53 protein-coding genes and 2 pseudogenes (1 of these 55 cut by a window edge) are annotated in these 56,623 nt (G+C 63.3%); 22 read left to right on the top strand and 33 right to left on the bottom strand.

Annotation, left to right across the window (positions count from 1 at the left end):
• Window positions 1-260: 260 nt before the first annotated feature.
• From GJV37_RS29005 to GJV37_RS29040, 9 genes and pseudogenes are all read right to left on the bottom strand, one after another.
• A complete protein-coding gene (locus GJV37_RS29005) occupies window positions 261-2,543 on the bottom strand; it encodes a hypothetical protein (RefSeq protein WP_193453244.1) in 2,283 nt (760 codons plus the stop codon).
• Window positions 2,544-3,007: 464 nt separating this feature from the next.
• Window positions 3,008-3,595, bottom strand: a complete 588-nt coding sequence (locus tag GJV37_RS29010; protein ID WP_193453245.1) for a hypothetical protein — start codon at window positions 3,593-3,595, stop codon at window positions 3,008-3,010.
• 67 nt (window positions 3,596-3,662) lie between these two features.
• Complete coding sequence (locus tag GJV37_RS29015) at window positions 3,663-3,950, bottom strand: hypothetical protein (RefSeq protein ID WP_193453246.1); 288 nt, start codon at window positions 3,948-3,950, stop codon at window positions 3,663-3,665.
• A 39-nt stretch (window positions 3,951-3,989) separates the two neighbouring features.
• Complete coding sequence (locus GJV37_RS29020) at window positions 3,990-4,307, bottom strand: hypothetical protein (RefSeq protein ID WP_193453247.1); 318 nt, start codon at window positions 4,305-4,307, stop codon at window positions 3,990-3,992.
• Window positions 4,308-4,361: 54 nt separating this feature from the next.
• A complete protein-coding gene (locus GJV37_RS29630; RefSeq protein WP_246228459.1) occupies window positions 4,362-4,826 on the bottom strand; it encodes a hypothetical protein in 465 nt (154 codons plus the stop codon).
• Between the two features lie 252 nt (window positions 4,827-5,078).
• A pseudogene (locus GJV37_RS29935) lies at window positions 5,079-5,486 on the bottom strand (TniQ family protein); the annotation flags it as partial.
• 10 nt (window positions 5,487-5,496) lie between these two features.
• Window positions 5,497-6,390 carry a TniB family NTP-binding protein gene (locus tag GJV37_RS29030; protein WP_246228461.1) on the bottom strand — a complete coding sequence of 298 codons (894 nt, stop codon included), beginning with the start codon at window positions 6,388-6,390 and terminating at the stop codon, window positions 5,497-5,499.
• Entirely contained in the window at window positions 6,377-8,266 is a 1,890-nt protein-coding gene (locus GJV37_RS29035; RefSeq protein WP_193453249.1) for a helix-turn-helix domain-containing protein, read from the bottom strand. Before GJV37_RS29035 ends, GJV37_RS29030 begins: the two co-directional genes overlap by 14 nt.
• Entirely contained in the window at window positions 8,263-8,817 is a 555-nt protein-coding gene (locus GJV37_RS29040) for a TnsA endonuclease N-terminal domain-containing protein (RefSeq protein ID WP_223121875.1), read from the bottom strand. Before GJV37_RS29040 ends, GJV37_RS29035 begins: the two co-directional genes overlap by 4 nt.
• Window positions 8,818-9,207: 390 nt before the next feature.
• Between GJV37_RS29040 and GJV37_RS29045 the strand changes: the two are divergent.
• A pseudogene (locus tag GJV37_RS29045) lies at window positions 9,208-9,912 on the top strand (ATP-binding protein); the annotation flags it as partial.
• Here GJV37_RS29045 and GJV37_RS29050 read toward each other — a convergent pair.
• Together GJV37_RS29050 and GJV37_RS29055 are read right to left on the bottom strand one after the other, a co-directional pair.
• Window positions 9,909-10,397: a RidA family protein gene (locus tag GJV37_RS29050; RefSeq protein ID WP_193453250.1), complete on the bottom strand. Its 489-nt coding sequence runs from the start codon at window positions 10,395-10,397 to the stop codon at window positions 9,909-9,911. The pseudogene GJV37_RS29045 and the gene GJV37_RS29050 overlap by 4 nt on opposite strands.
• A 28-nt stretch (window positions 10,398-10,425) precedes the next feature.
• Entirely contained in the window at window positions 10,426-10,656 is a 231-nt protein-coding gene (locus GJV37_RS29055) for a DUF1127 domain-containing protein (protein WP_024762090.1), read from the bottom strand.
• A 184-nt stretch (window positions 10,657-10,840) separates the two neighbouring features.
• On the opposite strand from GJV37_RS29055, the gene GJV37_RS29060 reads away from it, so the two are divergent.
• Both GJV37_RS29060 and GJV37_RS29065 read left to right on the top strand, forming a co-directional pair.
• Window positions 10,841-12,289, top strand: a complete 1,449-nt coding sequence (locus tag GJV37_RS29060) for an aminotransferase-like domain-containing protein (RefSeq protein WP_038803555.1) — start codon at window positions 10,841-10,843, stop codon at window positions 12,287-12,289.
• Between the two features lie 82 nt (window positions 12,290-12,371).
• On the top strand, window positions 12,372-13,175 hold the full coding sequence (locus tag GJV37_RS29065; protein ID WP_170859067.1) for a TlpA disulfide reductase family protein: 804 nt from the start codon (window positions 12,372-12,374) through the stop codon (window positions 13,173-13,175).
• A 150-nt stretch (window positions 13,176-13,325) separates the two neighbouring features.
• Here GJV37_RS29065 and GJV37_RS29070 read toward each other — a convergent pair whose 3' ends face one another.
• From GJV37_RS29070 to GJV37_RS29080, 3 genes are all read right to left on the bottom strand, one after another.
• Window positions 13,326-14,378, bottom strand: a complete 1,053-nt coding sequence (locus tag GJV37_RS29070; protein ID WP_024762088.1) for a hypothetical protein — start codon at window positions 14,376-14,378, stop codon at window positions 13,326-13,328.
• Window positions 14,379-14,562: 184 nt separating this feature from the next.
• Window positions 14,563-15,471, bottom strand: a complete 909-nt coding sequence (locus GJV37_RS29075; RefSeq protein ID WP_037012811.1) for an AraC family transcriptional regulator — start codon at window positions 15,469-15,471, stop codon at window positions 14,563-14,565.
• Window positions 15,472-15,519: 48 nt separating this feature from the next.
• Window positions 15,520-16,440: a LysR substrate-binding domain-containing protein gene (locus GJV37_RS29080; RefSeq protein ID WP_037012812.1), complete on the bottom strand. Its 921-nt coding sequence runs from the start codon at window positions 16,438-16,440 to the stop codon at window positions 15,520-15,522.
• Between the two features lie 137 nt (window positions 16,441-16,577).
• On the opposite strand from GJV37_RS29080, the gene GJV37_RS29085 reads away from it, so the two are divergent.
• The gene (locus GJV37_RS29085) at window positions 16,578-17,963 is read left to right on the top strand and encodes a NorM family multidrug efflux MATE transporter (protein WP_193453251.1); all 1,386 of its coding nucleotides are present in this window, start codon (window positions 16,578-16,580) and stop codon (window positions 17,961-17,963) included.
• Here GJV37_RS29085 and GJV37_RS29090 read toward each other — a convergent pair.
• Window positions 17,956-19,632 carry a putative bifunctional diguanylate cyclase/phosphodiesterase gene (locus GJV37_RS29090; RefSeq protein WP_193453252.1) on the bottom strand — a complete coding sequence of 559 codons (1,677 nt, stop codon included), beginning with the start codon at window positions 19,630-19,632 and terminating at the stop codon, window positions 17,956-17,958. The genes GJV37_RS29085 and GJV37_RS29090 overlap by 8 nt on opposite strands.
• Window positions 19,633-19,925: 293 nt before the next feature.
• On the opposite strand from GJV37_RS29090, the gene rep reads away from it, so the two are divergent.
• Window positions 19,926-21,935, top strand: coding sequence for a DNA helicase Rep (gene rep, locus GJV37_RS29095; RefSeq protein ID WP_038803556.1), 2,010 nt, complete (start codon window positions 19,926-19,928; stop codon window positions 21,933-21,935).
• Window positions 21,936-22,266: 331 nt separating this feature from the next.
• A complete protein-coding gene (locus GJV37_RS29100) occupies window positions 22,267-22,842 on the top strand; it encodes a xanthine phosphoribosyltransferase (RefSeq protein WP_024762083.1) in 576 nt (191 codons plus the stop codon).
• A gap of 68 nt (window positions 22,843-22,910) precedes the next feature.
• On the opposite strand, the gene GJV37_RS29105 is transcribed toward GJV37_RS29100, so the two are convergent.
• The 9 genes from GJV37_RS29105 to GJV37_RS29145 form a co-directional block, all read right to left on the bottom strand.
• Window positions 22,911-24,686 (bottom strand): acetyl-CoA hydrolase/transferase family protein, encoded by a 1,776-nt coding sequence (locus GJV37_RS29105; RefSeq protein WP_193453268.1) that lies wholly within the window; start codon window positions 24,684-24,686, stop codon window positions 22,911-22,913.
• A gap of 265 nt (window positions 24,687-24,951) precedes the next feature.
• Window positions 24,952-25,380, bottom strand: a complete 429-nt coding sequence (locus GJV37_RS29110) for a c-type cytochrome (RefSeq protein WP_024762081.1) — start codon at window positions 25,378-25,380, stop codon at window positions 24,952-24,954.
• Window positions 25,381-25,552: 172 nt separating this feature from the next.
• Window positions 25,553-26,101: a cupin domain-containing protein gene (locus GJV37_RS29115; RefSeq protein ID WP_024762080.1), complete on the bottom strand. Its 549-nt coding sequence runs from the start codon at window positions 26,099-26,101 to the stop codon at window positions 25,553-25,555.
• 163 nt (window positions 26,102-26,264) lie between these two features.
• Window positions 26,265-27,344 (bottom strand): alanine racemase, encoded by a 1,080-nt coding sequence (gene alr / locus GJV37_RS29120; protein ID WP_193453253.1) that lies wholly within the window; start codon window positions 27,342-27,344, stop codon window positions 26,265-26,267.
• An 82-nt stretch (window positions 27,345-27,426) separates the two neighbouring features.
• On the bottom strand, window positions 27,427-27,780 hold the full coding sequence (locus GJV37_RS29125; RefSeq protein ID WP_024762078.1) for a RidA family protein: 354 nt from the start codon (window positions 27,778-27,780) through the stop codon (window positions 27,427-27,429).
• The gene (gene dadA, locus GJV37_RS29130; protein ID WP_024762077.1) at window positions 27,755-29,050 is read right to left on the bottom strand and encodes a D-amino acid dehydrogenase; all 1,296 of its coding nucleotides are present in this window, start codon (window positions 29,048-29,050) and stop codon (window positions 27,755-27,757) included. Before dadA ends, GJV37_RS29125 begins: the two co-directional genes overlap by 26 nt.
• Before the next feature lie 361 nt (window positions 29,051-29,411).
• On the bottom strand, window positions 29,412-29,756 hold the full coding sequence (locus GJV37_RS29135; RefSeq protein WP_024762076.1) for a YdbL family probable chaperone protein: 345 nt from the start codon (window positions 29,754-29,756) through the stop codon (window positions 29,412-29,414).
• Between the two features lie 14 nt (window positions 29,757-29,770).
• Window positions 29,771-29,962, bottom strand: a complete 192-nt coding sequence (locus GJV37_RS29140; RefSeq protein WP_024762075.1) for a YnbE family lipoprotein — start codon at window positions 29,960-29,962, stop codon at window positions 29,771-29,773.
• Window positions 29,963-29,979: 17 nt separating this feature from the next.
• The gene (locus GJV37_RS29145; RefSeq protein WP_193453254.1) at window positions 29,980-32,544 is read right to left on the bottom strand and encodes an intermembrane phospholipid transport YdbH family protein; all 2,565 of its coding nucleotides are present in this window, start codon (window positions 32,542-32,544) and stop codon (window positions 29,980-29,982) included.
• A 163-nt stretch (window positions 32,545-32,707) separates the two neighbouring features.
• Between GJV37_RS29145 and dadR the strand changes: the two genes are divergently transcribed.
• The 3 genes from dadR (at window position 32,708) to GJV37_RS29160 (ending at window position 36,303) form a co-directional block, all read left to right on the top strand.
• The gene (gene dadR, locus GJV37_RS29150; RefSeq protein ID WP_015479539.1) at window positions 32,708-33,196 is read left to right on the top strand and encodes a transcriptional regulator DadR; all 489 of its coding nucleotides are present in this window, start codon (window positions 32,708-32,710) and stop codon (window positions 33,194-33,196) included.
• 165 nt (window positions 33,197-33,361) lie between these two features.
• Window positions 33,362-34,681, top strand: a complete 1,320-nt coding sequence (locus GJV37_RS29155; RefSeq protein ID WP_193453255.1) for an NAD(P)/FAD-dependent oxidoreductase — start codon at window positions 33,362-33,364, stop codon at window positions 34,679-34,681.
• A 68-nt stretch (window positions 34,682-34,749) separates the two neighbouring features.
• Entirely contained in the window at window positions 34,750-36,303 is a 1,554-nt protein-coding gene (locus tag GJV37_RS29160; RefSeq protein ID WP_193453256.1) for a phospholipase D family protein, read from the top strand.
• Here GJV37_RS29160 and GJV37_RS29165 read toward each other — a convergent pair.
• Together GJV37_RS29165 and GJV37_RS29170 are read right to left on the bottom strand one after the other, a co-directional pair.
• Window positions 36,300-37,469, bottom strand: a complete 1,170-nt coding sequence (locus GJV37_RS29165; RefSeq protein WP_037009710.1) for an MFS transporter — start codon at window positions 37,467-37,469, stop codon at window positions 36,300-36,302. The two genes, GJV37_RS29160 and GJV37_RS29165, sit on opposite strands and share 4 nt — an antisense overlap.
• A 157-nt stretch (window positions 37,470-37,626) precedes the next feature.
• Entirely contained in the window at window positions 37,627-39,120 is a 1,494-nt protein-coding gene (locus GJV37_RS29170; RefSeq protein WP_024762073.1) for an aldehyde dehydrogenase, read from the bottom strand.
• Window positions 39,121-39,423: 303 nt separating this feature from the next.
• On the opposite strand from GJV37_RS29170, the gene GJV37_RS29175 reads away from it, so the two are divergent.
• Complete coding sequence (locus GJV37_RS29175; protein ID WP_024762072.1) at window positions 39,424-39,786, top strand: cupin domain-containing protein; 363 nt, start codon at window positions 39,424-39,426, stop codon at window positions 39,784-39,786.
• 122 nt (window positions 39,787-39,908) lie between these two features.
• On the opposite strand, the gene rpmG is transcribed toward GJV37_RS29175, so the two are convergent.
• The gene (gene rpmG / locus GJV37_RS29180) at window positions 39,909-40,064 is read right to left on the bottom strand and encodes a 50S ribosomal protein L33 (protein ID WP_017520721.1); all 156 of its coding nucleotides are present in this window, start codon (window positions 40,062-40,064) and stop codon (window positions 39,909-39,911) included.
• 12 nt (window positions 40,065-40,076) lie between these two features.
• Entirely contained in the window at window positions 40,077-40,313 is a 237-nt protein-coding gene (gene rpmB, locus GJV37_RS29185; RefSeq protein WP_009614118.1) for a 50S ribosomal protein L28, read from the bottom strand.
• A 364-nt stretch (window positions 40,314-40,677) separates the two neighbouring features.
• On the opposite strand from rpmB, the gene GJV37_RS29190 reads away from it, so the two are divergent.
• The gene (locus GJV37_RS29190; protein ID WP_193453257.1) at window positions 40,678-42,249 is read left to right on the top strand and encodes an ABC transporter substrate-binding protein; all 1,572 of its coding nucleotides are present in this window, start codon (window positions 40,678-40,680) and stop codon (window positions 42,247-42,249) included.
• Window positions 42,246-42,827: a DUF2867 domain-containing protein gene (locus tag GJV37_RS29195; RefSeq protein ID WP_246228463.1), complete on the top strand. Its 582-nt coding sequence runs from the start codon at window positions 42,246-42,248 to the stop codon at window positions 42,825-42,827. Before GJV37_RS29190 ends, GJV37_RS29195 begins: the two co-directional genes overlap by 4 nt.
• On the opposite strand, the gene radC is transcribed toward GJV37_RS29195, so the two are convergent.
• Complete coding sequence (gene radC / locus GJV37_RS29200) at window positions 42,801-43,475, bottom strand: RadC family protein (RefSeq protein WP_024762069.1); 675 nt, start codon at window positions 43,473-43,475, stop codon at window positions 42,801-42,803. The genes GJV37_RS29195 and radC overlap by 27 nt on opposite strands.
• A gap of 140 nt (window positions 43,476-43,615) precedes the next feature.
• On the opposite strand from radC, the gene coaBC reads away from it, so the two are divergent.
• The 5 genes from coaBC to GJV37_RS29225 all read left to right on the top strand — a co-directional run bounded on the left by coaBC (window position 43,616) and on the right by GJV37_RS29225 (window position 49,437).
• Window positions 43,616-44,824: a bifunctional phosphopantothenoylcysteine decarboxylase/phosphopantothenate--cysteine ligase CoaBC gene (gene coaBC, locus GJV37_RS29205; RefSeq protein WP_024762068.1), complete on the top strand. Its 1,209-nt coding sequence runs from the start codon at window positions 43,616-43,618 to the stop codon at window positions 44,822-44,824.
• Between the two features lie 7 nt (window positions 44,825-44,831).
• Window positions 44,832-45,287 carry a dUTP diphosphatase gene (gene dut, locus GJV37_RS29210; RefSeq protein ID WP_169890262.1) on the top strand — a complete coding sequence of 152 codons (456 nt, stop codon included), beginning with the start codon at window positions 44,832-44,834 and terminating at the stop codon, window positions 45,285-45,287.
• Between the two features lie 40 nt (window positions 45,288-45,327).
• Window positions 45,328-47,952: a phosphomannomutase/phosphoglucomutase gene (locus GJV37_RS29215; RefSeq protein ID WP_193453258.1), complete on the top strand. Its 2,625-nt coding sequence runs from the start codon at window positions 45,328-45,330 to the stop codon at window positions 47,950-47,952.
• 20 nt (window positions 47,953-47,972) lie between these two features.
• A complete protein-coding gene (argB, locus tag GJV37_RS29220; RefSeq protein ID WP_024762065.1) occupies window positions 47,973-48,878 on the top strand; it encodes an acetylglutamate kinase in 906 nt (301 codons plus the stop codon).
• Window positions 48,879-48,990: 112 nt separating this feature from the next.
• The gene (locus GJV37_RS29225) at window positions 48,991-49,437 is read left to right on the top strand and encodes an acyl-CoA thioesterase (protein ID WP_024762064.1); all 447 of its coding nucleotides are present in this window, start codon (window positions 48,991-48,993) and stop codon (window positions 49,435-49,437) included.
• 17 nt (window positions 49,438-49,454) lie between these two features.
• Here GJV37_RS29225 and GJV37_RS29230 read toward each other — a convergent pair whose 3' ends face one another.
• Window positions 49,455-50,075, bottom strand: coding sequence for a hypothetical protein (locus tag GJV37_RS29230; protein ID WP_024762063.1), 621 nt, complete (start codon window positions 50,073-50,075; stop codon window positions 49,455-49,457).
• A gap of 20 nt (window positions 50,076-50,095) precedes the next feature.
• On the bottom strand, window positions 50,096-50,737 hold the full coding sequence (gene pyrE, locus GJV37_RS29235; RefSeq protein ID WP_024762062.1) for an orotate phosphoribosyltransferase: 642 nt from the start codon (window positions 50,735-50,737) through the stop codon (window positions 50,096-50,098).
• Window positions 50,738-50,818: 81 nt separating this feature from the next.
• On the opposite strand from pyrE, the gene GJV37_RS29240 reads away from it, so the two are divergent.
• On the top strand, window positions 50,819-51,598 hold the full coding sequence (locus GJV37_RS29240) for an exodeoxyribonuclease III (RefSeq protein ID WP_037009721.1): 780 nt from the start codon (window positions 50,819-50,821) through the stop codon (window positions 51,596-51,598).
• 76 nt (window positions 51,599-51,674) lie between these two features.
• Here GJV37_RS29240 and GJV37_RS29245 read toward each other — a convergent pair whose 3' ends face one another.
• A complete protein-coding gene (locus GJV37_RS29245; protein WP_024762061.1) occupies window positions 51,675-52,046 on the bottom strand; it encodes a DUF4870 domain-containing protein in 372 nt (123 codons plus the stop codon).
• 35 nt (window positions 52,047-52,081) lie between these two features.
• A complete protein-coding gene (rph, locus tag GJV37_RS29250) occupies window positions 52,082-52,801 on the bottom strand; it encodes a ribonuclease PH (RefSeq protein ID WP_152227344.1) in 720 nt (239 codons plus the stop codon).
• A 166-nt stretch (window positions 52,802-52,967) separates the two neighbouring features.
• On the opposite strand from rph, the gene GJV37_RS29255 reads away from it, so the two are divergent.
• The 4 genes from GJV37_RS29255 to spoT all read left to right on the top strand — a co-directional run.
• The gene (locus tag GJV37_RS29255; protein WP_024762060.1) at window positions 52,968-53,831 is read left to right on the top strand and encodes a YicC/YloC family endoribonuclease; all 864 of its coding nucleotides are present in this window, start codon (window positions 52,968-52,970) and stop codon (window positions 53,829-53,831) included.
• A gap of 51 nt (window positions 53,832-53,882) precedes the next feature.
• Window positions 53,883-54,494: a guanylate kinase gene (gene gmk / locus GJV37_RS29260; protein WP_024762059.1), complete on the top strand. Its 612-nt coding sequence runs from the start codon at window positions 53,883-53,885 to the stop codon at window positions 54,492-54,494.
• A 101-nt stretch (window positions 54,495-54,595) separates the two neighbouring features.
• Window positions 54,596-54,862 carry a DNA-directed RNA polymerase subunit omega gene (gene rpoZ, locus GJV37_RS29265; RefSeq protein ID WP_024762058.1) on the top strand — a complete coding sequence of 89 codons (267 nt, stop codon included), beginning with the start codon at window positions 54,596-54,598 and terminating at the stop codon, window positions 54,860-54,862.
• 60 nt (window positions 54,863-54,922) lie between these two features.
• A protein-coding gene (spoT, locus tag GJV37_RS29270) for a bifunctional GTP diphosphokinase/guanosine-3',5'-bis pyrophosphate 3'-pyrophosphohydrolase (RefSeq protein WP_169890255.1) crosses the window boundary here: on the top strand, window positions 54,923-56,623 show its 5' portion. 408 nt of this gene lie beyond the right edge of the window; only the first 1,701 of its 2,109 coding nucleotides appear in the window; its start codon is at window positions 54,923-54,925; its stop codon lies off the right edge, out of view.

Raw genomic sequence — 56,623 nt, forward strand, 5'->3', positions numbered from 1 at the left:
ATCGAGGTCTTCTACAACCGAACCCGCCGTCACAGCCACTTGGGCGGTGTCAGTCCCGAGGCCTTTGAAAGCGCCTCGTTATGAGGCCGGGAAATGTCTATTGAAATGGGGGTAGTCCACATCGGTGCATCACATCCCGAAGTGAACCGTCGTCTCAACCTAACGGTCCCGCTTTGGGAGCGCATCCCGCCGTCTTCCTTGGTTTATTTCCCTGCATATAGCATTGGCCCCTGAAGCGAGCTTCAGGGGCCAATGCTTAATCAATTACCTATTTGGAAGATTGCCTTTATGCCATCCCACAATCCGCCAGCATAGATCGCCTCCAAACCCATTAAAGCCGGAGCGATGATGATTTTTTTACCAACAAAACTGCACCACCGACTGACTCTCCAACTTTGTAAATAGGGGCGCTTCGAGGTGTGCCCAGAAGAGAGACAGACTGCTACCGTGATCGGAAGGAGCAGCAATAGTAACTTAATGCTCCTGACTCCCCAGTCGTTAGTGAGGCCTAGAGCCTGGGGCACCTCAAAATGACCAGCGAGTGAGTACAGGCCCACTCCAGCCAGTATTGGCGCAAACAAGAAGAGGCCAAAGAATTTAGCCCGCTCCAAAGTGCGCTCTGCGGCGTCTGCCCGTTCGCGCTGAGTCTCAATTTCGGCCTGAGATGTGATGGCGCCCTTCTGGAGTTGAACTGCGAGTGCTGCCTGCTTTTGCTCAGCTTGCTGCGCTTTCAATTCTGCCTGCTGCCGTTCGGACTCAATGTCCTGCACGCGTTGCGCCATTGCCTGATTCTGACTTTCCGCTGACTGCCGCGCTTCTCGCTCTTGACCAAGCATCTGATCACGTTGATCGATACCGCCTTTGGCTTCCTCTAACTTCCCTACGAGGTCTTTGTTGAGGCCAAGCAGCTCGTCGCGAACGAGCTCAAATGCCTCCTCGTTGGACGCTTCGTGACTTTTCAACCGCGATCTCAATGCCTGGTTGGCGAGAACCACACGGATCGTGGTCTCTGGGAGATCGTCGATGTTCTGGAAGCGAGAAAGTGACTCCAGCACCTTCATGGTTGCCCGTTCATCTTCAGGATCGAAAGACTGGAAGAACAACGGCAGGCGTAAAGCATCAACGAGGCTTTCTTCAAGCTCAGGAGTGCGCGGAACCCAAAACTGGATTAGTTGAACCAGGTTTGTAGGATGGAGCACCACCGGGAGGGTCGCCCCATTCGCAGACCTCTTGGCACGGTCAAAGTTGATCAAGCGCCAGTCAATGGATACGGCCCAGTACTCGACCTCGAAAGGTGAGTCTCCGTTGATAAGTCGACGATCATTCACCGCGTGCCAGAGTACCGCGTCGTGAAGCAGTGTTTCGTAGCCCTTGCGTCGCTTTTCCGGAGGCTCAGCCTCTTCACGTTTTACCTCGGTCATCACATCATCGATCACGTCTTGCCGCATGTGATAGACCGAAGGATGTGCTTCGAGAACCGCAATACCTTTCTCATTGAGGATGTGCCTCAAGTCCTCAATGTAAGGGCGAAAGAATATCTGAGCGGAGAGCCCAGGGTTCTTGGCGGCTGTGGCAAAAAATTTCTTTGCTATGCTTGGCAGCGATTGCGATAGAGCGGCTCGCGCCAAGGCTTGGGTAGTTCTGACCTGTTCAACAAGGTGCAACTGAGCCATTAGTACTCGCTTCGCCTCTTCCAGCGTACTAGGCAAGACGTAGAGCTTGATTTCCAGCTTGCCATGGCTTTTCTGCGCTAAGTCGACGAGCGCCAATGCAGCATCATCAGCTGGATTGTCGTGCAACTGAAGTACGGAAAACAGGAAGTTTGTATCAAGAACCACCTTTATAGACCGGACCTTACGAGCCTGATTGATCGCGCTGAGCGTTTCAGGTTGAAGGTGGGTCGCTTCTGCAAAAAAATACGCAGTCATGAACCGGAGAATCTGGTTCCGGCAGACCTGGTTCTCTGGATCGAAAAACGACATAAGAACCTGGCGCAGCCCCTCTCGATGCTCCGAGTCGATACGAGTGAAGAAGTCCTCAAGCCAATCAAAATCCTTTCTTAGGCTCCCTCCGATTAGCAGCCGGAAAAGGTTTGCTCCGCTAACACGGATTGCTTTGGAAAGCGCTGAAGTGAAGTGTCCCCAAGCCTGGTCAGCATCAAGATTGGGGCAGTGTTCAGCGCAGGCCGCCTCAAAAAAACCACGGCAAGCGTGCTGCTCTTCCTGAGCTTCAGCATGAGAAACAGTCAGTTCTTTGAAGGCTCGTTCGGTCAGCTTGTATTTCGAATCAGGCAGCATAGAGACAATCCCGATTTCACTGAGGCTTGTTAGCTGCTTAGCAAGCTCGTCGTCTGCCAGAGGCACTCCACCACCAGTTTCTCGACGAATTGCCTGCTTCAACTCAGAAATCGTCATCGGCGTCTGAGACTTCCAAAGCACGCCCTTCACAATTTGGCTAACGCCCTTCTTCCACCATCCGGACTCGTTGAGCTCGACGTGGTGAATCAGCGAAACAATATCCGGGGATAGTTGGCGACTTGTCATGCGCGACCACCAACAACGACAACCAAATAGACTCCCTGCACAAAAGCTCCCTTTTTATTCTTGTTAAACATGAATTTTCGGTATGAGATCCGGATGGCTCAGGATGGCTCAGGATGGCTCAGGATGGCTCAGGATGGCTCAGGATGGCTTCAATGTTATTAGTGGAGGCGTTGTGCCAGCAATGACTTTGTGCGACACCCCTAAAATGCGAATTATAATATTTCTTAAACATGAGTGCGTCACTCAATTGTGGCTAGGGCCAGGAAGCGGAACGCTTTCCCGTCGGAGAGCACTGCCAAGGAAGCTCTCAACCCGATCAAGCCATCGGCCAATGAAGGCCGTTCACCGGTGCGCTTTAGTCAATCCGAATGGATGATGCTCAATCAACTCAAGCTTCCTATACCAAGAACAATCTCCGCACCCGCTAGAAAGGCGCTGTAGGCATGAACGCCCACTCGTCTGACTTAGATAGTCCTGGCTTTGACGAACTCGGCTGCTGCACGTGTGAACGTCCACATGGGGTTGCCTTGTGAGTTGCGGCCCGGCAAGAGCAGCCTTGCATCAACGAGTGCTTGCAAATCCCCTTCGAGGAACCGGGAGTCAGCAATTTCTACTTGCCCCCCGCACCCATCTAAAAACAGAAGCTCTGAGTCCTCTGATAGGTAGTCGACGAGCAGCAATTTGCTCGCCTTGTTCTCCTCAATCTGCACCAAAATGCTGATGGCTTGGTCCGACAGCGATGCTTCGGGATACAGACTCTTACCAAGCTGAGCAAAGCCTTCAACGGCACTCGCGAATGCAACCAACGCGCTATCCAACTGCTCCAGCCGCTTGTGCAGCGCCTCGCGATCTTGATTGAGGATTGCCTTGATACTGATTACGGTGCCGTGATTGGCCTCGATAAGAGCCTTGAGGTCAGAATGGTTGCTGGTCACCAGCCACTGCATGAAGTCGTCAAAGCTCTTGCCGCTGACACTGTCGCGGCCGGCCTTGTACTGCCCCACAAGTCCTACGATTGATGCGAACCCACCGGCTATGGCCATCGGATCCATATGCCCCTCCTAGGATGAAGTGATCGCTGCTCAAATCCGCGTGTCTCTGGGCCCGCCTGCAAGGAAACTAATCGATCACCGACTCCAACGTATTGAGCTCACCAAGAGCCCACACCCGATGTGACTCAGCCGAATGGCTGTTATCTACATCGAACCCCAGGGCGGCAGCAGCATGGAGTCCAAGCTTGAATGCCTTTTCCCTCGCGTAGCCATTCAACTGCTCATCCTTCTCCAGTTTCTCGACCAGCGTGCTGATAGCCGCGAAGAGCGAGGAGCGCTCGAATACTGACTCGGCCAGTTTCAGGCTCTCCACCAGCTCACGGAGTGCGGCAACGCGGGCTTGTATGTGGGTCATATCTGTCCTTAATGTTGCGTGCTGAAGAGAGCAACCGCCTTACTGCCCTTGATGACGGAAATAATCCATGACACCGCAGACGTGGCCGGGCTGAAGCTCCGGTAGATTTTCCCAGAATGAGGCAGCAAGGGGAGACTCAACCGTGAAAAGGCAGACAAACATCTCTTCGTCTAAGTCGTAGATCACCTGCTCCACGGCAGGAGAAAGCTCGTCTCCGGATGTGGTCTCCCACAGTGTCGTGCTGATCCCTTGTTCAAAGCGCATGCCTACGGTAGGCACAAAGGGGAGTTCGATTTCACGGCAATATCCGCGGGGCTCGCCACCGATGACTCGAACAGCTAGGAGAATCCTGTGCATCACGTATCCCTTCGTTGATTGATGCCTCTTTCTACCAGATTCGCTGCCAATGGGTTAACGCGTCAGCCAGTGTTGCAGTGCTCGTTTTGTCGCATCTCGCTGCAGCCCAAGTGCTTGCCCCAGGCTCTGCCAGGTTGCCTGGCCGTCGCGCCTGACCAGGAACTGTGCAGCAGCATCAATTTCACACGGCGTTGGGGAATAGGTGCGGTTATCCAGATGGTCCAGAAGCGCTGCCTCGAGCCAGAAGGGCAACTGGTCAGGCTGCTCGGCAATGCGGCTTCTAGAAAGACCAGCTTTGCGGCATGCATAGACGAGATGTTCTGGCCAGTTCTGAAGCAGCCAACACGCGTGGAGCAGCAGTGACAGGCGCCGCTGCACTTCAAGAAACTCGAAATGGCAGCCTGAGTATGGGAGGGCCTCCCTTGTACCTATTTCCGCAGCTATTGCACCACGCAGCCGTGCTCCAAAGCGTCCGTTGAGCAGGCCCAGCAGCGTGCGCAAGCCCGAGAAAAATGGCACCGGGCAACTCACTCTTGGAAGTAGCTCGGCCCATGGACAGCCCTCGATTTTCCCGTGAAGGGACCACGCGAGGTCTAAGGACGAAAGGTCAGGCCAGGAAGGGTATCTCGGCTCGACGCGGCAAAGATCGAAGCCACACGACTGGCATAGAAGTAGCTGACTTACATGGGGCAGCTTGTCTCTACCGACCCCATGACGGTGAAAGGCCACTGGAGATCCGCATTGCCGGCATGAGTCCTCTAGACAACACCTATGCTCGCTACAGAGGACAAATAGGGCCAGACGCCACGGCAATCGGTAGTAGCCATCCGCCCGTAAACACAATGGGCAAAACTGAATGCCTGCATGCCGGTGTATCCGATGGAACACACCTAAAGGCAGCACCCATGGCACTACACCGTTCTCAGAGAGCTCCTGATAGAGAACCCCCTCGTATTTAGTCAACGTCATCCGACGCAGAGCATCAGGCGCCTGCATGGTTTCGGAGAAAAGTAAGCTCAGCAGCTCCTCGGAAGGATGGCGATCTATGTCTCTGTTCCAGATGGCCCCAGAATAACCCAACAGCTTTGAGTAGAACGTATGAAGTGTGAAGCCGTTGGAAAATGCCAAGCGCACCAACCAAGACGAAAATAGTTCGTCTGGTTTTGGCTGGGGATGCATCGGGAGCAGATCACACCTCCGATACTTGCCACTTCCGCTCGGACGGCGGCTTATACCCACACTTGCTCAAGACCTTGACGTCTATCTGCTCAACGCCAGTCTCAATTGCGTACCTGGTAGCAGAATTCAACAGCTTTGAGAGTTCGCCAATTGTGCCCTCTGACATAGCCAGCAACTTGTTTACTGTGACTGTTCTGGACAGTCTTGAGGCTTTGCGCAAGGGCAACGTCATTTCATAGGACGCCAACAACCTCCTGACTTCATCCCCCTCGGTCCACTTAGGAAGAATCTCTGGCTCGAACCTGTTCTGTAACTGTTCGTCGACGCTAAAGGCACTGATCAAGGTCTGATCACCAACCCCGACAATAGATATCTGCAACTCATTTGTTAAGTACTTGATTACGTTCAAGAACAAGTGCTGTCCTTGAGACGATGTTGCAAGCATATTATGCATCTCGTCAATTACAAGAACTTTTAATTGAACACCCCGCAGCACATCAACTACGAATGCCCTCTTAGCATCAGAAGAACCATTGGGAGCACGCTTTAGAAATGGCTTCAACAACTCCAGATACAGACCAGATTCAGTTGGTTTGGGGGGCGTTTGAATCACCAGCACAGGCACAATGATATTTTCTCCGTGCGGGTTCAGTGAAGGGCGATGCTGGCTCGCAAAACGGGTTATTAAATCAGTCTTTCCATTGTTCGTCCGGCCAATTAAAAGCGTATTCGGCATGCGGGCGACCCGTGGGTGCCGATAAAGCCACTCCAGCTTCTGGCTGATCTGACGAGCTCTCGTGTAATTGAACCAACGAGGCTCCTCCAGCCACGAGATCCGATCACTGTCACTCATATCCCGGTAGCGCCCTGCTATCTCGGGATGGATATGCTCAAAGTCGCTCATAGTTATAACCCATTTCGATGTCAAAAGGCTCCACTGACACAGGTTCATCAGCCTCATGGGCGATGGGCTCGCCAGAATCAGTCGGTGAGTGGGCTTTATGAACTCCAGTCCAACCGCGCCGACGCTCTGACATGCGCCGCTTGCGCTTCTCCGAGGCCCGAGCATTTTTGGCGAGCCTTGTTTTTTCTATAGCTTCCTTCTCTATTTCACGAAGTCGTTGAACGCCCTCAAACAAACTGTTCTCGTCCACCTTTGCGTGGGGATCAGATTTTATGCGTCTATTTGCAGAATTTAGCTCCCAGATGCTAATTGGTGGGCGATTGGCATTGAAATAGGGAATTGGATGATATGTTTCGCTCTCAGGATCAAGGAAATAGATGACACTTATATCTCGGGGGTCGCGAGCGAATACAAATTTTCGACTTCCGCCGCGCGCATCCTTCTCAACAATTCGATTCTTAAGTACTGGTGCGTAATAGTGAATATAATCCCAGACCACGCCTTTGCGCTGAACTGTCTTTTCCTCAAAAGGCAAGAAATCAATCCTGAACTTCTCCTCATTATCAATTGCTTCCGGCAATCCAACACCAGGCGCATCGCTAGTGCCATGAACGCAACGAGCATAAAAATTAATTGGCGGGATATCACAAATTCCTTCGTGAGCGCTGTTGTGATAGCAATAAACTATATAAATAGTTATCCAAAGCTCTAACTCGCGCAAAGTAAAGCAAGCGCGCCCTTCGGAGTCGTAATCACGCTTATCCCTGACATTGGAAAAAGTTGTACCAGGAATATTGTGGGTCTCTTCCATAAAGGTTCTGAATGCGCGCTCGATATGAGGCCCGTAATTAGGCTGGCCTTTGGGGCGCCATTCCAAGGAAATACCATGCTCATTACATCCACGACCTAACGCCTTACCCCTGAACTCACTAGCGTTGTCCACGTGAATTGTCTGCATTTTTCCGTATATCGGCCATTCAGCATGAATGTCCATCTTGGCTAACCAGTAGTCCTTCTTCATCACTGCGTGCGTAATAGCCAAAGCTGCAGAGGTTGAACTTGGTGGGTCTAGAGTCAAACAGAACCCAGTAATCATCCTTGTATGCACATCAATGCACATAGTAAGGTATGGCCTACCTATGGGCAGTCTATGCTGTTCATCAACCAAAGTTAAATCAACTGGCGTATGGTCGATTTGCACTAGCGCATTGGGAACAATTGTCTCAGGGAAAGATCCTCTCAACGGATTATGCTTATGCGAGGCAGCACGCGGTCCAAGCCGACGACGGCAACGCTCTTTTTCATCAATGGCGCGGATTCGCTGATGGAGTGTATTAATATGCGGCGGCACTATTCCGAGCTTATAGCACTCAACTTTAATAAGTCGGTATACGTAGGCCGCAGTTGGCCGCTCTGCTTTTAAATACTCCGTCTGTATCAGGCTATGCATAACATGCTCGACCTCCTCATCCAGGCGCAGCGAGCCGCTGTCGGATCGAGCAGTCCTAAGTAGAGACGAGACAAGTCCGGTCTCGTTAAAGCGCTGTATCCAGCGATAGATAGTCGCTGTGCTTTTTCCAGAAGCATCAGCCACTCGCTTCACATCATCAAAGCTATTTCCTCCAGCCCCCAGGAGTGGCCGGATTAGCTCATAACGCTCGGTCGCAAGGTCCCAAGCTTGGTTCTCTGCAAAGACATGCTTAGCAATCAAACCCACATCCTGGTTTGGGCTTAATGCCAACTCAGAGGCCCGAACGACGTGGGTGGTCTTCTCGGCGACTGTACGAATGACTGCTTCAGTAAGCCCTTTGATCTCGAGCACCACACAGGCGTCATTGCGCCAGTAGGCCAGGCTTCCAGGACGAATAGTGTTCATGGGGTAGGCTCCCGCATGGGCCAAATGCGAGTGGCCATGGTTAGCTTTTCATCCAGATCGCACCCGATGTCCCCTACCGCCATCATGTGCCAGAGCACAGGGATCAGGTGCCCCCTGCCGCTTGGCAGCGAACTCAGTGCGTGTAGGAGGAAGTCAGGATCAGCCTCCTGCAGGTCCCAAAGAACAGTCAACACATGGTCCCGGATAGCGGGATCTACCTTGCGCCCCAAATATGGCCAGAGAAACTTCACATTCGAGAGATAGGTCGTCCGAATCTCTTTCTCTGTAAATACGCAAAAAGACCAACCGCGCTCCTGGCAGAACGCCTTTGCTGCCCGAAATTTTGGAAGGTACTCGCGCCAGGCGTTTCGGAAGTCTTCCCGGAACTTAACCTCGTAGAGAACGGATGGTTCGCGACTGCTAGCTCGATAGTGGATGAGTCCATCAGGTGTGTAGGTGCAAACTTTGTCGTCGGCTCTGCGATAGCGGATGACCAGGGGCTGAGGCACGAACTGCGAGACGTTTCGATCAAAGCGAACCAGCTCCATCATGTCTCGCTCGAGGGTGGACTCAAATCGCCCCATCCCAGCGACAACTCCGGTCAGTCCTCGAGACGTACGGCTGACATCACGTACAGGGCCCGCAGAATGGATTGCTTGATTGTCCTGAGTTTGGGGGCTGGCTGGGCCTCTTCGGGTAGGAAATGGCATAGAGCACCTGTCGGAGAAGATTGCCCTGATGCTACTCAGCTGCTCTTCTCTGCAGATCTCAATTCGCCCCAGTTGCGGGGTCGGACCTACCTGATCAGCATGCTGAGTCAACCGTCGCGACTACATGCTGGGCCAAACCTTCCTAAGGATCTATGCGAGGTCCATTTCAATCGCGCCGACAGGTTACGCCTGTTCCGCCAAGCGTCAGCGGCAGGGTGACGAATGGGCACCCCATTCGCAGATAGCGCTGTAGCCAGAACAAATTTCGCATTTACCGATGGGTCTTACAGGGGAAGCCGCCCGCAGCCGGGCGAGATCACACTGGCGCACGAGGGTGTGTTGTTCCTGGATGAATTGCCGGAGTTCGATCGCAAGGTCCTGGAGGTTCTCCGCGAACCGCTGGAAGGGGGCGAAATTGTCATCGCCCGCGCCAGCGGCCGTGTGCGCTTCCCGGCACGCTTCCAGTTGGTAGCAGCGATGAACCCCTGCCCCTGCGGCTATCTCGGCGACCCCAGCGGCCGTTGCCGCTGTTCGCCGGAACAGATCCAGCGCTACCGCGCCAAGCTCTCCGGGCCACTGCTGGACCGCATCGACCTGCACCTCACCGTCAACCGTGAAAGCACCACCCTTGCACCCAGCGGGCCCAGCACCAGCAGCGCGGAACTGGCCACTCAGGTCGCCGCTGCCCGCCAGCGCCAGCTCGCCCGCCAGGGCTGCGCGAACGCGTTTCTTACGCTGAAGAAAATGCACCAATATTGTGCATTAAGCCCGGAAGACCAGGCCTGGCTGGAAAAGGCCGGCGAACGCCTGAACCTGTCACTGCGCGCCCTGCACCGGATTCTCAAGGTCGCCCGCACCCTTGCCGACCTGCAGCAGGAAGACCGCATCGCGCGCCCGCACCTGGCCGAAGCGCTGCAATACCGTGCGGGGCACTAGCGCGGCAGGCCCTCGGCGATGGCGAGGAGATTCAGCTCGACCGTCGCATTCTTCGGCAACTGATAGACGCCGACCGACGTGCGCGTGTGCACACCGGCCACGCCCAGCACCTCATACAGGACTGCCGAGGCGCCGTCGGCCACCTCGCTGTGCTGGGTAAAGTGCTCCGCCGACAGCACGAACACATTGAGCTGCAGCACCTTGCGCACCCGCTCGAGATCCCCCAGCGCCTGTCGCAGCAACGCCAGCGCCCGCATCACGCAGACTTTGGCGGCCCGTTGGGCGTCGGCCAGCGACACCTCACTGCCCGCCCGACCGGTGACGACGATTTCATCGCCTACTCGCGGAATCTGCCCGCTCAGGTGCACCTGGTTTCCCTCGATGAGGAAAGGCACGTAGTTGCCACCGATCTTCATTTCACCGCTGAAGTCGTAGCCGAGCTCGGCGGCGATCCGTTCAAACGCAGCAGCGCGCTTCTCGCTCATAAGTGCTCCCTGATCGGTCTGTAGGTGATCAGCAGCGCCAGAATGGCCGCATCGCTTCCAGCTTCGCCTGCTCGCGGCTGATGCCGATGTCGCGCAGTTGCTCGTCGGAGAGCTCCAGCAGTTGCTTGCGGGTGCGCACGCGGCGCCAGAACTGCTGCCAGCGGCTTTCGCCGTGCTCACGCGGCGCCACGCGGGTGCCGGGGATCTCCAGCAGTTCCTGTTGATAAAGGGTCAGCCGCACATCGCTCAGGCCGCTCATGTCGTCACTCCTCCAGTCGGGTTCTTCGGACGTGGGGCTAGCGTGACGAATCGGGGAAAATCATTACAGATTCAACACGACAAAGTTTTTTCCATACAGAACCGGGCGAAATCGGTCTGAATGGCGTATTTTTTCCCGATCTGTACTGCATCGAGCCGAACCAACCCGGCACGGGAGATCTGTCATGAAACGCTACGCGCAGTTGGCCGCCACCCTCGGCGAACGCATCGAGCAAGGCCTGTATCGCCCTGGCGACCGCCTGCCCTCGGTGCGCGCGCTAAGCGAAGAACATGGCGTCAGTATCAGCACCGTGCAGCAGGCCTATCGCGTACTGGAAGATGACGGCCTGGTGGAGCCGCGGCCCAAGTCCGGCTACTTCGTGCCGGAACGTCGCGAACTGCCGCCGATGCCGGCGATGACTCGCCCGGCACAGCGGCCGGTGGATGTGTCGCAGTGGGACCAGGTTCTGGAACAGGTGCGCCGCGCGCCGGGCGGCGATTTCGTCCAGCTCGGGCGCGGCACGCCGGATATCGCCAGCCCTTCGCTCAAGCCGCTGCAACGCGCGATGGTGCATGCCGCGCGGCGGACCGACCTGCAGAGCCTGGGCTACGAAGGCATCCAGGGCTCGCTGCCGCTGCGCGAGCAGATCGCCCGGCTGATGCTCGACTCCGGCTGCCAGGTGCCGCCCAGCGAGATCGTCATCACCACCGGGTGCCAGGAAGCGCTGGCCATCACCCTGCGCGCCATCTGCGAACCGGGGGACATCATCGCCATCGACTCGCCGAGCTTCCACGGCGCCATGCAGGCGCTCAAGGCGTATGGCCTGAAGGCGCTGGAAATTCCCACCGACCCCACCAACGGCATCAGCCTGGAAGCGCTGGAACTGGCGATGGAACAGTGGCCGGTGAAGCTGATCCTGCTCACCCCCAACTGCAACAATCCGCTGGGCTACATCATGCCCGACGCCCGTAAGCGCGCCCTGCTGACGCTGGCCGCGCGCTACGACGTGCCGATCCTCGAGGACGACGTCTACGGTGAACTGGCCTACGCCTTCCCGCGCCCACGCAGCATCAAGTCCTTCGACACCGACGACCGCGTCCTGCTGGCCAGTTCCTTCTCCAAGACGGTCGCGCCCGGCCTGCGCACCGGCTGGGTGGTACCGGGGCGTTACCTGGATCGCATCCTGCACTTCAAGTACATCGCCAGTGGCACCTGCGCGCCGCAGCCGCAGATGGCCCTGGCCGAATTCGTCGGCGGCGGCCACTACGAGCCGCACATCCGCCGCATGCGCGCGCAGTACCAGCGCCACCGCGACCTGATGACCGAGTGGGTCGGCCGCTACTTCCCCGAAGGCGCGCGAGTCACCCGGCCGCGCGGCGGCTTCATGCTCTGGGTCGAGTTCGACCCGCAGTTCGACAGCGTGCGGCTGAACCACGAATTGCGCCGCGACAACGTACAGGTAGCGGCGGGCAACATCTTTTCCGCCTCGGGCAAATACCGCAACTGCATCCGCATGAACTACTCCAACCGCGACCTGCCGCTGATCGAAGCGGCCGTGCGCAAGGTCGGCGCCTGCGCCGGGCGGCTCACCGCCGAGTTGCGCGAGCAGCAGGCCGAGCCGCTGCCGGCCTGAGGCGAAACATTTATCCACAGCCCGGCGCTGCCGCATGGCCGCGCCCTGCTGTACCTTGGTTTCCTTTTGCCGGGCTCCTGCCTTGACCAGTCTGACCCTCGGCCCACTGGCCATTCCCCTGCCCCACGTCCTGCTCTACCTCGGCTTCTTCGGTGCGCTGCTGGCCGGCTGGCTGGCCGGGCGCAGGCGCGGCGCCAATCCCGAAGGTGCGCTGTTCGCCATGTTCCTCGGCGGCCTGCTGGTGGCACGGCTGGCATTCGTTGCGCGCTTTGCCGAGCAGTACGCGGCGACGCCCCTGAGCATTGTGGATATCCGCGATGGCGGGTTTCTCGCGCTACCGGGCGTGATCGCCGCTGCGCTGATCGGCGCCGTGCTGGCCTGGCGCAGGGCCGCACTGCGTCGCCCGCTGGCCGTCGCCGCCGTGGTCGGCGTATGCCTGTGGGGCGGCGGCAAGGCAGTGACTTCGGCGCTGGATCGCAGCCAGCAGCTTCCCGAACTCACGGTGATGGACTTGCGCGGGGCGGCCGTGGACCTGCGCGCGCGGGATGGCCGGCCCATGGTGGTGAACCTCTGGGCCACCTGGTGCCCACCGTGCCGGCGCGAAATGCCGGTGCTGGAGGCCGCCCAGAAGCAGCGCAGCGATGTGCGCTTCCTGCTGGTCAACCAGGGTGAGAACGCCGAAGCCGTGCAGCGTTTCCTGCGCGACCAGGGCCTGAGCGAAGCGGCAGTATTGCTCGACAGCGGCAACCGCCTGGGCCAGCTCACCGGTTCCTACGGCATGCCCACCACCCTGTTCTACGACGCCCAGGGGCGCCTGAAGCACAGCCAGATGGGCGAGCTTTCTGCTGCCAGCCTGGAGTACGGGCTGGGCCAGCTCAAGGACTGACCCACAGTAAAAGCCGCGAATTCGTAAGCGGCTGGGAGGTCAGAGCAGGGGAATGGCGCAAGAGTGGACTCCGTCCGCGATGGGGCCCGGCGCGATACGAGCCTATCGCGGACGAAGCCGACTCGTGCAAAAGCGCTAAGCGCTTACTGCTTACTGGATCTCCTCCGGCGTGACGATCACCCAGTTCTTGTCGGCGGTCACCGGCTGGCCGAGCTTGGCCTGGGCTTCGGCATTCTTCTTGATCATGCCGTTGAGCTGGTCCATGTACTTGGCCTTGCGGTTGATCCACAGGTGCACGCCGTTCTCGGCGGTTCCGTTGAACAGCATGTAGCCGTCGCTGCTGGGCGTATCGCCGCCGACCAGGATGGGCTTCTTCCACTGGTCGATATAGGTGAGGATCGCCGCCTGCTTGCCGGCCATCCAGGTCGCCGGAGTCCACAGGTAGGGGGTGATTTCCAGGTCCAGGTTGGCCTTGGGATCGTACTTGCCCTCGCTGATCTGCTTGCGCGCGGTGGTCAGCGCGCCACTCTGGCGGTCCTTGAGCAGGGTGGTGACGCCGATGACGTTCTCCGGCTTCACGTTGTAGCCGTACTTGGGATCGCTGGCGACCATGCGCACCAGTTCCTCATGGGCGGCGGTCATCACATAGACCTCGATGCCGTTCTCCATCAGCTTGTTGTACAGCTCGGTCTGGCCGGTGAAGACCTTGGGCGGGTTGATCGAGAGGGTCTTGACCACATCGCCTTCGTAATAGGTGCTGGGCACCGGCTTGCCGTAGGCCATCAGCTCGTCGACATAGCCCTTGAGCTCCTTGAGGGTGAAGCCGGAGAACACCTGGGCGACCCAGGGGTAGCAGACCAGGTCGTCGACTTCGCAGAGGCGGTAGTAGTAGCTGTTGAGGCTTTCCTTGTGGCCGTTCACGTCCTTGAAGGGGATCAGCTTGAGCGAGGGATCGAGCTTCTCGCGGGTCAGCACGCCTTTCATTTCCAGGAAGGGCAGCAGCGATTCCTCGAGGTCGTAGCGGTAGCTGGTGTTGTCCATGTCGAAGACCGCGAAGGCGCCCTTGTTGGCATTGGCAGCGATCAAGGCGTCGAGCTGCTTGGCGGCGGGCGCCGGCCAGTGCTTCAGCTCAGTGGCGGCAAACGTGGTGCTGGCGAGGCCGGCCAGGATCAGGCCGGCGAGCAAGGTGCGCATGGGCTTCATGGAATTCCCCCGAGTGGTGTTGTTGGAATGGGGAAGGCCCGAAACGGGCCCTCGCTGGACTAGTCCAGCAATGACCCTAGCAAAGCGCTGTTTCAGCTCTGCGACGGCAGCGACGCGAACCGTCGCGAAGGCGGCAGGACATATCCATACGCGCCACGCGGCTTTGCCGGCAGCGACGACTGGTCTAGTTCACCGCACGGCGCAGGCGGCCGGGGGCCTCGCCGTAGGTGTCCCTGAACTTCTTGGTGAAGGAGGCCTGGGACTGGTAGCCGACCTGGGCGGCAATGTCGCAGAGGCGCAGCTGCGAGGTGCTCAGCAGGCGGTAGGCCAGTTCCATGCGCACTGTGGTCAGCAGCGCCCAGGGCGACCGCCCGGCAACCTGGGTGAACAGGCGCGTGAAAGTGGCGCGGGACATGTTCGCCCGTTCGGCCAGGGCCTCGATGGTCCATTCGTGGGCAGGATCGTCGAGCATGGCCTGCCAGGCGCGGCTCAGGCGCCTGTCGGCGAGCAATGCCAGGGTGCCGCTGCTGGGGGTGTGCTCCTGCAGGTAGACGCGCAGGATCAGGGTGAACAGCGCCGAGGACAATGCATCGACCAGGAAGCGCGCACCGGCCTGGTTGCCGTCCGCCTCGGCGCGCAGCAGGCCGACCAGCGCGGCCACGGCATCGCCCAGTCCATTGTCCTGGCAGGACACCTTCAGGACGCTCGGCAAGGAGCCGATCAGCAGCGAGCCGCGCTGGTAATGAAAGCTGCCGCAAAGCATGTCCAGCTCGCCTTCGCCCGTGCCAAGGCGATGGACCGGCAACAGGCCCGCCTCGTGGACTTCCGGCGACTGCGCGGCCACACGAGCGCCTTGGCTGCGCAACAGGTGGGCTGCACCGTCGGGAAGGACCAGTACGTCGCCTGCCTCGAGGTCCAGGGCCTGTCCGTCGGGCATTTCCGCCCGGCAGCTGCCGGACAGCACCACGTGGTACTGCGCCGTCCCCTCGGGCAAGGGCTCGTGGTCCAGCGCCCAGTCGCCGAGGAAGCGGCAACGCAGGTCGAGACTGCCGCGCAGGCCAGCGAGCTGGATGAGGTGGTCGATGGAGTTCATGGGATTCCCGGCGAGGGCAACGGCTGACAGATTATCCGCAGCGACAGGTCATTCGAAGTAGTCCACCGCTGGCATCTGCATCGCCTGCATCTCCGCCTGGAGGAATTCGCGCAGCCGCCGCAGGCGCCCCTGGTCTCGGCGTGCGCGGGGCCAGACCAGGTAGTAACTCTCGCCACTGGCGACGGCACTGGGCCAGGGCAGTGCCAGGCGGCCCTGATTGGCATCCTCGGCGACCATCACCAGGTCGCCGATGGAAACACCGTAGCCGCGGGTCGCGGCGACTATGCCCAGCTCGAGGGTATCGAATACCTGTCCGCCCTTGAGCGAGACCTGCTCCCCCAGGCCCATGCGCTGCAACCAGCGCCGCCAGTCGCGACGGTCGGGGGTGGGGTGCAGCAGTTCGGCGCCGGCCAGCCGCTCGGCGTCCCAGGGGCCATCCGCCAGCAGCGCGGGCGAGCCGACGGGAATCAGCCATTCGGGAAACAGCAAGGCGGCCTCCCAGTCCGGCGGGAAGTGCCCCGAGCTCAGCAGCACCGCGCAATCGAAGGGCTCATGCACGAAGTCGACGCGATCCACGTCCATCCAGGCACTGGTCAGCTGCACCTCGATATCGCTGTTCTGCATGCGGAACTTGCTCAGCCGCGCCAGCAACCAGCGCATGGTCAGGGTGGACGGCGCCTTCAGCCGCAGTACGCCTTCGTCCGCGCGCAGGCTTGCGCAGGCGCGCTCCAGCGCATCGAAGCCGTCGCGCAGGCCGGGCAGCAGCATCCGTGCGGTTTCGCTCAGCTCCAGCTGGCGGCCGCGGCGCTGGAACAGCCGGCAGGCGAAGTGTTCTTCCAGGGTCTTGATGTGCCGGCTCACCGCGCTCTGGGTGATCGCCAGTTCCTCGGCGGCGCGGGTGAAGGACGCGTGCCGCGCGGCAGCCTCGAAGGCGCGCAGGGCGTAAAGGGGCGGCAACTGGCGGTTCATGGCGGGCTCCGGCTGTCTTAAACATGAGTATGACTCATGGATGGCATCGCATTTTTCCTTTTGTGCCCGCGTCCATAACGGCCGGAGAATGGGCCATTCCTATCGATGCGGCGCCTGCCGCTTGCTGAGCCTGACTCATGAAACGCCCGTACCCTGACGAACTCGCCGCCATCCTGCGCCTGGCCGGCCCGCTGATTGCCGCCCAACTGGCCTACGTCGCCATGGTGTTCACCGACACCGTGATGATGGGCAAGCTCGGCCGCGAGGCGCTGGCCGCCGGGGGGTTGGGTGCATCTACTTATGCGCTGATCTCGACCTTCTGCGTCGGCGTGGTGGCGGCCACCGGCAACCTGGTGGCGATCCGGCATGGCGCAAAAGACGCCCGCGGCGTAGTCGAAGCCACCCAGGCCGGCCTGTGGATCGGCGCCGCGCTGGCGCTGCTGGCGGGCCTGTTGCTGTGGAACCTCGGGCCGATCCTGATCGCCTTCGGCCAGGCCCCGGAAACGGTCGCCGGCACCATGAGTTTTCTGCACAGCATCGTCTTCGCCCTGCCCGGCTACATGGCCTTCATGGTGCTGCGCGGCTTCACCAGCGCCATCGAGCGGCCCGGCCCGGTCATGGCCATCAGCCTGATCGGCGCGCTGGCCAACTTCGCCCTCAATTACGCCTTCATCGAAGGACTGTTCGGCCTGCCGCGCCTGGGGCTGGCGGGGATCGGCATGGTCACCGCGGTGGTGATGAATGCGTTGCCGGTGATCTTCGCCCTGTACCTGCGCTGGCACCGGGCGTACGCGCCCTACCCGCTGCTGAAGGGATTGTCGAAGCCGGACTTCAAGGTGATCGGCGAATCGCTACGGCTGGGCATTTCCATCGGCGGCACCTACGCCGTGGAGTCGGGCATGTTCACCGTGGCGACGCTGTGCATGGGCGTGATCGGCAGCACCGCGCTGGCGGCGCACCAGATCGCCATCCAGTCGGTGTATGTGGCCTTCATGGTGCCCATGGGGCTTTCCTACGCGGTGACCTTCCGCATCGGCCAGCATTATGGCGCGGGCCGGCTGTTCGAGGCGAGACGCGCCGGGCGGCTGGGCATCGGCTTCGGTGCCAGCTGCATGTTTGCCTTCGCCGCGCTGTTCTGGCTGGCCCCGGAGCTGGTCATCGGCCTGTTCATCGACCACAACGACCCAGCCAACCGCGACGTGGTGCAACTGGCCGTCAGCCTGCTGGCCATCGCCGCGTGGTTCGAGCTGTTCGACGGTACCCAATGCATCGCCATGGGGGCGATCCGTGGCTTGAAGGATGCGCGCACGACCTTCCTGGTCGGGCTGGCCGGCTACTGGCTGGTGGGCGTACCGATGGCGCTGCTGCTGGCCTTCCCGCTGGGCTGGGGACCGAGTGGCGTATGGTGGGGCCTGGCATCGGGCCTGGCCTGCGCGGCCATCGGGCTGACGCTGGCCTTCGAGACGAAGACATCGCGATTGCTGCGTCCGAGCCTGCCGGCCGCGGAGCTGGTCGCTAGCTGACCGAGTCCTGCAGGCGCAGCGCACGGTTGGCGCCAAAGACCAGGAAACGCGCCAGCTCCGGCAAAGGCAGCGGGCGGCTGATCCAGTAACCCTGGACCTGGTCACAGCCGAACTGGCGCAACTCATCCTGCTGGGCGGCGGTCTCGACGCCTTCGGCGACCACTTCCAGGTTCAGGTTGTGCGCCAGGTTGATCATGGCCCGTACCAGTTGCAGGTTTTCCGGGCGCACGTGCATGCCGCCGACGAAACTCTTGTCGATCTTCAGCAGGGTGATCGGCAGGCTGTTGAGGTGCACGAAGGAGGAGAAGCCGGTACCGAAATCGTCCAGCGAGAAGCGCACGCCCAGCTGGCCGAGGGCCTGCATGGTCTGCAGGACCTGGTCGCTGCGGCGCATCACGGCGGTCTCGGTGAGTTCGAATTCCAGCCACTGGGCGTCGACGCCGCGCTCGCGGATCAGTCGCTCCAGGGTCGGCAGCAACTGGCTGTCCTGGAACTGGCGGAACGACAGGTTCACCGCCATGTGCAGCGGCGGCAGGCCGCGCCCGCGCAGCCACTGCATGTCGCGCAGGGCGCGGGAGATGACCCAGTAACCCAGCGGCACGATCAGCCCGCTTTCCTCGGCCAGCGGCACGAAGTCGCCCGGCGTCAGCAGGCCGCGCTCGGGATGGCGCCAGCGCACCAGGGCCTCGAGGCCGACGATCTGCCCGCTGTGCAGGTCCAGGCGCGGCTGGTAGTGCAGCTCCAGCTCGTCGCGACGCAGCGCCCGGCGCAGTTCGCTCTCCAGGTCGGCAAGGCTGCGGGCGCCACGGTTGATGCGCTCATCGAAGATGTGGAAGGTGCAGCCCTGGCGCGACTTGGCCTGTTGCATGGCGATGTGCGCGTGCCACAGCAACGGGTCGGCGGCTTCACCGGCGCGGGCGTGGGCCATGCCCAGGCTGCAGCCCAGCAGCAGGCTTTCGCCCTCGACCCAGTAGGGTTCGCCCAGGGACTCGACTATCAGTTCGGCGACCTTCTCCACCCGTGCCGGATCGCGGCGGGTGTCCAGCAGCAGGGCGAACTCGTCGCTGCCCAGGCGGGCGATGTGGTCGCCGTTGTCCAGGTGCGCCTTCAGCCGTGCCACCACCTGCAGGATCAGGCGGTCGCCGGCCTGGTGGCCGAGGGCGTCGTTGACGTGGCGGAAGTTGTCCAGGTCCAGGTGGCCCAGCGCCAGGCCGCGCCCTTCGCTCTCGCTCAGCCGGGCGGCGAGCAGGGTCTGGAAACCCTGGCGGTTGGCGATGCCGGTCAGCGGGTCCTGCTCGGCCAGGCTCTGCAGGGTGTTCTGCAGCGAAGTGCGCTCGCGCACGTAGCGCAGGGTACGGCGCAGGACTTCGACACCGAGGGATTCGGCCACCAGGTAGTCGGCGACGCCGACGGGTTCTTCCGCGGGTTCGCGCTCCAGCAGCAGGATCAGCGGCAGGTGGCACTGGTGGGCGGACGGCAACTTGGCGGGCGTGGTGAGCACCAGGCCGACCTGATCCTCGTCGAACAGGGCGCTGGCGGCTTGCCAGGACGGGGCCGTGATCAGCGAATAGCCCGGCCCCAACGCGGCCAGATGCCCGCGCAGTAGCTGGGCCCACTGCGGCGCTTCCGCCAGCAGGAGCAGGCGCGTTGGTTCGACCGACGCTGCCAAGCGACCCCCATGTATCTCTAGAAAGAGGGGAAACTCCAGGCACCATCCCTGCGCCCATTTCCCCCGGTTTTGAAGCGACGCCATCCGGACATCCAGTGGATGTAGACGAAACTTCAGAGAAACTCTTAAGAGTTTTCTTCAAGTAATGCTGTCACAAGCCTAATACATGTACAGATTTATCCAAAACACATAAGTACGATCGTGTCACAGATCGCCGCTATTCCGAGCGGCACCCCGACGCCCGGCAGGGCCTGCTAGAATACGCCCCCGCTTCACTAAAGACCCCCGCCTTCATGTCCCGACTCAATCCCCGGCAGCAAGAGGCCGTGAACTACGTCGGCGGCCCGCTCCTGGTGCTGGCCGGCGCCGGCTCCGGCAAGACCAGCGTGATCACCCGCAAGATCGCCTACCTCGTGCAGCAATGCGGCATCCGCGCCCAGTACATCGTCGCCGTGACCTTCACCAACAAGGCCGCCCGCGAGATGAAGGAGCGCGTCAGCACCCTGCTGCGCCCGGGCGAAGGCAAGGGCCTGACCGTCTCGACCTTCCACAACCTGGGCCTGAACATCATCCGCAAGGAACACGCGGCCCTGGGCTACAAGCCCGGCTTCTCGATCTTCGACGAGAGCGATGTGAAGGCGCTGATGACCGACATCATGCAGAAGGAATATTCCGGCGATGACGGTCTGGACGAGATCAAGAACCTGATCGGCAGCTGGAAGAACGACCTGATCCTTCCGGAAGAGGCGCTGGAAAAGGCGCGCAACCCCAAGGAACAGACCGCGGCCATGGTCTACCTGCATTACCAGCGCACGCTCAAGGCGTACAACGCGGTGGACTTCGACGACCTCATCCTGCAGCCGGTGAAGCTGTTCCAGGAGCACCCGGAGATCCTCGACAAGTGGCGCAACCGCGTGCGCTACATGCTGGTGGACGAATACCAGGACACCAACGCCAGCCAGTACCTGCTGGTGAAGATGCTGGTGCAGCAGCGCGCGCACTTCACCGTGGTGGGTGATGACGACCAGTCGATCTACGCCTGGCGCGGCGCGCGCCCGGAAAACCTGATGCAGCTCAAGGATGACTTTCCCTCGCTGAAGGTGGTGATGCTGGAGCAGAACTACCGCTCCACCAGCCGTATCCTCAAATGCGCCAACATCCTCATCGCCAACAATCCCCACGTGTTCGAGAAGCAGCTGTGGAGCGAGATGGGCGAAGGCGACCCGATCCGCGTGATCCGTTGCCGCAACGAGGAGTCCGAGGCCGAGCGGGTGGCGATGGAAATCCTCACCATCCACCTGAAGACGCAGCGGCCCTACAGCGAATTCGCCATCCTCTACCGGGGCAACTATCAGGCGAAGCTGATCGAACTGAAACTCCAGCATCACCAGATTCCCTATCACCTGTCAGGCGGCACCAGTTTCTTCGGACGCCAGGAGGTGAAGGACCTGATGTCCTATTTCCGCCTGCTGGTGAACCCGGACGATGACAACGCCTTCCTCCGGGTGATCAACGTGCCGCGCCGCGAGATCGGCTCCACCACGCTGGAGAAGCTCGGCAACTACGCCACCGAGCGCGGATGCTCGATGTTCAACGCCTCCGGCGAACTCGGCCTGTCCGAACACCTGGACGCCCGCTACATCGAGCGCCTGCAGCGCTTCAAGCGCTTCATCGACAAGGTCCGCGAGCAATGCGCCGGCAGCGACCCGATCGGCGCGCTGCGGAGCATGGTGATGGACATCGACTACGAGAACTGGCTGCGGCAGAACGCCTCCAGCGACAAGGTCGCCGATTTCCGCATGGGCAACGTCTGGTTCCTCATCGAAGCGCTGAAGAACACCCTGGAGCGCGACGAAGAAGGCGACATGACCATCGAGCAGGCCATCGCCAAGCTGGTGCTGCGCGACATGCTCGAGCGCCAGCAGGAAGAGGAAGAAGGCGCCGACGGCGTGCAGATGATGACCCTGCACGCCTCAAAGGGCCTGGAATTCCCCTACGTGTTCATTCTCGGCGTGGAGGAGGAAATCCTCCCGCACCGCTCCAGCATCGAAGCCGACACCATCGAGGAAGAGCGGCGCCTGGCCTATGTGGGCATCACCCGGGCGAAGAAGAACCTGGCCATGACCTTCGCCGCCAAGCGCAAGCAGTACGGCGAAATCATCGACTGCTCGCCCAGCCGCTTCCTCGACGAACTGCCGCCCGAAGACCTGGTCTGGGAAGGCCAGGAGGACGCGCCGCAGGAGGTGAAGGTGGCCAAGGGCAATTCGGCGCTGGCGGATATCCGGGCGATGCTCAAGCGCTGATCTTGCCGGGTGTTACCGGTCGGTTTTGTGCCGGGCCCCCTCTCCCCTACCCTCTCCCTGAAGGGAGAGGGAGCTATCCGAGCCAGCTGACACCACCACTCCCCCCTGATGCCGAACTGTCCCCTCTCCCTTCGGAGCGGGGCGCGCAGCCAGGGTTAGGGAGAGGGCCAAGCCCCAGGACAGATTCCGCGGCAGGCAACCCCACGCTTCCCGCCCATCGAAAAACTGTCCATTCGATCAGCAATTGCATTGGTCGGAACGTCGCGCAGATGGCCACTAGCGTTGTAGAATTACGCGCTTCATCAGCGACAGCCGCTCCGGAAGCACCCCCGTGAACACTCTCAAAGACAAAATTCGCAGCGAAGGCATCGTTCTTTCCGAACAGGTCCTCAAGGTAGACGCCTTCCTCAACCACCAGATCGACCCGGCGCTGATGAAGCAGATCGGCCATGAATTCGCCGAACGCTTCAAGAACCAGGGCATCACCAAGATCGTCACCATCGAGGCCTCGGGCATCGCCCCGGCGATCATGGCCGGCCTCGAGCTGGGCATCCCGGTGATCTTCGCCCGCAAGTTCCAGTCGCTGACGCTGAAGAACGACCTGCTGATCTCCAAGGTGTTCTCCTTCACCAAGCAGACCGAAAGCACCATCGCCATCTCGGCCAAGCACCTGACCGCCGCCGACCACGTGCTGGTGGTGGACGATTTCCTCGCCAATGGCCACGCCGCCAAGGCGCTGATCGACCTGATCCAGCAGGCCGGCGCCAGCATCGCCGGGCTGGGTATCGTCATCGAGAAGTCCTTCCAGGAAGGCCGTTCCCTGCTGGAAAGCGAGGGTTACCGCGTGGAATCCCTGGCCCGGGTGAAGTCCCTGGCCAACGGTCAGGTCGAATTCCTCGAAGACTGATCCTGCGCTGTAAAAAGGCGGGTGCCGACAGGGCCCGCCTTTTTCATGCCTGACAGTTCAAGCGCGTCCTACAAGGTTTGTTCGTCGCTGGCTTTCAGGCCGGCCAGCACCAGACGCTGGTACAGCTCCTCGCGCAACCCCTCCGGATTCGCCAGCCCCATGCGTTCCAGGTGCGCCGGGTAGGCCTCCGGCGCCGGCGCATCGAGGGTCGCCTTGCCCAGCTCGAGAACCTCGCTCAGCTTCAGCTTGCTCTTGAGCCAACCCAACGCGCGCAGCAACTCGCGTTCCTGTTCGGTGAAGTCGCAACCCAACGGGAACTCCGGCAGCAGATGACGATACTGTCGCGTCGCGTCCCGCAAGCGCTCCGGGGTATTGTCGCGATAGCGCTGGCCCAGCTCGAAGTCCTTCGGCAGCTTGCCGGCCTCCTGGGCCTGGGCGATCAGCGCATCCTGGAAGCGCGAGTCGGCGATGGACAGCATGGCGGCGATCACCTCGGCATCGTTGCGGCCGCGCAGGTCGGCGACGCCGTACTCGGTCACCACCATGTCACGCAGATGCCGGGGAATCGTCGTGTGGCCGTAGCTCCAGACGATGTTGGAGCTCAGCTCACCCTCGGACTCGCGCCAGCTGCGCAGCATCAGGATGGAGCGCCCGCCTTCCAGCTCATGAGCCTGGGCGACGAAGTTGTACTGCCCGCCGACACCGCTGAGTACCCGGCCGTCCTCCAGTTGGTCGGCCACGCCGGCGCCGAGCAGGGTGACGGTGAAGGCGCTGTTGATGAAGCGCGCATCCCGGCGCTGCTCGCGCTTGAGCTCCTCGTCGCGGTACAGGTTGTTGACGAAGCCGATGCCGGTCATGCCGATACCGGCCCGCTCCTCGCGGGGCATCTCGCGTAGGCGCCGGTAGAAGGCCTGCGGACCGAGGAAAAAGCCGCCGTGCAGCCAGACGCCCGGCTCGGTCGGTGCGGCGCCGGGGCGCGCCGCTACCCGGCGGTTGAGCACCCCCGCCTCGGCCAGGGCCAGCAGGCCGGGTACGAACATTTCGCTGCAGCCATACAGCCCGTGCTGGAAAGCGCCCAGCCCGCCGTCACGCTCGATCAGCCCGGCGTGACGGGCGGTGGAGTCGAGGCCGTCGAGCAGCGCACGATAGCCATCGTTGTCGCGCTGGCGGGTCAGCAGCGCCGAGGTGAGGGCATCGCCCATGGAGCCGATGCCGATCTGCAGGGTGCCGCCGTCGCGCACCAGGGCGCTGGCGTGCAGGCCGATACAGTGGTCCTGAAGGCCCACTGGCAGGTTGGGGGTGGAAAACAGCGTGCTGTTGTCGCCCGGTGAATCCACCAGCAGGTCGAAGAAATCCTCATCCACTTCGGCATCGCCAGGCATGTACGGCAACTGGTCGTGGACGACACCGATAATGACGATGGTTTCGCCCGCCGCGCGGCGACGCTGCAACATCGGCAGCAAGTCGAGGGTGATGTCCGGGTTGCACGCCAGGCTCAGCTTGCCCGGCCGCGCCGGATCACGCGCAACCAGTTGGGCAACGGCATTGACGCCCTTGGCGTTGATGTCCCGCGCCACGTGGCTGTAGTTGCAGCTGATGTAGTTCTGCTGCGCTGGAGCGCTGTCCAGCAGGCTGCCGGGCTGCAGGTAGAACTCTTCGACGCGGATGTTTTCCGGCACGTTGCCGCTGCGCAGGTCGTGCAGGTAGTCCAATTCGGGGTAGTCGCCGTAGATACGCTCGACGAAGGGATCGAGGAAGCGCCGCTGAAGTTCGCCGCCGGCCTGCGGGCGACCGAGGGACAGCGCCGTGTAGAACGTCAGTTGCCGGCGCGGATTCTCGCGCATGTGCCGATACAGCGCATTGGCCAGTCGGTTGGGCTTGCCCAGGCCCAGGGGAAGCCCGAGACGGATGTGCCCGTCCAGGCGATGCAACAGTTCTTCGACAGCGGTTTCGATCGAGCAGGATTGCACCGGGCATCCCTCCGGGTTCGTTGTCCACGACAGGAGTTTGGACCGGCTTGACGCAAAAGTTGCTCCCGCGACTCACGAGGTGAAAAATCGCGGGCATGAAAAAGCCGCCCTTGGGCGGCTTTTTCGCACAGGTCGGCTGTTACAGGCCGGACATGTGTTGAATCGCAGCTTTCAGCTCGTCATCGGAGCAATCAGCACAAGTACCCTTGGGCGGCATGGCGTTGAAGCCGGAGATAGCTTTGGCCAGCAGGCCATCCAAACCACCCTGCTCTTTCGCCCGCTTGCTCCACTCGGCCTTGTCACCGATCTTCGGTGCATTCAGCAGGCCTGTACCATGACAGTTGGTGCAGACCTTGCCGACAATCTCTTCGCCCGAACGCGGGGCACCGCCACCACCGGCAGCAGCGACGGCGCCAACGCCTTCGCATTCCTTGCCCTGGACGCAGACTTTGCCGACAGGTTCGAGACGCTTGGCAATGGCGTCATCATTGGTCGCAGCCTGAACGCTCACTGCCCACAGGGCCAGTACGGCAGCTTGGGCTGCCAGGATTTTTCTAATCAGGTTCACCCTTTCACCCTCATCGTGGCTTATCACGCCCGGTCGCGGTGCAGTCACAGTCTCGGGCCGCGCGAGCGGGCGCAAGTATAACGGCAAAGCCGGGAAGCTCGAAACAATTGCGCCACCTTGCCGGCCTTTGCGGCATTAGGTCGCAGCTGATCTGGCCGGTCCTACCGGCTGTTCAAAAATTTGCCGGTGTGGTCGCGCTGATCAGTCGTGCCGGGGCTTCGAACGGATTACGGAAGCGGTGCGGCTTGGTGCTGTCGAAATAGTAGCTGTCGCCACATTCGAGGACGAAAGTCTCGTCGCCGACGGTCAGTTCCAGGCGGCCTTCGACCAGCACGCCGGTCTCTTCGCCTTCGTGGGCATACATGTCGTCACCGGTGTCGGAACCCGGCGGATAGGTCTCGTCGAGCAGGGTGATGGCGCGGCTGGGGTAGTCCTTGCCAATCAGCTTCATGATGATCGAGCCACTGGACAGGTCACTGAGCTCGTCCGCCTTGTAGACCACAGGAGTGTTGCTGCTCTGCTCAAGATCGAGGGAGAAGAACTCGACCAGGGACATCGGAATACCACCCAGCACTTTCTTCAGCGAACTGATGGAGGGGCTGACGCTGTTCTTCTCGATCATCGAGATTGTGCTGTTGGTCACACCCGCCCGTTTGGCGAGTTCGCGCTGGGACAAACCTTTGAGCTTACGGATGGCTTGCAGACGAGCACCGACGTCCAAGGGTGGGGTCCTCCTTATTCTTGTGATCAGGCAGGCTCTGAAAGGCAGAACCCGCAGCGGCTTGAGCCGAGCGGGTTCCAAGTGCCACGTATCATGGCAACACCGTTCAGTATTTACAACAGATCGCCCGACGATCCTGCGCAAACTTTACGGGCGGTATCCGTCACTCGCCGCTATAGACCCGCGGGACGCGCTTGAGGTTGCAGAACAGCTGGTAGGGAATGCTGCCGCACAGGGAAGCCAGCTGGCTGGCGGGGACGTTCGGGCCCCAGAGCTCGACGCGACTGCCCAGGCCTGCCTGCGGCAGGTCGGTCAGGTCCACGGTGAGCATGTCCATGGACACGCGACCGATGATGCGGCTGGGCTTGCCGTCGATGAACACCGGCGTGCCATCCGGCGCATGGCGCGGATAGCCATCGGCGTATCCCATGGCGACCACGCCGACGCGTACCGGGCGGTCGGCGATGAAGCGCGCGCCGTACCCCACCGGCTCGCCGGCCGGCAGCTCGCGGATGCTGATGATCTGGGATTCCAGGGTCATCACCGGACGCAGCTGGTCCGCCAGCGGATGGGCCTGCTCGAACGGAGTGGCGCCGTAGAGCATGATGCCGGGGCGCACCCAGTCGCTGGGCACTTCGGACCAGCCGAGGATGCCGGGGGAATTGCGCAGGCTGATCTCATGCCCCTGGCCTGCGGCTTCGCGCACGGTCTGGAAAGCGGCGACCTGCTCTTCGGTGCGGACGCAGTCCAGTTCGTCGGCGCGGGAGAAGTGGCTCATCAGCACGACCTTGGCCACGTGGGGCAGCGCCTTCAGGCGCGCCAGCGCGGCGGCGTAGTCCTGCGGGAAGAAGCCGACGCGGTGCATGCCCGAGTCCATCTTCAGCCAGACGGTCAGCGGCTTGCTGGGGCGGGCACGCTCGATGGCCTCCAGCTGCCAGGCCGAGTGCACCACGCACCAGAAATCATGGGCGTCGATCAGTTCCAGTTCGCTGGCCTCGAAGAAGCCTTCGAGCAGCAGGATCGGCGCACGGATGCCGGCTTCGCGCAGCTCCAGCGCTTCCTCGATGCACGCCACGGCGAAGCCGTCAGCCTCGCCTTCCAGGGCGCGGGCGCAGACCACTGCACCGTGGCCGTAGGCGTCGGCCTTGACCACGGCCAGCGCTCGCGCGCCGGTGACTTCACGGGCCAGGCGGTAGTTGTGGCGCAGGGCGGCGAGATCGATCAGGGCACGGGCGGGACGCATGGCGAGGCTCTCTTTTTATCAACGTGGTACGAAACTGCAGACGAAAAAAACCCGGCGCTCCGGCCGGGCCACGCAAAAACGATCAGGGCAGTGCGGCGACGATGGAGATCTCGACGAGGATCTCCGGGTAGCACAACGCCGCCTGGACGGTGGCGCGCGCCGGGGCGCAGCCCTGCGGGACCCACTGGTCCCAGACGCCGTTCATGCCGGCGAAGTCGGCGGCGACGTCCTTGAGGTAGATGGTTGCCGAGAGGACACGCGACTTGTCGGTGCCGGCCTCGTCGAGCAGGCGCTCGACGCTGGCGAGGACTTCGCGGGTCTGTTGCTCGACGTCGGCGGTGAGGTCGTCCGCCACCTGGCCGGCGAGGTACACCGTGCCGTTGTGGACGACGACCTGGCTCATCCGCTGATTAGTGTGCAGGCGCTGGATGGCCATTCTGGGCCTCCGAAGTGGAACCGTAGCGGGAGATGTCCAGACCTTCGGTGCTGATCTGCGGGCGCTTCTTGGCCATCAGGTCGGCGAGGTAACGGCCCGAGCCGCACGCCATGGTCCAGCCCAGGGTGCCGTGGCCGGTATTGAGGAACAGGTTGCGATAGCGGGTGGCACCGACGATCGGGGTGCCGTCCGGGGTAGCCGGGCGCAGGCCGGTCCAGAATTCCGCCTGGCTGACATCGCCGCCTTCCGGATAGAGGTCGGTGGTGATCATTTCCAGGGTAGCGCGGCGACGCGGGTTCAGCGACAGGTCGAAGCCGGCGATTTCCGCCATACCGCCGACGCGGATACGCTGGTCGAAGCGGGTGATCGCGACCTTGTAGGTCTCGTCGAGAATGGTCGAGGTCGGCGCCATGTCCGGGTTGGTGATCGGCACGGTCAGCGAGTAACCCTTGAGCGGGTAGACCGGAGCGTCGATGCCCAGCGGCTTGAGCATCTGCGGCGAGTAGCTGCCCAGCGCCAGCACGTAGCGGTCGGCGGTGACCAGTTGGCCATCGACCCAGACGCCGTTGATGCGGTCACCGGCGAAGTCCAGGCGCTGGATGTCCTGGCCGAAGCGGAATTCCACGCCCAGGGCCTTGGCCATCTCGGCCAGCTTGGTGGTGAACATCTGGCAGTCGCCGGTCTGGTCATTGGGCAGGCGCAGGGCACCGACCAGCTTGTCGGCCACCTTGGCCAGGGCCGGCTCGACGCGGGCAATGCCGGCGCGGTCCAGCACTTCATAAGGAACGCCGGTGCTTTCCAGGACGGCGATGTCCTTGGCGGCGGAATCCAGCTGCGCCTGGGTGCGGAACAGCTGGGTGGTGCCCAGGGAGCGGCCTTCGTAGGTGATGCCGGTCTCGGCGCGCAGCTCGTCGAGGCAATCGCGGCTGTACTCGGACAGGCGCACCATGCGCTCCTTGTTCACCGCGTAGCTCTTGGCGTTGCAGTTGCGCAGCATCTGCCACATCCAGCTGTACTGGCTGGGGTCACCGGTCAGCTTGATGGCCAGCGGGGCGTGGGTCTGCAGCAGCCATTTCATGGCCTTGAGCGGGATGCCCGGGGCGGCCCAGGGCGAGGCGTAGCCAGGCGACACCTGGCCGGCGTTGGCGAAGCTGGTTTCCAGGGCCGGGCCGGGCTGGCGGTCGACGACGACCACTTCGAAGCCGGCACGGGCGAGATAGTAAGCACTGGCGGTACCGATCACACCGCTGCCAAGCACCAGAACGCGCATCTTTGCCTCCTACGTCGCGCCAGGGGCGCAGACGTTTCTTATTCTGAACGTAGATGCGCGCAGTATAGGAAGTCGGGCTCAGCGATATTCACTGATTGCGATGCGGTATTTGACGAAAATTCCTGGCAAAAGTCGCTTTTACGGAGGGACATCCACCAGGATTACGGCATTTTCAGCCGAGACCGAATGGTCGATGATCTGGTGAAAATTTCATCAGATCCAGAGTAAATAGCGAACGAAATGGGATTGGCCAGAACTTCTCGCGCCGGACCATTCCCCGACGGGAATTACCTGCTCCCGCCGCCCGCCCCCGGACTCGCCGCCACAGGTGGCGGCGAGCAGGGAATTCCCCTTGGCGCGGCTACTTGCGTACCCACTGACCATTGACCTGCACGTACTGCCCCGATGGCGTACGTTCGATGGCCTTCTTGCCAGCCAGCGCTTCGACGTCAGCCAGCTTGGCGCCGCTCTGCCCGGCAACCTTCTGGTATTCGGCGCGGCGTGCCGCGTTGATCTGCGCGGCGATATCGGCGGCGTCACCGCCATTCTTCACGACGCCCAGGTAGCCGTCGGTCTGTTCACCGACCAGACCCTGGGACTTGGCGCCACCCAGGGCAGACATCGCCTGTTCCAGGCTCATGGCCATGACCGGCAGGCTCAGGCAGAGGGCGACCAGCGCGACGCCCAGTTTGCGGTGCAATCTCATGCAAAGGCTCCTTCTCAGAACAGGCCGCTGTTCTCGTTGATGATGCCGTCGAGCGCCTTGTCGACCTTGATATAGATCTCGTGCTCGATCTTCACGTTGAGGTTGATGTTGATCGGCTCCTTGGGCGCGGCCAACTGCACGGTAGGCGTGCAGCCCTGGACGACGCCTGCCAGGAGCAGGAAGGGTAAAACGGCGCGAAGGCGCATCGGGGTTCTCCTTGCGGTCATGGCGCGGCGGCCGGGTCGTTGCGCAGGCGTTCCTGCACGCGCTTGCGAATGGTGTCGCTGACCCGGTCGCTCAGTTGCAGGCTGGTGAGCAGCTTGGGCACGTTCTCCTCCAGGTTGACGTTGAGGTTGATCGGCCGGCCCTGCTCCAGCGCCGGGTTGCGCCCGCTCAGGCTCAGGGCGAGAAGCAGCTTGCCCGATTCATCATAATCCACGCGGCTGCTCAGTTTGTCGTAGCGGAAATCGTCGATGGCCGTGGCCACCAGCTGCATGGCCGGGTTGCTCTGGCCCAGGGAGCGGATCTTCTCCGAACGGAACTGCAGCACGCCCGGTTGCCGTGCGGCGACTTCCCCTCCGTGGATGACCAGCTTGCCTTCGCGCAGGCCCAGCGGCAGGTTGCCGTCGATGACGCCGTTGCCGGACAGCCCTTCCGCCGGGTAGGCCGCCAGGATCGCCTCCAGCGCCAGCCCTTCCAGCTTCAGCGTCAGACCCTCGCGGCGCGCGGAAAGATCCACGCCCCCCGGCGGTAGCCATGCGCGACCGTTGAACATACCGAGCTCCGCCTGCTGCCAGTCGACCCGCCCGGCCAGCGGTGCGTCCAGCGAGCCCCTGTAGTTGCCCTGCAGCGACAGCGGCCCCAGTGTCACGCCGGGGTTGAGCGAGGCGACTTTCACCTGCGGCAACTGCAGCTCCATCTGCGAGCCGTTCAGCGCGAACTTCGCCTGCAGGTCGAGGCCATGGACCTCGCTGCGGTCGTACACGCCCTCCAGACCTTGCCCGCGCACGTTCAGGCCCAGGCTCTGCGGCGCGCTACCCGGTGGCAGGCGCCAGTTCAGGTCGAAGCTGGCCTTGCCGTTGTTCAGGCTGAGCAGCGCCGGCCAGTCGCCAAGGGACTTCTCCAGCGGGTTGCCGGTGCGCAGGAAGAACTCCAGCTGGCGCGCAACCAGCGCAACGCCCTGCCTGGCGGAATTGTTCAGATCGACTTCGGCATTCAGCCCGCCGCTGTTCAGCAGGCGGCCCTTGAACTGCTGGCTGTCGAGGCTCGCCGCCAGCGTCCCGAGGGCATTCCAGGAAAGCGGTTTGACGTGGGGCTGGCGCAGTTCGCCCACGGCCAGTTTCAGCGGCGCATTCAGTTGCAGGGTGGCCGGCGCGTCGGCCGCATAGCCCAGGTCGAGTGCGCCCTTGCCGAGAACGGCGCTGAGCTTGCTCGCCTTGAGCGACTGCGGCCCGGCCAGGGTGCCGACCTGGAGTTGCGCGCCATCGGCGAAGGCGACGTTGGCGGACTGCTGGTCGATGCGCCCCTCGAAGCGCAGGTCGAAGCGGCTGCTGTCGCCACGCAAGCCGGCCAGTTCAAGGTGCGGGACCTTGCCTTCGAGCCGCGAATCCATCAGCTGCAGCGCCAGCGGCGTCGCTTCCAGCAATGCCACGCGGGAACGCAGGCGCAAGTCGGCGGCGCCCACGGCGTGCAGGTCGGCGCGAACACTACCGGCCTCTTCATCCACGCCGGGCTCCATGTGCAGCGTCAGGCGTGCCGGGCGCAGGCCCACTGGCAGCGCCTGCAGCCAGTCGCCGTAGAGGTCGGACAGGCGCAGATCGCCGCTGAGCACCGAGGGCCGCCAGCCAAGGTCGGTGCCGCTGGCGATCAGCCGCAGGTCGCCCTGCAGGTTGCCCAGGCCCGGCAGCGGCCAGGGTTGCGGCAATTGCAGGGAAAGATCGATGTTGCCGCGGCCATCGCGCAGGCCGGGCCAGTCCGGCCACGCGGCGTTGCCAGCCAGCTGCGTATTCCAGCTCAGGCGCAGGCGGCCGGCTTCGGGGATAGGCAGCGGCAGGTTCGGCGTTGGCAACCACATGCCCAGCCAGTTGCGCACCGCCTGCACCGGCGGCACGGCGGGGCTGGCAAGGCTGCCGCTGAGCTGGCGGGCGCCCGGCGCCCAGATCGAATCCAGCGACAGCAGCTGTTCGTTGTCGAGGAAGCTGTCCAGTTGCAGGCGCCACTGCCCGTCGCCGGGCTGCAACAGGCCATTGAAGGCGAGCTGCTGCCCGCCCTGGCGCAACTCGCCGCCCAGCGCCGCGGCGCCGCCCGGGATCTGCTGCCAGTGGGCGCTGCCGTTGAGGGTGCAACGCTGCTCGCGGGCACAGGGCAGCTCGAGGAAAACCTGTTCCAGCGCCAGCCGTCCGGGCAGCAACGCCAGCCAGCGATTGAGTTGGGCCAGGTCCGGCAGCGCGGCGTCCTCGCCTTCCGCGCGCTCTCCCGGCCATTGGCGGACATCGATCCTGCCGGCGGCCAGCTCCTTCAAGCGCCAGCGGCCATCGGCATGTTCGGGCCAGCCGACACGGACCTCGCGCAACTGGATGGCCAACCTCGCACCATCGGGTGTCTGCCGCTGAAGAGCCATCTGTTCCAGGGTCAGCCCTTGTCGCGAAACGCTCAGGCCCTGCCACTGCTCGATGCTCACCCCGGCATTGGCCAGCAGCCGCGGAACCGCCAGCCACGCCGCGCCAACCGCCAGTGCCAGGAGCAGCAACAGCAGCAGGAGGGCGGTGCGCAGGCGGGGGAACGACATGCGAAGGCTCCGGAAAAAACAGGCGATTGCAGCCGGAAACGGCAGAACTCTGGCCTACAGGCTGGCCGCCCGGCGCGGGAAGTTCAAGGGTTGCCAGTGATATTCCCTACACAACCGACTATATTGCCGATATTCCCCCAAAGCTCATCCCAGAGTCTTTCCCATGAGAACCCAGCACCAAAGCCGCCGCGAACTGGACAAGATCGACCGCAATATCCTGCGCATCCTGCAGGAAGAGGGTCGCATCTCCTTCACCGAACTGGGCGAGCGCGTCGGCCTCTCCACCACGCCGTGCACCGAGCGCGTGCGCCGGCTGGAGCGCGAGGGGATCATCATGGGCTACAACGCCCGGCTGAACCCGCAATACCTGAAAGCAAGCCTGCTGGTGTTCGTCGAAATCAGCCTGGACTACAAATCCGGAGACACCTTCGAGGACTTCCGCCGCTCGGTGCTCAAGCTGCCCCACGTGCTGGAGTGCCACCTGGTGTCGGGCCACTTCGACTACCTGGTGAAGGCGCGTATCTCGGAGATGGCCTCCTACCGCAAGCTGCTGGGCGACATCCTGCTCAAGCTGCCCCATGTCCGCGAGTCCAAGAGCTACATCGTGATGGAAGAGGTGAAGGAAAGCCTCACCCTGCCTATCCCCGACTAAATAGCCGGACTAAAAAGCCCGACTGATTTCCCGCCGTTCGCGGCAGGCTCATCGAGTTTATTTACGACTTCCCGGCGTTTTTTGCGCCGCTGCCTATTGGCTGGGCGGGAAGTCGGCGTTTATCCTGCGTAAAATTTTAACAACACAAAAATCAGGATATCGCACATGAACGCCCGCGTTCACCAGCCGGTACACACCGACCGCCACGCCCCGTCCTACTATGCCGCGAGCGTCAATCGGCGCCTCGAAGTACCGCCCCTGGCCGGCGAGGAAAGGGCCGACGTGTGCATCATCGGCGGAGGTTTCTCCGGGCTGAACACGGCCATCGAACTGGCCGAGCGCGGGTTCTCGGTGATCCTGCTGGAAGCCCACCAGATCGGCTGGGGCGCCAGCGGCCGCAACGGCGGCCAACTGATCCGCGGCGTCGGCCACGGCCTGGAGCAATTCGAGCCGGTGATTGGCGCCGATGGCGTCCATGCCATCAAGCTGATGGGCCTGGAGGCGGTGGAAATCGTCCGTCGCCGCGTCGAGCAGTACGCCATCGACTGCGACCTGACCTGGGGCTACTGCGATTTGGCCAACAAGCCTTCCGACGTCGAAGGTTTCCAGGAGGACTTCAACGAACTGAAGAGCCTCGGCTACCGCCATGAACTGCGCATGGTCCCGAAGGAGGAAATGCGCTCCATCGTCGGCTCCGACCTCTATGTCGGCGGCATGGTGGACATGGGCTCGGGCCACCTGCACCCGCTCAACCTCGCCCTGGGCGAAGCGGCCGCGGCGCAGAGCCTGGGCGTGAAGCTGTTCGAGAACTCCGCCGTCACCGGCATCGACTACGGCAGCGAAGTGCGCGTGCGTTCCGCCCAGGGCAGTGTGCGCGCCAAGTCCCTGGTGATCGCCTGCAACGCCTACCAGAACCGCCTGAATGCCTACCTCGACGGCAAGGTGCTGCCTGCCGGCAGCTACGTCATCGCCACCGAGCCGCTGTCCGCTGAACAGGCGCATGCACTGCTGCCGCAGAACATGGCCGTGTGCGACCAGCGCGTGGCGCTGGACTACTACCGTCTTTCCGCCGACAACCGCCTGCTGTTCGGCGGCGCCTGCCATTACTCCGGGCGCGACCCGGCGGACATCGCCGCCTATATGCGACCGAAGATGCTCAAGGTCTTCCCGCACCTGGAAAACCTGCGCATCGACTACCAGTGGGGCGGCATGATCGGCATCGGCGCCAACCGCCTGCCGCAGATCGGCCGCCTGCCGGACCAGCCCAATGTGTACTTCGCCCAGGCCTATGCCGGCCACGGGGTGAACGCCACGCACCTGGCCGGCAAGCTGCTCGCCGAGGCCATTGCCGGCCAGCAGGGCAGCGGCTTCGAGCTGTTCGCCAAGGTGCCGCACATCACCTTCCCCGGCGGCAAGCTGCTGCGCTCGCCATTGCTGGCCCTGGGCATGGCCTGGTACCGCTTCAAGGAAACCCTCGGCGGCTGACCCCTGCGCGCTGCAGCGGCTAGAATCTTCCGCAGCCCGTCACCGGCGGGCTTGTCGGAGACTCCTCTTTGCTTCCACGCCTGCTCCTGCTGATCCTTCTGGCCCTGGGTGGCTGCGTCAGCGCGCCGCCGCCCGAGCCCTCGCACGTGCTGCCGGTGCAGGGCACGCGGCTGGACAATCAGATCAGCGAGCGCGCCGCCGCCCATCCCGGCCAGTCCGGCTTCCACCTGCTGGCGTCCAGCGTCGACGCCTTCCTCGCCCGCGCCGAACTGATCCGCAAGGCCCAGCGCAGCCTCGACGTCCAGTACTACATCGTCCACGACGGTCTCACCACCCGCGCGCTGATCCGCGAACTGCTGCGCGCGGCAGATCGCGGCGTGCGCGTGCGCATCCTGATTGACGACACCAGCAGCGATGGCTGGGACTACGAACTGGGCGCCCTCGCCGCCCACCCGAACATTCAGGTGCGCCTGTTCAATCCGCTGCACCTGGGCCGCAGTACCGGCGTCACGCGCAACCTCGGTCGGCTGTTCAACCTCTCCGAGCAGCATCGGCGAATGCACAACAAGTTGCTGCTGGCGGACAACAGCGTGGCCATCGTCGGCGGCCGCAACCTGGGCGACGAGTACTTCGACGCCAAGGCCGAGATGAACTTCAGCGACCTCGACCTGATGGGTGTCGGCCCGGTGGCGCAATCGCTTGGGCAGAGCTTCGACCAGTACTGGAACAGCCGCATCAGCCGGCCCATCGAGGACTACCTGTGGGGCGAGCCGGATCTCGACGAGCTCAATCGCATGCGCCGCAAGCTGGATCACTACCTGGCGAAGGAGCGGGTGAAGAGCTCCAGCTATATCGCCCGGCTGAATCGCAACAGTGACCGCCCGCATCTGCAGAACTGGCTGGACGACCTGGTCTGGGCGCCGGGAAAGGCGGTCTGGGATACGCCACTGAAGGTACTCGACCAGGGCGATCCGAAAGGCGAGCAGTTGCTCAGCACCCAGTTGCAACCGCTGTTCGACGGAGTGTCGAAGGAGCTGATCCTGGTCTCGGCCTACTTCGTGCCGACCAGCGCCGGCGTCGACTACCTGACCCAGCGTGCCGAAAGCGGCGTGAGCGTGCGCCTGCTGACCAACTCGCTGGAAGCCACCGACGTGCCGGCCGTGCACGCCGGTTACGCGCCCTACCGCCTGGAGCTGCTGGAGCACGGGGTGAAGCTCTACGAGCTGCGCGCCGACCCGGACCAGCGCCTCTCCGGGGCGCCGTGGATGGTGCGCGGGTCGAGCAGTGCCAGCCTGCACAGCAAGGCGGCGGTGTTCGACCAGCAGAAGGTGTTCGTCGGCTCGCTGAACTTCGACCCGCGCTCGGTGCTGTGGAACACCGAGGTCGGCATCATAGTCGACAGCCCGGAGCTGGCCGACCAGGTGCGCCGCCTGGCGCTGGCGAGCATGTCGCCCAGCGTCAGCTACCAGGTGAAGATAGCGCCGGGCAGCGAGCCGCCGAAGCTGATCTGGATCGAGGAGCGTGGCGGCAAGCGGGTGGCGCTGGACCGTGAGCCGGGCAACGTCTGGCGCCGGCTCAACGTATGGATCGCCGGCGCCATCGGGCTGGAGAAGATGCTCTAGGAGCGCTCCTGCTGCAGCTCGGCGTCGGTCGCGCGCATCACCGGCGGCAAACCGCGATAGGACACCAGCACCACGAACCCCGCAGCCCCCAGCGCCATCACCAGTGGCAGTGCATGGCCGCTGATCCACTGGCTGGCCGCGCCAGTCGCCAGGGGGCCGATCAGGCAGCCTATCCCCCACAGCTGAGCGACATGCGCGTTGGCGCGAACCAGCGCATCATCGCGATAACGCTCGCCAATCAGGATCAGCGACAGGGTGAACAGCCCGCCTGCACTGGCACCGAAAAGCACCAGGATCGGCCAGATGGCGATGTGCTGCAGCAGCAGAGGCATGGCCAGGCTGCTGAGGAACAGCACGATGCCGCAGCCCTTGAACAACGTCTGCCGGGAGATGCGGTCGGCCAGCCAGCCGATGGGCAGTTGCAGCAGTGCATCGCCGACCACCACGGTGCTCACCATCGCCAGTGCCACGGCCTGGGTGAAGCCCTGCTGGATGCCATACACCGGCAGCAGGGTGAGGATCATGGCCTCGAAGCCGGCGAACAGCACCACCGCCCAGGCAATCGCCGGAAGCTGGGCGCAGAAGCTGAACAGCCCGCGGCCGTTGGCACTGTGCGGGTCGACCTTGGGCGCGCCGGTGCGGCCGAGCAGCAACAGGGAACCACCCACCAGCAGGCAGACGCTGAACCAGAAACCACGGTCGTCGGCGGTGCCGATGAAGGTCAGCAGCACCGGGCCGGACAGCTGGCTCAGCGCATAGCCGGTGCCATACAGAGCGACCAGGCGGCCGCGCCACTTCTCGATGGCCAGCTGGTTGATCCAGCTCTCCCCGAGGATGAACACGACGGTCAGCTGCACACCGATCAGCAGGCGCAGGATCAGCCAGACCGGATAGCTCTGCAGCAGCGCCAGCAGGCCCACCGAGAAGGCCCCGGAAATCAGGCAGATGCGCATCAGCAGCGGTGTACCGACACGCGCGGCGAGGCGGCCGGCGATCATTGCGCCCAGCAGTACGCCCACCGCAGGCGTGGACGCCATGACGCCGATAGCGAAGTTGCCGTAACCCCAGCTCTCCAGACGCAGAGAAACCAGCGGCATGGTCAGGCCCAGGGCCAGACCGATGCTGATCACGGCAGCACACACAGCAAAATAAGGACCCCAACGCATTGTCCTTCTCCCGTTCCATCCGGAGCGCACGCCAGGCGCGAGGGTGCCCGATGCGCAATGCACAGCGGCCGGGTTTCCCTGAGGGAAACCCGGCCGCGGGTGTGGCTCTTTGTCAGAGCCGGCCCCTGGATCGGGGCCGACCTGCTTCAGCCGAGGATCAGAGTTTGATCCAGGTGGCTTTCAGCTCGGTGTACTTGTCGAACGCGTGCAGCGACTTGTCGCGGCCGTTGCCGGACTGCTTGAAGCCGCCGAACGGAGCGGTCATGTCGCCGCCGTCGTACTGGTTCACCCACACGCTGCCGGCGCGCAGCGCCTTGGCGGTCAGGTGGGCCTTGGACAGGTCGCTGGTCCACACCGCGGCGGCCAGGCCGTACGGAGTGTCGTTGGCGATGCGCACGGCTTCTTCGGCATCGGTGAACTCGATGACCGACAGCACCGGGCCGAAGATCTCTTCACGGGCGATGCGCATGGCGTTGGTCACGCCGTCGAAGATGGTCGGCTCGACGTAGGTGCCGCCAGTCTCTTCCAGGGTGCGCTTGCCGCCGGCCACCAGCTTGGCGCCGTCGTCGTGGCCAGCCTGGATGTAGCTCAGCACGTTGTTCATCTGGGTGGTGTCGACCAGCGCACCGACGTTGGTTTCCGGGTCCAGCGGGTTGCCCGGCTTCCAGGCCTTGATGGCTTCGACGACCATCGGCACGAACTCGGCCTTGATCGACTTCTCTACCAGCAGGCGCGAGCCAGCGGTGCAGACTTCGCCCTGGTTGAAGGCGATGGCGCTGGCAGCGGCTTCGGCAGCGGCTTTCAGGTCCGGCGCGTCAGCGAAGACGATGTTCGGGCTCTTGCCGCCGGCTTCCAGCCAGACGCGCTTCATGTTGGATTCGCCCGCGTAGATCATCAGCTGCTTGGCGATCTTGGTCGAACCGGTGAACACCAGGGTGTCGACGTCCATGTGCAGGGCCAGGGCCTTGCCTACGGTGTGGCCGAAGCCCGGCAGGACGTTGAACACGCCTTTCGGGATGCCGGCCTCGATGGCCAGCTGGGCGATACGGATACCGGTCAGCGGGGACTTCTCGGAAGGCTTGAGGATCACCGAGTTACCGGTGGTCAGCGCCGGGCCGAGCTTCCAGCAGGTCATCAGCAGCGGGAAGTTCCACGGCACGATGGCGGCGACGACGCCGACCGGCTCGCGGGTGACCAGGCCCAGTTCGTTGTGGGCAGTGGCAGCGACTTCGTCGTAGATCTTGTCGATCGCCTCACCGCTCCAGCGCAGGCTGTTGGCGGCGCTGGATACGTCGATGCTCAGCGAGTCGCTGATCGGCTTGCCCATGTCGAGGGTTTCCAGCAGGGCCAGTTCCTCGGCGTTCTCCAGCAGCAGCTCGGAGAAGCGGATCATGACCTTCTTGCGCTTGGCCGGGGCCAGGCGCGACCACACGCCGGAGTCGAAGGCAGCACGGGCAACCTGCACGGCACTTTCGGCATCGGCCAGGTCGCAGCTGGCGACCTTGGCCAGGAAGCGGCCATCCACAGGGCTGATGCAGTCGAAGGTGGCGCCGGATGCGGCGTCGACGTATTCACCGTTGACGAAGGCGCGGCCTTCGATCTTCAGGTCCTTGGCGCGAGCTTCCCAATCGGCGCGAGTGAGGGTACCCATGACAACGTGTCCTCTTATTAATGTACTTATTCAGGTGCAGGCGCCCGGCGTGGGCGCGCTGTCAAATATTCCGCAAGGCGGAGCAAACGCATGCTGTTGGCAACCCTAAACCGGAGGCAGCCAATTTTCAATATTTTTTACACTAAGCGGCCAAATGGCCTTGTCACGTTCGTTTTATTAAACATAGACTGCCCTGATTCGTCGGCTGATGGTTTTCCGACAGCCGCTTCGGAGTAAATAACCAACAGCGCTGCGCGTGCCCGCACGCACTCTCGCCTACAACTCTAAAGAACCGAGACCGCCATGAACGTCGAGCAGATCGTCGATTTCGCCCAGGCCACCACCGCCCCCGAACACTACCGCCCCGCCCCGGACCGCATCATCAAGGGCGACCCGGCGCAGAACGTGCGCAACCACTACGCCAGCGACTGCGGCCAGTTCAACGTGGGCATCTGGGAAGGCGAGCCCGGCCACTGGAACGTCAGCTACACCGAGCACGAGTACTGCGAGATTCTCCAGGGCGTGTCGGTGATCCGTGACGCCAATGGCGGCGCCAAGACCGTGCGCGTCGGCGACCGCTTCGTCATCCCCGCCGGCTTCAGTGGCACCTGGGAAGTGCTGGAGCCGTGCCGCAAGGTCTACGTGATTTTCGAGCAGAAGGCCTGATCCACCGAACATGAAAAAGCCCGCCGATCGGCGGGCTTTTTTTGCCTGCGGTTCCGTCAGAAACCGCGGGCAAGAAAAAACCCGCCACAAGGGGCGGGTTTCTTCACAAGGGCGAAGATCAATTACTTGATCTTGGCTTCCTTGTAGATCACGTGCTTGCGAACAACCGGATCGTATTTCTTGATCTCGATTTTCTCAGGCTTGGTACGCTTGTTCTTGTCGGTGGTGTAGAAGTGGCCGGTACCGGCGCTGGACACCAAACGGATCAGTTCGCGCATGACTGCAGCTCCTTAGAATTTTTCGCCGCGGGCGCGCAGGTCGTTCAGAACGGCCTCGATGCCACGCTTGTCGATGATACGCATGCCTTTGGCGGAAACGCGCAGACGCACGAAGCGCTTCTCGGATTCAACCCAGAAACGGTGATGCTGCAGGTTCGGCAGGAAACGGCGACGGGTTTTGTTGTGTGCGTGGGAAATGTTATTCCCGGTAACCGGACCCTTACCGGTCACTTGGCAAACTCTCGACATGGCTCAGCCCTCTGTAAACCACATGCCAAACCCGGCATGGGTTGGCTGCTTAACTCAATAGGATTCTCAGTTTCACCGGGGTCTTAACTGCCGCTTCGCCGCGATCGAGTCGCAGGATCAGGCAGGGCCCCAGAAAAGAGCGCAGCTTTATATCAGAAAGTCACTTCACGCTGCAAGGGAAAGCATGACTCGGAAAAGCCGACGCCAGCCCCCGCGGGCCGCGGCACTGGTGCCGTTCGTCGCCTGTCATCGTTGTGACGGGCAGCGGCTTGGTCTAGGGTAGCTCCTTCGAGGCTGCCAACAGCCTTGCATGACCCGCCCAGCCTCGCGGATGGGCATCTTGCCAGCTTACACGGAGTCCGTCATGCGTCTTGCCCTTCTCGCCCTCTTTCTTTCTCCCGCCCTCGCCAGTGCCGCCTCGCTGAGTGTCTGCACCGAAGCCAGCCCCGAAGGCTTCGACGTGGTCCAGTACAACTCGCTGACCACCACCAACGCCTCGGCCGACGTACTGATGAATCGCCTGGTGGACTTCGATGCTGCAAAGGGCGCCGTAGTACCGAGCCTGGCCGAAAGCTGGAAGGTCTCCGATGACGGCCTGACCTACGACTTCCAGTTGCGCGACGGCGTAGCCTTCCATCACACCGACTACTTCAAGCCCAGCCGCACGCTGAGCGCCGACGACGTGGTGTTCAGCTTCCAGCGCATGCTCGACTCGGCCCAACCCTGGCACAAGGTCGCGCAGAGCGGCTTCCCCCATGCCCAGTCGATGCAGCTGCCGAGCCTGGTAAAAGCCGTGGAGAGGGTCGATGAGCGCCATGTGCGCTTCACCCTCAACCATCCGGACGCGACCTTCCTGGCAATGCTCAGCATGGGCTTCGCCTCAATCTATTCGGCCGAGTACGCCGACCAGCTGATGAAGGCCGGCACCCCGGAGAAGCTCAACGCCCAGCCGATCGGCACCGGCCCCTTCGTCTTCAAGCGCTTCCAGAAGGACGCCGTCGTGCGCTACAGCGCCAACGCCGAGTACTTCGGCGGCAAGCCGGCTATGGATAACCTGGTGTTCGCCATCACCCCGGACGCCAGCGTGCGCCTGCAGAAGCTCAAGCGCGGCGAATGCCAGATAGCCCTGTCGCCCAAGCCCCTGGACGTCGAGGCGGCGACCAAGAGCGCTGACCTCAAGGTCGAGCAGACCCCGGCCTTCATGACCGCGTTCGTCGGCATCAACAGCCAGCACCCGCCGCTGGACAACCCCAAGGTACGCCAGGCGATCAACCTTGCCTTCGACAAGGGCACCTACCTCAAGAGCGTGTTCGCCGGCAGTGCCGCCGTCGCCGACGGCATCTACCCCCCCAACACCTGGAGCTACGCCAAGGACATCCCCGGCTACCCGCGCGACCTGGACAAGGCCCGCGCGCTGCTGGCCGAAGCCGGACACAAGGATGGCTTCAAGACCACCCTCTGGACCCGCCCCTCCGGCAGCCTGCTCAACCCCAATCCCAGTGTCGGCGCACAACTGCTGCAGGCGGACCTGGCGCAGATCGGCATCCAGGCCGAGATCCGCGTGATCGAATGGGGCGAGCTGATCCGCCGCGCCAAGGCCGGCGAGCATGACCTGCTGTTCATGGGCTGGGCCGGCGACAACGGCGACCCGGACAACTTCCTCACCCCGCAATTCTCCTGCGCCAGCGTGAAGTCCGGCCTCAACTTCGCCCGTTATTGCGACGAGAAGCTCGACGGCCTGATCAGCCAGGGCAAGGCAGTCGCCGACCAGACCAAGCGCAGCGCGCTGTACCACCAGGCCCAGCAGATCATCCACGACCAGGCGCTGTGGCTGCCGTTGGCACATCCGACCGCCTCGGCGCTCACCCGCCAGAACGTGAAGGGTTATTCAGTCAGCCCCTTCGGTCGCCAGGATTTCTCCAAGGTGCAGCTTTGAGCGACGTCCTGCTCAATCATCTGCTACCGGAGTTCCAGTTCTCCGAGCGGCACACGCTGAACATGCGGGCGTCACCCGGCCAGGTGCTGGACGCAGTGACCCAGCTCACCGCCGAGCAGGACCCGCTGGTACAGCGCTTTCTGCAGATCCGCGAGGCACCGGCGCGGCTCGCCCTGCGCCTGGGGTTACGAAACGCGCTGGCTGATCGCCCGCGCTTCGGCCTGCACGAGTTCACCCTGCTGGGTCGCCACGCCGACCGGGAACTCGGCTATGGGCTGGTTGGACGCTTCTGGCGCAGCGACTTCGGCCTGCGTTCGTGCGCGGACGGCGAAGCCTTCCGGCGCTTCGCCGAGCCCGGCACAGCCAGGCTGATGCTGCACTTTTCCTGCGAGCCGGCGGATCGGGACGGCTACACCCAGGTCCGAACGGAAACCCGCGTGCACTGCCCGGACCGCCTCAGCCGCCTGCTGTTCACACCTTACTGGTTGGCGATCCGCCCGGCCAGCGGGCTGATTCGCCGACGCCTGCTGCGCGACATCCAGCGGCGCATCTCAGACCATCCCCAACTCGGCCATTGATTGCGGCTCGCCGTCGCCGACAATGAAGTGATCCAGCACGCGTACGTCGATGAGCGCCAGCGCCTCGATGATGCGGCGGGTCAGCAGGCGGTCGGAGTGGCTCGGCTCGCAGATCCCCGAGGGATGGTTGTGCGCCAGGATCAGCGCGGCGGCGTTGTGCGCCAGGGCGCGCTTGACGATCTGCCGGGGGTAGACGCTGGCGCTGTCGATGGAGCCGTGGAACAGCACTTCGAAGTCCAGCACCCGGTGGCGATTGTCCATGAACAAGCAGGCGAACACCTCGTGGTGCTCATGCCGCAACCGCGCCTTGAGAAAGTCACGCACGGCCTGGGGGCTTTCCAGCGCCGAATCGCGACTGAGCTGTTCCGCCAGGTGGCGCCGGGCAATTTCCAGCACGGCCTGCAGTTGCACGAACTTGGCGACGCCCAGCCCCAGGTGACTGCAGAACGATTCCAGGTCGGCCTCCAGCAGGGCCCGCAGGCTGCCGAACTCGCTGAGCAGCCGCCGCGCCAGGTCGACGGCACTGCAGCCGACCACGCCGGTACGCAGGAAGATCGCCAGCAGCTCGGCGTCGCTCAGGCTCGCCGCGCCCCGTTCGAGAAGCTTTTCCCGCGGGCGCTCCGCCGCAGGCCAGTCACGAATACTCAAGGAACCTCCCGGTCAGGCCGCCCGCTGTTCCCGCGCAGGCGCTGTGCTATCTTAGCCCCCTCGCTTCGCGCAGCCGGAGGCCTGGGGAGGCGTCGTCGGCTTCAGCGCGCGTCATCCATTTCCGTATTTAAGGCTGGCCTATGCAGCGGCTCTATCGTAAACGCATCGTTCTGGGCGTCGGCGGCGGCATCGCCGCCTACAAGAGCGCCGAACTGGTCCGCCGGTTGCGCGACCAGGGCGCCGAGGTGCGTGTCGTGATGACCCAGGGCGGCCGCGAGTTCATCACCCCGCTCACCCTTCAGGCCCTTTCCGGTCATCCAGTGCACCTGGACCTGCTCGACCCCGCCGCCGAAGCGGCCATGGGCCATATCGAGCTGGCCCGCTGGGCCGACCTGGTCCTGATCGCCCCCGCCACCGCCGACCTCATGGCGCGTCTGGCCCAGGGCGTGGCCAACGATCTGCTGACCACCCTGGTACTGGCCACCGATGCACAGGTTGCCCTCGCCCCGGCAATGAACCAGGCCATGTGGCGCGACCCGGCCACCCAGGTCAACGCCGAGTTGCTGCGCAGCCGTGGCCTGCACTTCTTCGGCCCCGCTGCCGGCAGCCAGGCCTGCGGCGACGTCGGCCCCGGGCGCATGCTCGAAGCCGAGGAGCTGGCGCAACTGGCCGCCGACTGCTTCGAGTTCAAGGCACTGACCGGCCAGCACATCCTGATCACCGCCGGGCCGACCCAGGAAAACATCGACCCGGTGCGCTACATCACCAACCACAGCTCCGGGAAGATGGGCTTCGCCCTGGCAGAGGCGGCCGCCGAGGCCGGCGCCCGCGTGACCCTGGTGACCGGCCCGGTGCACCTGCCGACTCCGGACCGGGTGAGCCGCGTCGACGTGGTCAGCGCCCGCGACATGCTCGCCGCCTGCGAAGCGGCGATGCCGGCGGACATCCTGATCGCCTCCGCCGCCGTGGCCGACTACCGCCCGGAACTGGTCGCAACGCAGAAGCTGAAGAAAGATCCCACCAAGGGTGATGGCCTGCTCTTGCAGCTGGTGCGCAATCCCGACATCCTCGCCACCCTCTCGCTGCGCGAGGACCGGCCCTTCAGCGTCGGCTTCGCGGCGGAGACCGAGAACCTGCTCGAGTACGCCTCGCGCAAGCTCAAGGACAAGAATCTCGACCTGATTGTCGCCAACGACGTGGCAAATCCGTCCATCGGCTTCAATAGTGAAGAGAACGCCATCACGGTCATCGACCGCGAATTGCACAAGACTGCATTCGCCCAGACCAGCAAGGGCAAGATCGCCCGCCAGCTGATCGCCTTCATCGCCGACCGCATCCATCAACACTGAGAACCCAATGCATTCCCTGCAAGCCAAGATCCTCGATCCCCGCCTGGGCAGCGACTTCCCGCTGCCGCAGTACGCCACCCCGGGTTCCGCCGGCCTCGACCTGCGCGCCATGCTCAAGGAAGACCTCATCCTCGAGCCGGGCCAGACCGTGCTGATCCCCACCGGCCTGTCCATCTACATCGCCGATCCGGGCCTGGCCGCGCTGATCCTTCCGCGCTCGGGCCTGGGCCACAAGCACGGCATCGTGCTGGGCAACCTGGTCGGGCTGATCGACTCGGACTACCAGGGCGAGCTGATGGTCTCCTGCTGGAACCGCGGCAATACCGCTTTCAAGATCGCCATCGGCGAGCGCATTGCCCAGCTGGTGCTGGTGCCGGTAGTGCAGGCGCATTTCGAGCTGGTCGAGAGCTTCGACGAAAGCCAGCGCGGCGCCGGCGGCTTCGGGCACTCCGGCAGCCATTGACCCCTACTCATTTCAGGATGAATCGCCGAGGAGACGTTGCATGAAACTTTTCCAACGCACTGCCAAGGACAGCGCCGACCTGCCGGAACTCGTGCCGGCGGAGAAGCCCGTCAGGGGATCGCCCCCCAAGGTCGACCTCAAACCACTGCTGCCATCGCTCATCCTTACCGTGGGCGGCGTAGTGGCGGCCAGCGCGCTGCTGTGGTTCAGCCTGTTCGGCCAGGCCGACAAGGCTCACGTCACCCAGTTGAGCAACGCCTGGTCGGAAAGCCAGGCCGGCGCGCTGCGTCAGTCCCTGAATCTGCTGGCCGCCGACAGCCGCGCCATGGCAGAAGACCCGCAGTTGCTGCCGACCCTGCAGAGCAATGACCCGACGCGCATCGCCGCACTGGAGAAGGCGCTGACCCAGGGCCATCTGGATGGGCTGGTGGACGTCCACCTGAACGCCAACGGTCAGGCTGTGCAGGACACCGCCCGCCCCGGCCCGCTGAACTATGCCGCGCTGGATATGCTGCACCGTGTCGAAAGCGGCCAGGCCGTGGCGCCGGAGGCCTACAAGGTCGGGACCCGCTGGCTGGTCTACAACCCCATCGCCCTGCGCGCCGCGGATAACTCGATCCAGGGCTCCCTGCTGCTGGTCGTCGACCTGCAGCGCCTGCTCGGCAACCTGCCGCCGATGTCCGCCGATATCGGCCAACTGCAGATTTCCCAGCAGTTCGGCAACTCGCCGGCCCAGTTGCTGCTGCAACGCGGGCAGGCCAGCGACGCCGCTGCGGTAGCGCTACCCAGTGGCAATCCGAACTGGAAGCTGAGCTTCACCCCCGGCCCGACCGTCACCGACCAGCTGTACTCGCCAACCCTGCTGGGTATCGCCGCCCTGCTGGCACTGGTGGGCAGTCTCCTTGGCCTCTACCTTGCGCAAAGTGCGATGCAGCGCCGGGTAAGCAAGGATGCACAGGCCCTGGGGCAGTTCGTTCAGGAACTCGCCGGCCAACGCACTGCCAAAGCACCTGAGCTGAGCCTGCCGAGTCTGCAGGCACTGGCTCAGGCGCTGGCCCGCCAGCCACGCCGCAAGACCGAAACACCCGGTGCCAGCGCACCCGCCGCGCCCGCAGCTCCCGCCCAGCCGATCCCGGCTGCCACCGCTGCCAGCGCCCCGGTCGCTGCCACCGAATCGCTATTGGTCGATCCGCTATTCCAGAACACCGACATTCTGGACATCGACATTCTTGATGAAGACCAGGATCTCCTGGGATTGGAGCAAACACCCGCTATGAGCACGCCTAAAGCCCCGCAACTGCCCGCCAGCATCTTCCGCGCCTACGACATCCGTGGCGTGGTCGGCGATACCCTGACCGCCGAGACCGCCTACTGGGTCGGCCGCGCGATCGGTTCCGAAAGCCTGGCGCGCGGCGAGCCGTGCGTCTCCGTCGGCCGCGACGGCCGCCTGTCCGGCCCCGAGTTGGTCCAGCAGTTGATCCAGGGCCTGGTCGATTGCGGTTGCCAGGTCACCGACATCGGCATGGTGCCCACCCCGGTCCTGTACTACGCCGCCAACGTCCTGGAAGGCAAATCCGGTGTGATGCTCACCGGCAGCCACAACCCGCCGGACTACAACGGCTTCAAGATCGTCGTCGCCGGCGAAACCCTGGCCAACGAACAGATCCAGGCCCTGCGCGAGCGCATCCAGAACGATGACCTCGCCTCTGGCGTCGGCAGCGTGCAGCAGGTCGACATCCTGCCGCGCTACTTCCAGCAGATTCGCGACGACATCGCCCTGGCCAAGCCACTGAAAGTGGTGGTGGACTGCGGCAACGGCGTGGCCGGCGTGATCGCCCCGCAACTGATCGAAGCCCTGGGCTGCACCGTGATCCCGCTGTACTGCGATGTCGACGGCACCTTCCCCAACCACCACCCGGATCCGGGCAAGCCGGAGAACCTGGAAGACCTGATCGCCAAGGTCAAGGAGACCGGCGCCGACCTGGGCCTGGCCTTCGACGGCGACGGCGACCGCGTGGGCGTGGTGACCAACGAAGGCACCATCATCTACCCGGATCGCCTGCTGATGCTGTTCGCCAAGGACGTGGTCTCGCGCAACCCGGGCGCCGACATCATCTTCGACGTCAAGTGCACCCGTCGCCTGATCTCGCTGATCAGCGGCTACGGCGGTCGCCCGGTGATGTGGAAGACCGGCCACTCGCTGATCAAGAAGAAAATGAAGGAAACCGGCGCCCTGCTCGCCGGCGAGATGAGCGGCCACATCTTCTTCAAGGAGCGCTGGTACGGCTTCGACGACGGCATCTACAGCGCCGCGCGCCTGCTGGAAATCATCAGCCTGGACAAGCGCGATGCCGAGCGCGTGTTCTCCGCGTTCCCGATGGACATCTCCACCCCGGAAATCAACATCACCGTCACCGACGAGGGCAAGTTCGCCCTGATCGAGGCACTGCAGGCCCGCGGCCAGTGGGGTGAAGCCAACCTCACCACCCTCGACGGCGTGCGTGTCGATTACCCCAAAGGCTGGGGCCTGGTTCGCGCGTCCAACACCACTCCGGTGCTGGTGCTGCGCTTCGAGGCGGATTCCCAGGACGAACTGGAACGCATCAAGGACGTGTTCCGTACCCAGCTGAAAGCGGTCGACCCCGCCCTCAGCCTGCCATTTTGACCCCTATGCCGGAGCCCACCATGACCCAGAGCCGCGATGACGCCGCCCAGGTTGCCCGCGTCCTTGCCGAAGCCCTGCCCTATATCCGCCGGTTCGTCGGCAAGACGCTGGTGATCAAGTACGGCGGCAACGCCATGGAAACGGACGAGCTAAAGAACAGCTTCGCCCGCGACGTGGTGCTGATGAAAGCCGTCGGTATCAACCCGGTGGTGGTCCATGGTGGTGGTCCGCAGATCGGCGACCTGCTCAGCCGCCTGTCGATCGAAAGCCACTTCATCGATGGCATGCGCGTCACCGACGCGCAGACCATGGACGTGGTGGAGATGGTCCTCGGCGGCCAGGTGAACAAGGACATCGTCAATCTGATCAACCGTCATGGCGGCAGCGCCATCGGCCTGACCGGCAAGGACGCCGAGCTGATCCGCGCGAAGAAGCTCACCGTCACCCGCCAGACGCCGGAAATGACCAAGCCGGAAATCATCGACATCGGCCACGTGGGCGAAGTCACCGGGGTCAACGTCGACCTGCTGAACATGCTGGTGCAGGGCGACTTCATCCCGGTCATCGCGCCGATCGGCGTAGGCGCCAACGGCGAGTCCTACAACATCAACGCCGACCTGGTGGCCGGCAAGGTGGCCGAGGCGCTGAAGGCCGAGAAGCTGATGTTGCTCACCAACATCGCCGGCCTGATGGACAAGCAGGGCCAGGTGCTCACCGGCCTGACCACCGAGCAGGTCAACGAGCTGATCGCCGACGGCACCATCTACGGCGGCATGCTGCCGAAGATCCGCTGCGCCCTCGAGGCAGTCCAGGGAGGCGTGACCAGCGCGCACATCATCGATGGCCGCGTACCCAACGCCGTGCTGCTGGAGATCTTCACCGACAGCGGTGTCGGCACGCTGATCACCAACCGCAAGCAGCGCTGATCGCAACGACACCCGCCAGGAGCGATCCTCGCGGGTGTTTTTTTGCCTGTTCCAGGCCGCTTCAGCCCAATGGATGCCCGGCCTCGAACAGGTCTACAGGAGTCCTTCTGACATGGCCGCGTCTCCCGTTTCCCGCAACGACTTCAGCTTCTTCCACGGCCTGCGCGTGCGCTGGTCGGAAGTCGATCCACAGGGCATCGTCTTCAACGGCAATTACCTGACCTACGCCGACGTCGCCACCACCGAGTACTACCGCCACCTGGGCGTGAGCTACCCGGCCGACCTGCTGCGTGGCGGCGGCGACCTGTTCGCGGTGAAGACCACCCTGGAGTATCTGGCGCCGGCACGCTTCGACGACTGGCTGGAAATGGGCGTACGCGTCAGCCGCCTGGGCCGCAGCAGCCTGACCTTCCAGGTGTCGATCTGGTGTGACGAACAGTTGCTGACGCTGGGGGAACTGATCTACGCCTATGCCGGCGAGGACCGGACGAGCCAGCCCCTGCCGGACTGGCTGCGCGGGAAGATCAACGAATTCGAGCGCGTCTCGCCGCAGCAGTAAGCGCGGCGGACGCCGCGTCAATTACCGCCGGATATCTGGGCGAAGCGCGCCCGATCGGAGGCAAAGCTGCTTTGCGCCTGAATCCGCAACTGCTGGTAGCGAGCGATATCCTGCTGCAGGCGCTGTTCATCGTCGCGCAGGTTGCTCAGTTGCGCGACCAGGTCGTCCGGCACCTGGCGACCGGCGCGCTCCTGGTCGGCGGCACGGGCCTGCAGGTTGGCCTGCTGCATCTTCAGCGACTGCAGGTTGCCCTTGGCAACGCTGGCCAGCCCATCGAGCTCGGCCAGCTTGCGATCGCGGGCACGGTCGACGTCTTCCACGCTGGTATACATGCGCATCAACTGCTGATCGGAGCTGGCGCGGGCGGCGTCCGCCTTGCGCTGCTCGATCTCGGCGGCGGTCGGTGCCGGCGGAACCTCGCGGATGACCCGGCCCTGGTCGTTGAGCACCTGGTAGCCCTTGCCGATGTACTGCGGAGGGACACCCAGGCGGTCGATGACGGTGATGCCCTTGTCATTGACGTAACGGTACATCTCGACCTGGCTGGTCGGCTGCCCAGCAGCCGTCACCTGGCCTGCGAGCATGGCTCCCAGAAGCCCCATCAACACCCTGTAGCGGAAAGCACCCTGCTTGGCCATGCCCTACGTCCTGGTTGCGGTTAGATACCGTACTGCGCCCGATAAGCCTCGACAGCCGCGAGATGCTGCTTGAGCTGACCGTCACCGGCCAGATATTCCAATACCTGCTCCAGCGAGACAATGCTGACGACCGGAATCGAAAAGTCCCGTTCAACTTCCTGGATCGCCGACAGCTCACCCTTGCCGCGCTCCTGACGGTTCAGCGCGATCAGCACGCCGGCTGCCTGGGCACCCTGGGCGTCGATGATCTGCATGACCTCGCGGATCGCAGTGCCGGCGGTGATCACGTCATCGATGATCAGCGCGCGGCCGGCCAGCGGCGCGCCGACCAGCGTGCCGCCTTCGCCATGGTCCTTGGCTTCCTTGCGGTTGAAGCACCAGGGCAGGTCGCGGCCGTGCTGTTCGGCCAACGCAATCGCTGTAGCGGCCGCCAGCGGGATTCCTTTATAGGCCGGGCCGAACAACACGTCGAAAGGTATGCCGCTGTCGACCACCGCGCTGGCGTAGAAACGACCCAGCTGGGACAGTGCAACCCCGGTATTGAACAGACCGGCGTTGAAGAAGTACGGACTGGTGCGCCCGGACTTGAGGGTGAACTCGCCGAAGCGAAGAACGCCGCGCTCGATGGCGAAGCGGATGAAATCGCGTTGATATGCGTGCATGGGAGAGAACCGGCCGGTATGAATTTAGCTAAACCGTTTGAGCTCGGGTATCATACACACACGTGATTTTGGGGGCCATTTATGCGGATCATCAGTGTGAACGTGAATGGTATTCAGGCTGCAGCCGAGCGTGGTTTGCTCAGTTGGCTGCAAGCCCAGAATGCCGACGTGATCTGCTTGCAGGATACCCGCGCCTCCGCTTTCGATCTGGATGACCCGTCCTACCAACTGGATGGCTACTTCCTGTACGCCTGCGATGCCGAAGTGCCCAGTCAGGGCGGCGTCGCAATCTATAGTCGTCTGCAACCCAAGGCTGTCATAAGCGGCCTGGGTTTCGAGATGGCCGATCGTTACGGGCGCTACCTGCAAGCCGATTTCGATAAGGTGAGTATCGCCACTCTCCTGCTGCCTACCGGGCAGGAAGGGGACGAGAACCTGAACCACAAGTTCAAGTTCATGGACGATTTCGCCCAGTACATGAACAAGCAGCGCCGCAAGCGCCGCGAATACATCTATTGCGGCTCGCTCTACGTCGCGCACCAGAAGCTGGACGTGAAGAACTGGCGCGAATGCCAGCAATCGCCCGGCTTCATGGCGCCGGAGCGTGGCTGGATGGATGAGATCTTCGGCACCATGGGCTACGTCGACGCCCTGCGCGAGGTCAACCGCGAAGGCGACCAGTACAGCTGGTGGCCGGAAAGCGAACAGGCCGAGCTGCTCAACCTGGGCTGGCGCTTCGACTACCAGATCCTCACGCCGGGGCTGCGCCGCTTCGTGCGCGGCGCCAAGCTGCCGCGCCAGCCGCGTTTCTCCCAGCATGCGCCGCTGATCGTGGACTACGACTGGACCCTGAGCATCTGAGCCCCGTCGTGCCGCCGAGAGGCGGACAGAAAAAAGCCGGCTTCGAGCCGGCTTTTTCGTGCCTGGAGTTCAGCCCCTACTTGATCGGGCGCCAGGTGAAGGGATAGCGATAATCCAGCCCTTCGTTGGCCTTGATCCCGGCGATGATGGTGAGCACCAGCGCGCCGATACTCACCAGCCCCAGCAGGAAGAAGCCGATCACCACCAGCATCAGCAGGAAGCTGACCATCACCGCGAGGCTCACGGTGATCTGGAAGTTCAGCGCCTCTTTGCCCTGGCGGTCCACGAACGGGTCCGATTCACGCTTGATCTGCCAGACGATCAGCGGCCCGAGCAGGTTGCCGAAGGGAAAGATGAAGCCGAGAAAGGCGGCGAAGTGGCAGAACATCGCCCACTGGCGGGCTTCCTGGCTCGGTTGAACCTGCTGTACCGGTACTTCGTCGCTCATCCTTTCGCTCCTTGCCGTTGGGTATCGAGTGCGGATCAGTCCGCCAGCGCGGCGCGCTGCAGTTCGAACAGTTCGCGCAGGCCCTGCTGCGCCAGCTCCAGCATGGCATTCAGCTCGGCCGGCTGGAAGGGCACACCCTCGGCGGTGCCCTGGACCTCGATGAAGCCGCCGGCATCGGTCATGACCACGTTCAGGTCGGTCTCGGCGGCGGAATCCTCCAGGTAGTCCAGGTCCAGCACCGGCTCGCCCTGGTACATGCCCACGGAAACGGCAGCGACCATCTGCTTGAGCGGGTTGCCTTTGAGCGCACCACGCTTCTTCAGCACGGCCAGCGCATCGATCAACGCCACGGTCGCGCCGGTGATGGACGCGGTGCGGGTGCCACCGTCGGCCTGGATCACATCGCAATCGATGTACAGGGTGTTCTCGCCCAGCTTGGTCAGGTCCAGCGCGGCGCGCAGGGAGCGGCCGATCAGGCGCTGGATTTCCAGGGTGCGACCACCCTGCTTGCCGCGTGCGGCTTCACGCTGGTTACGCTCGCCGGTGGAGCGCGGCAGCATGCCGTACTCGGCGGTCAGCCAGCCCTGGCCCTGGCCCTTGAGGAAGCGCGGCACACCGGATTCGGCGCTGACGGTGCAGATCACCTTGGTGTCGCCGAACTCGACCAGCACGGAACCCTCGGCGTGCTTGGTGTAATGGCGGGTGATACGGATCGGGCGCAGTTGGTCGGCGGCGCGGCCACTGGGACGGTTCATGGAGGCATCCTGTACAGATTGCTGGCGGGGGAATGTCGGCCATTATAGAGGCCAGCGGACGGCCGCAACCACCGCCGGTGTGCGGTGGCGCGCCAGGCTGGGTTACAATTGCCGGTTTCCGACGACCTGTCGGCCGTTTCCCACAGTCTTCAAGCGAGGTAATTCCATGGTCCACAGCATGACCGCCTTCGCCCGCGTCGAGCGCGCCGGCACCCATGGAACCCTCAGCTGGGAGCTGCGCTCAGTCAACCATCGCTACCTCGAGCCCAACCTGCGTCTGCCCGAAGCCTTCCGCGACCTCGAAGGCGCGGTGCGCGAGGCGCTGCGCCAGGGCCTGTCGCGCGGCAAGGTGGAATGCACCCTGCGCTTCAACGAGGAGAACGCCGGCAAGCCGCTGCAGGTCGACCGCGAACGCGCCGCGCAACTGGTCGCCGCCGCCGAGACCGTCGCCGGCCTGATCCAGCAGCCCGCCCCGCTCGACCCGCTGGCCGTGCTGGCCTGGCCGGGAGTGCTGGTGGGCGATGCCGCCGATCCGCAGGCGCTCAATGCCAGCGCCCTGGCCGCCTTCAACCAGGCCCTGGACGAGCTCAAGGCCGGACGCGCCCGCGAAGGCGCGGACCTGGCGAAGATCATCGACGAACGCCTGAGCGCCATGCAGGAAGAAGTGGTGAACCTGCGCGAGCTGGTGCCGCAGATGCTCGCCAACCAGCGCCAGAAGATCCTCGACCGCTTCAACGAGATGAAGGCCGAGCTCGACCCGCAGCGCCTGGAGCAGGAAATGGTCCTGCTGGCGCAGAAGAGCGACGTCGCCGAAGAGCTCGACCGCCTGACCACCCACATCACCGAAGTGCGCCGCGTGCTCAAGGCCGGCGGCGCTGCCGGCCGCCGCCTGGACTTCCTGATGCAGGAACTCAACCGCGAGGCCAACACGCTGGGTTCGAAGGCTTTCGATCCACGCTCGACCCAGGCAGCGGTCAACCTCAAGGTGCTGATCGAGCAGATGCGCGAGCAGGTCCAGAATATCGAGTAAGCCGGACGCCTCCGGCTTCCATTCAGTCAACCGTTACTCCAGGAAAGCGCCATGTCCGGCACCCTGTACATCGTTTCCGCGCCGTCGGGCGCCGGCAAGACCAGCCTGGTCAAGGCCCTGCTCGACACCATGCCCAGCGTGCGCGTCTCCGTTTCCCACACCACCCGCGGCATGCGCCCGGGCGAGGTGGACGGGGTGAACTACCACTTCGTCGGTCATGACACTTTCAAGGCCATGCTCGAACGCAACGAGTTTCTCGAGCACGCGCAGGTCTTCGACAATCTCTACGGCACCTCCCAGCGCTGGGTGGAAAAGACCCTTGCCGAGGGCAACGACCTGATCCTGGAGATCGACTGGCAGGGCGCGCAGCAGGTGCGCCGGCTGATGCCCCAGGCGCAGTCGATCTTCATCCTGCCGCCGACCCAGGAAGCCCTGCGCCAGCGCCTGACCAACCGCGGCCAGGACAGCGACGAGGTCATCGAGCGGCGCATGCAGGAAGCCGTCAGCGAAATGAGCCACTATGTGGAGTACGATCACCTGGTGATCAACGACGATTTCGCCCACGCGCTGGAAGACCTCAAGGCAATCTTCCGCGCCCGCCAGCTGCGCCAGGATGCCCAGCAGCAACGCCATACCGAGCTGCTGCAGCGCCTGCTGGCCTGAATCGGGCGAGCAAAGGCACTTCCATAAAGATTGGCGATTTTTTAGACTATCCAGTCCGCCCGGTAATTCTCCGGGTCTCCATTTGCGTAATGAGGAACACCATGGCCCGCGTCACCGTTGAAGACTGCCTGGACAACGTCGATAACCGTTTCGAGCTGGTCATGCTCGCCACCAAGCGTTCGCGCCAGCTGGCTACCGGCGGCAAGGAGCCCAAGGTACCGTGGGAAAACGACAAGCCCACCGTTGTCGCCCTGCGCGAAATCGCCTCGGGCCTGGTGGATGCTGACATCGTTCAGCAGGAGGACGTGGTTGAAGAAGAGCCGCTGTTCGCTGCTTTTGAAGACGAGGCCAACAACGAGGCCCTGTAAGTCGATGTCCGGCCGACGAATCGGCGCGCCACGACGCACTGCTCGGCAGGGGGTGAACCCATGCCGAGCATAGATGCCTTCGCCGACCGGCTATCGAGCTATCTGGGCCCGGATCAGGTCAACCTGGTTCGCCGCGCCTACTACTACGCCGAGCAGGCCCATGACGGGCAGCGCCGCCGCAGCGGCGAAGCCTACGTCACGCACCCGCTCGCCGTCGCCAACATCCTCGCCGACATGCACATGGACCATCAGAGCCTGATGGCCGCCATGCTGCACGACGTGATCGAGGACACCGGCATCGCCAAGGAAGCGCTCACCGCGCAGTTCGGCGAGACCGTCTCGGAACTGGTGGACGGGGTCAGCAAGCTGACCCAGATGAACTTCGAGTCCAAGGCCGAGGCGCAGGCCGAGAACTTCCAGAAGATGGCCATGGCCATGGCACGCGACATCCGCGTGATCCTGGTGAAGCTGGCCGACCGCCTGCACAACATGCGCACGCTGGAAGTGCTGTCGGGCGAGAAACGCCGGCGCATCGCCAAGGAAACCCTGGAAATCTACGCGCCCATCGCCAACCGGCTGGGCATGCACAGCATGCGCGTGGAGTTCGAGGACCTGGGCTTCAAGGCCATGCACCCGATGCGCTCCGAGCGCATCCGCCAGGCGGTGAAGAAAGCCCGCGGCAACCGCCGCGAGATCGTCGGCAAGATCCAGGAATCGCTGGTCAACTGCCTCGCCCGCGAAGGCATGGAAGGCCAGGTCCTGGGCCGCGAGAAGCACCTGTTCAGCATCTACAAGAAGATGCGCGGCAAGCGCAAGGCGTTCAACGAGATCATGGACGTCTACGCCTTCCGCGTCATCGTCGACAAGGTCGACACCTGCTACCGCGTGCTCGGCGCCGTGCACAACCTGTACAAGCCGTTCCCCGGTCGCTTCAAGGACTACATCGCGATTCCCAAGGCCAACGGCTACCAGTCGTTGCACACCACGCTGTTCGGCATGCACGGCGTGCCCATCGAGATCCAGATCCGCACCCGCGAGATGGAAGAGATGGCCAATCACGGGATCGCCGCGCACTGGTTGTACAAGTCCAGCGAAGAGGAAGCCCAGAAGGGCACCCACGCCCGCGCCCGCCAGTGGGTGAAGGGCATCCTCGAACTGCAGCAGCGCGCGGGCAACTCGCTGGAATTCATCGAGAACGTGAAGATCGACCTGTTCCCGGACGAGGTCTACGTCTTCACGCCCAAGGGCCGCATCATGGAGTTGCCCAAGGGCTCCACGGCGGTCGACTTCGCCTACGCGGTGCACACCGACGTCGGCAACAGCTGCATCGCCTGCCGTATCAACCGCCGCCTGGCGCCGCTGTCCGAACCGCTGCAGAGCGGCGCGACGGTGGAAATCGTCACCGCGCCGGGCACCCGGCCGAACCCGGCCTGGCTCAACTTCGTGGTCACCGGCAAGGCGCGCACGCACATTCGCCACGCGCTCAAGCTGCAGCGCCGCTCCGAGTCGATCAACCTCGGCGAGCGCCTGCTGAACAAGACCCTGGCCGGCTTCGACAGCCACCTGGAGAAGATCCCGCAGGAACGCATCCAGGGCGTGCTCGCCGAATACCGCATGGAAGTCTTCGAAGACCTGCTCGAAGAGATCGGCCTGGGCAACCGCATGGCTTACGTAGTCGCGCGCCGCCTGCTGTCCAGCGAAGGCGAGGAAGCGCCCAGCGCCGAAGGTCCGCTGGCGATTCGCGGCACCGAGGGCCTGGTG

Source organism: Pseudomonas nitroreducens, from assembly GCF_010994165.1.
GTDB lineage: Bacteria > Pseudomonadota > Gammaproteobacteria > Pseudomonadales > Pseudomonadaceae > Pseudomonas > Pseudomonas nitroreducens.

Bases quoted from the DNA above. Each gene is read 5' to 3' on its own strand.
- rpmG (WP_017520721.1), bottom strand. From the start codon at position 40,064: ATGCGCGAACTGATCCGTTTGGTGTCCAGCGCCGGTACCGGCCACTTC.
- pyrE (WP_024762062.1), bottom strand. From the start codon at position 50,737: ATGCACGCATATCAACGCGATTTCATCCGCTTCGCCATCGAGCGCGGC.
- GJV37_RS29165 (WP_037009710.1), bottom strand. From the start codon at position 37,469: ATGCGTTGGGGTCCTTATTTTGCTGTGTGTGCTGCCGTGATCAGCATC.
- gmk (WP_024762059.1), top strand. From the start codon at position 53,883: ATGTCCGGCACCCTGTACATCGTTTCCGCGCCGTCGGGCGCCGGCAAG.
- GJV37_RS29080 (WP_037012812.1), bottom strand. From the start codon at position 16,440: ATGAACCGCCAGTTGCCGCCCCTTTACGCCCTGCGCGCCTTCGAGGCT.
- GJV37_RS29155 (WP_193453255.1), top strand. From the start codon at position 33,362: ATGAACGCCCGCGTTCACCAGCCGGTACACACCGACCGCCACGCCCCG.
- argB (WP_024762065.1), top strand. From the start codon at position 47,973: ATGACCCAGAGCCGCGATGACGCCGCCCAGGTTGCCCGCGTCCTTGCC.
- GJV37_RS29075 (WP_037012811.1), bottom strand. From the start codon at position 15,471: ATGAACTCCATCGACCACCTCATCCAGCTCGCTGGCCTGCGCGGCAGT.
- GJV37_RS29245 (WP_024762061.1), bottom strand. From the start codon at position 52,046: ATGAGCGACGAAGTACCGGTACAGCAGGTTCAACCGAGCCAGGAAGCC.
- dut (WP_169890262.1), top strand. From the start codon at position 44,832: ATGCATTCCCTGCAAGCCAAGATCCTCGATCCCCGCCTGGGCAGCGAC.
- GJV37_RS29225 (WP_024762064.1), top strand. From the start codon at position 48,991: ATGGCCGCGTCTCCCGTTTCCCGCAACGACTTCAGCTTCTTCCACGGC.
- dadA (WP_024762077.1), bottom strand. From the start codon at position 29,050: ATGCGCGTTCTGGTGCTTGGCAGCGGTGTGATCGGTACCGCCAGTGCT.
- GJV37_RS29105 (WP_193453268.1), bottom strand. From the start codon at position 24,686: ATGCGCGAGAATCCGCGCCGGCAACTGACGTTCTACACGGCGCTGTCC.
- GJV37_RS29135 (WP_024762076.1), bottom strand. From the start codon at position 29,756: ATGAGATTGCACCGCAAACTGGGCGTCGCGCTGGTCGCCCTCTGCCTG.
- GJV37_RS29040 (WP_223121875.1), bottom strand. From the start codon at position 8,817: ATGATGGAGCTGGTTCGCTTTGATCGAAACGTCTCGCAGTTCGTGCCT.
- GJV37_RS29085 (WP_193453251.1), top strand. From the start codon at position 16,578: ATGAAACGCCCGTACCCTGACGAACTCGCCGCCATCCTGCGCCTGGCC.
- GJV37_RS29050 (WP_193453250.1), bottom strand. From the start codon at position 10,397: ATGAGCGAGAAGCGCGCTGCTGCGTTTGAACGGATCGCCGCCGAGCTC.
- alr (WP_193453253.1), bottom strand. From the start codon at position 27,344: ATGCGTCCCGCCCGTGCCCTGATCGATCTCGCCGCCCTGCGCCACAAC.
- GJV37_RS29055 (WP_024762090.1), bottom strand. From the start codon at position 10,656: ATGAGCGGCCTGAGCGATGTGCGGCTGACCCTTTATCAACAGGAACTG.
- rpmB (WP_009614118.1), bottom strand. From the start codon at position 40,313: ATGTCGAGAGTTTGCCAAGTGACCGGTAAGGGTCCGGTTACCGGGAAT.
- GJV37_RS29010 (WP_193453245.1), bottom strand. From the start codon at position 3,595: ATGGATCCGATGGCCATAGCCGGTGGGTTCGCATCAATCGTAGGACTT.
- GJV37_RS29020 (WP_193453247.1), bottom strand. From the start codon at position 4,307: ATGCACAGGATTCTCCTAGCTGTTCGAGTCATCGGTGGCGAGCCCCGC.
- GJV37_RS29190 (WP_193453257.1), top strand. From the start codon at position 40,678: ATGCGTCTTGCCCTTCTCGCCCTCTTTCTTTCTCCCGCCCTCGCCAGT.
- GJV37_RS29215 (WP_193453258.1), top strand. From the start codon at position 45,328: ATGAAACTTTTCCAACGCACTGCCAAGGACAGCGCCGACCTGCCGGAA.
- rpoZ (WP_024762058.1), top strand. From the start codon at position 54,596: ATGGCCCGCGTCACCGTTGAAGACTGCCTGGACAACGTCGATAACCGT.
- GJV37_RS29035 (WP_193453249.1), bottom strand. From the start codon at position 8,266: ATGAACACTATTCGTCCTGGAAGCCTGGCCTACTGGCGCAATGACGCC.
- GJV37_RS29255 (WP_024762060.1), top strand. From the start codon at position 52,968: ATGGTCCACAGCATGACCGCCTTCGCCCGCGTCGAGCGCGCCGGCACC.
- coaBC (WP_024762068.1), top strand. From the start codon at position 43,616: ATGCAGCGGCTCTATCGTAAACGCATCGTTCTGGGCGTCGGCGGCGGC.
- GJV37_RS29170 (WP_024762073.1), bottom strand. From the start codon at position 39,120: ATGGGTACCCTCACTCGCGCCGATTGGGAAGCTCGCGCCAAGGACCTG.
- GJV37_RS29140 (WP_024762075.1), bottom strand. From the start codon at position 29,962: ATGCGCCTTCGCGCCGTTTTACCCTTCCTGCTCCTGGCAGGCGTCGTC.
- rep (WP_038803556.1), top strand. From the start codon at position 19,926: ATGTCCCGACTCAATCCCCGGCAGCAAGAGGCCGTGAACTACGTCGGC.
- GJV37_RS29005 (WP_193453244.1), bottom strand. From the start codon at position 2,543: ATGACAAGTCGCCAACTATCCCCGGATATTGTTTCGCTGATTCACCAC.
- GJV37_RS29175 (WP_024762072.1), top strand. From the start codon at position 39,424: ATGAACGTCGAGCAGATCGTCGATTTCGCCCAGGCCACCACCGCCCCC.
- GJV37_RS29125 (WP_024762078.1), bottom strand. From the start codon at position 27,780: ATGGCCATCCAGCGCCTGCACACTAATCAGCGGATGAGCCAGGTCGTC.
- GJV37_RS29240 (WP_037009721.1), top strand. From the start codon at position 50,819: ATGCGGATCATCAGTGTGAACGTGAATGGTATTCAGGCTGCAGCCGAG.
- GJV37_RS29070 (WP_024762088.1), bottom strand. From the start codon at position 14,378: ATGAAGCCCATGCGCACCTTGCTCGCCGGCCTGATCCTGGCCGGCCTC.
- rph (WP_152227344.1), bottom strand. From the start codon at position 52,801: ATGAACCGTCCCAGTGGCCGCGCCGCCGACCAACTGCGCCCGATCCGT.
- GJV37_RS29230 (WP_024762063.1), bottom strand. From the start codon at position 50,075: ATGGCCAAGCAGGGTGCTTTCCGCTACAGGGTGTTGATGGGGCTTCTG.
- GJV37_RS29015 (WP_193453246.1), bottom strand. From the start codon at position 3,950: ATGACCCACATACAAGCCCGCGTTGCCGCACTCCGTGAGCTGGTGGAG.
- GJV37_RS29060 (WP_038803555.1), top strand. From the start codon at position 10,841: ATGAAACGCTACGCGCAGTTGGCCGCCACCCTCGGCGAACGCATCGAG.
- GJV37_RS29145 (WP_193453254.1), bottom strand. From the start codon at position 32,544: ATGTCGTTCCCCCGCCTGCGCACCGCCCTCCTGCTGCTGTTGCTGCTC.
- dadR (WP_015479539.1), top strand. From the start codon at position 32,708: ATGAGAACCCAGCACCAAAGCCGCCGCGAACTGGACAAGATCGACCGC.
- GJV37_RS29030 (WP_246228461.1), bottom strand. From the start codon at position 6,390: ATGAGCGACTTTGAGCATATCCATCCCGAGATAGCAGGGCGCTACCGG.